This is a genomic window from Sphingobium sp. C100 (genome assembly GCF_000508185.1).
GTDB lineage: Bacteria > Pseudomonadota > Alphaproteobacteria > Sphingomonadales > Sphingomonadaceae > Sphingobium.
The window spans coordinates 1-48,734 of sequence record NZ_AYOY01000146.1; the positions used below are offsets into that span (position 1 = coordinate 1).

The 48,734-nt window shown below is 65.4% G+C and carries 40 protein-coding genes and 1 tRNA gene; 19 read left to right on the forward strand and 22 right to left on the reverse strand.

Annotated features, from left to right (window positions below; genetic code table 11):
• From C100_RS36480 to C100_RS36500, 5 genes are all read right to left on the reverse strand, one after another.
• Positions 1-1,406, reverse strand: a 1,406-nt coding sequence (locus C100_RS36480; RefSeq protein ID WP_024020015.1) for a cobaltochelatase CobT-related protein, incomplete at its 3' end; no start/stop codon positions are given.
• Positions 1,403-1,825, reverse strand: a complete 423-nt coding sequence (locus C100_RS36485) for an OsmC family protein (RefSeq protein WP_024020016.1) — start codon at positions 1,823-1,825, stop codon at positions 1,403-1,405. The genes C100_RS36485 and C100_RS36480, both read right to left, overlap by 4 nt.
• Positions 1,826-1,859: 34 nt before the next feature.
• Complete coding sequence (gene cobS / locus C100_RS36490; RefSeq protein ID WP_024020017.1) at positions 1,860-2,867, reverse strand: cobaltochelatase subunit CobS; 1,008 nt, start codon at positions 2,865-2,867, stop codon at positions 1,860-1,862.
• Between the two features lie 87 nt (positions 2,868-2,954).
• Positions 2,955-4,247, reverse strand: a complete 1,293-nt coding sequence (locus C100_RS36495; RefSeq protein ID WP_024020018.1) for an Hsp70 family protein — start codon at positions 4,245-4,247, stop codon at positions 2,955-2,957.
• Positions 4,248-4,469: 222 nt separating this feature from the next.
• On the reverse strand, positions 4,470-5,087 hold the full coding sequence (locus C100_RS36500; protein ID WP_024020019.1) for a J domain-containing protein: 618 nt from the start codon (positions 5,085-5,087) through the stop codon (positions 4,470-4,472).
• A 44-nt stretch (positions 5,088-5,131) separates the two neighbouring features.
• On the opposite strand from C100_RS36500, the gene C100_RS36505 reads away from it, so the two are divergent.
• Genes C100_RS36505 through C100_RS36515 form a run of 3 tightly spaced genes read left to right on the forward strand, consistent with a single transcriptional unit; the run spans position 5,132 to position 7,086 of the window.
• Entirely contained in the window at positions 5,132-5,419 is a 288-nt protein-coding gene (locus tag C100_RS36505) for a BolA family protein (RefSeq protein ID WP_024020020.1), read from the forward strand.
• A gap of 57 nt (positions 5,420-5,476) precedes the next feature.
• Entirely contained in the window at positions 5,477-6,184 is a 708-nt protein-coding gene (locus tag C100_RS36510; protein ID WP_024020021.1) for a glutathione S-transferase, read from the forward strand.
• Complete coding sequence (locus C100_RS36515; RefSeq protein ID WP_024020022.1) at positions 6,181-7,086, forward strand: pirin family protein; 906 nt, start codon at positions 6,181-6,183, stop codon at positions 7,084-7,086. Before C100_RS36510 ends, C100_RS36515 begins: the two co-directional genes overlap by 4 nt.
• A 9-nt stretch (positions 7,087-7,095) precedes the next feature.
• Here the strand turns inward: C100_RS36515 and C100_RS36520 are convergent, their stop codons facing one another.
• Positions 7,096-7,914: a zinc-ribbon domain-containing protein gene (locus C100_RS36520; RefSeq protein WP_024020023.1), complete on the reverse strand. Its 819-nt coding sequence runs from the start codon at positions 7,912-7,914 to the stop codon at positions 7,096-7,098.
• Between the two features lie 169 nt (positions 7,915-8,083).
• Between C100_RS36520 and ftsE the strand changes: the two genes are divergently transcribed.
• From ftsE to C100_RS36540, 4 genes are read left to right on the forward strand one after another with little or no spacing between them, the layout of a single operon-like run.
• A complete protein-coding gene (ftsE, locus tag C100_RS36525) occupies positions 8,084-8,794 on the forward strand; it encodes a cell division ATP-binding protein FtsE (RefSeq protein ID WP_024020024.1) in 711 nt (236 codons plus the stop codon).
• The gene (locus tag C100_RS36530) at positions 8,794-9,699 is read left to right on the forward strand and encodes a cell division protein FtsX (protein ID WP_024020025.1); all 906 of its coding nucleotides are present in this window, start codon (positions 8,794-8,796) and stop codon (positions 9,697-9,699) included. The genes ftsE and C100_RS36530 overlap by 1 nt, the downstream gene beginning before the upstream one ends.
• Complete coding sequence (locus C100_RS36535) at positions 9,696-10,226, forward strand: YdcF family protein (protein WP_024020026.1); 531 nt, start codon at positions 9,696-9,698, stop codon at positions 10,224-10,226. The genes C100_RS36530 and C100_RS36535 overlap by 4 nt, the downstream gene beginning before the upstream one ends.
• Before the next feature lie 12 nt (positions 10,227-10,238).
• Complete coding sequence (locus tag C100_RS36540) at positions 10,239-10,946, forward strand: lysophospholipid acyltransferase family protein (protein ID WP_031309495.1); 708 nt, start codon at positions 10,239-10,241, stop codon at positions 10,944-10,946.
• Here C100_RS36540 and C100_RS36545 read toward each other — a convergent pair.
• The 3 genes from C100_RS36545 to C100_RS36555 all read right to left on the reverse strand — a co-directional run bounded on the left by C100_RS36545 (position 10,940) and on the right by C100_RS36555 (position 14,336).
• Positions 10,940-11,845, reverse strand: coding sequence for a prephenate/arogenate dehydrogenase family protein (locus C100_RS36545; protein WP_024020028.1), 906 nt, complete (start codon positions 11,843-11,845; stop codon positions 10,940-10,942). The genes C100_RS36540 and C100_RS36545 overlap by 7 nt on opposite strands.
• Positions 11,846-11,849: 4 nt before the next feature.
• On the reverse strand, positions 11,850-12,959 hold the full coding sequence (gene hisC / locus C100_RS36550; RefSeq protein ID WP_024020029.1) for a histidinol-phosphate transaminase: 1,110 nt from the start codon (positions 12,957-12,959) through the stop codon (positions 11,850-11,852).
• 417 nt (positions 12,960-13,376) lie between these two features.
• Positions 13,377-14,336: a 2-hydroxyacid dehydrogenase gene (locus C100_RS36555; protein ID WP_024020030.1), complete on the reverse strand. Its 960-nt coding sequence runs from the start codon at positions 14,334-14,336 to the stop codon at positions 13,377-13,379.
• Between the two features lie 66 nt (positions 14,337-14,402).
• Between C100_RS36555 and metX the strand changes: the two genes are divergently transcribed.
• Both metX and metW read left to right on the forward strand, forming a co-directional pair.
• Positions 14,403-15,539 carry a homoserine O-acetyltransferase MetX gene (gene metX, locus C100_RS36560; protein ID WP_024020031.1) on the forward strand — a complete coding sequence of 379 codons (1,137 nt, stop codon included), beginning with the start codon at positions 14,403-14,405 and terminating at the stop codon, positions 15,537-15,539.
• Positions 15,536-16,129, forward strand: coding sequence for a methionine biosynthesis protein MetW (gene metW, locus C100_RS36565; protein WP_024020032.1), 594 nt, complete (start codon positions 15,536-15,538; stop codon positions 16,127-16,129). Before metX ends, metW begins: the two co-directional genes overlap by 4 nt.
• A gap of 67 nt (positions 16,130-16,196) precedes the next feature.
• On the opposite strand, the gene C100_RS0124700 is transcribed toward metW, so the two are convergent.
• The gene (locus C100_RS0124700) at positions 16,197-16,709 is read right to left on the reverse strand and encodes an outer membrane protein assembly factor BamE (RefSeq protein WP_031309497.1); all 513 of its coding nucleotides are present in this window, start codon (positions 16,707-16,709) and stop codon (positions 16,197-16,199) included.
• 167 nt (positions 16,710-16,876) lie between these two features.
• Between C100_RS0124700 and C100_RS36570 the strand changes: the two genes are divergently transcribed.
• The 3 genes from C100_RS36570 (at position 16,877) to dinB (ending at position 19,068) form a co-directional block, all read left to right on the forward strand.
• A complete protein-coding gene (locus C100_RS36570; RefSeq protein ID WP_024020034.1) occupies positions 16,877-17,401 on the forward strand; it encodes a ubiquinol-cytochrome C chaperone family protein in 525 nt (174 codons plus the stop codon).
• A complete protein-coding gene (locus C100_RS36575) occupies positions 17,398-17,922 on the forward strand; it encodes a DUF177 domain-containing protein (RefSeq protein WP_024020035.1) in 525 nt (174 codons plus the stop codon). The genes C100_RS36570 and C100_RS36575 overlap by 4 nt, the downstream gene beginning before the upstream one ends.
• Positions 17,923-17,985: 63 nt before the next feature.
• Positions 17,986-19,068, forward strand: a complete 1,083-nt coding sequence (gene dinB / locus C100_RS36580; RefSeq protein ID WP_024020036.1) for a DNA polymerase IV — start codon at positions 17,986-17,988, stop codon at positions 19,066-19,068.
• A 96-nt stretch (positions 19,069-19,164) separates the two neighbouring features.
• Here the strand turns inward: dinB and C100_RS36585 are convergent, their stop codons facing one another.
• Complete coding sequence (locus C100_RS36585) at positions 19,165-19,980, reverse strand: DUF1134 domain-containing protein (RefSeq protein WP_024020037.1); 816 nt, start codon at positions 19,978-19,980, stop codon at positions 19,165-19,167.
• A gap of 227 nt (positions 19,981-20,207) precedes the next feature.
• Here C100_RS36585 and C100_RS36590 point away from each other — a divergent pair.
• Positions 20,208-20,299 (forward strand) — tRNA-Ser (locus C100_RS36590).
• A gap of 362 nt (positions 20,300-20,661) precedes the next feature.
• A complete protein-coding gene (locus C100_RS36595) occupies positions 20,662-21,708 on the forward strand; it encodes a LacI family DNA-binding transcriptional regulator (RefSeq protein WP_031309499.1) in 1,047 nt (348 codons plus the stop codon).
• Here C100_RS36595 and C100_RS36600 read toward each other — a convergent pair.
• The 5 genes from C100_RS36600 to C100_RS36620 all read right to left on the reverse strand — a co-directional run bounded on the left by C100_RS36600 (position 21,669) and on the right by C100_RS36620 (position 30,034).
• Positions 21,669-23,303: a glycoside hydrolase family 43 protein gene (locus C100_RS36600; protein WP_024020040.1), complete on the reverse strand. Its 1,635-nt coding sequence runs from the start codon at positions 23,301-23,303 to the stop codon at positions 21,669-21,671. The genes C100_RS36595 and C100_RS36600 overlap by 40 nt on opposite strands.
• Positions 23,300-24,547 (reverse strand): MFS transporter, encoded by a 1,248-nt coding sequence (locus C100_RS36605; protein ID WP_024020041.1) that lies wholly within the window; start codon positions 24,545-24,547, stop codon positions 23,300-23,302. Before C100_RS36605 ends, C100_RS36600 begins: the two co-directional genes overlap by 4 nt.
• 568 nt (positions 24,548-25,115) lie before the next feature.
• Positions 25,116-26,072, reverse strand: coding sequence for an alpha/beta hydrolase (locus C100_RS36610; protein WP_024020042.1), 957 nt, complete (start codon positions 26,070-26,072; stop codon positions 25,116-25,118).
• Positions 26,073-26,149: 77 nt separating this feature from the next.
• Positions 26,150-28,786 carry a glycoside hydrolase family 3 C-terminal domain-containing protein gene (locus C100_RS36615; RefSeq protein WP_031309500.1) on the reverse strand — a complete coding sequence of 879 codons (2,637 nt, stop codon included), beginning with the start codon at positions 28,784-28,786 and terminating at the stop codon, positions 26,150-26,152.
• Between the two features lie 108 nt (positions 28,787-28,894).
• Positions 28,895-30,034 (reverse strand): glycoside hydrolase family 43 protein, encoded by a 1,140-nt coding sequence (locus C100_RS36620; RefSeq protein WP_031309501.1) that lies wholly within the window; start codon positions 30,032-30,034, stop codon positions 28,895-28,897.
• A 160-nt stretch (positions 30,035-30,194) separates the two neighbouring features.
• Here C100_RS36620 and C100_RS36625 point away from each other — a divergent pair, with 160 nt between their 5' ends.
• Complete coding sequence (locus tag C100_RS36625; RefSeq protein ID WP_024020045.1) at positions 30,195-32,711, forward strand: glycoside hydrolase family 9 protein; 2,517 nt, start codon at positions 30,195-30,197, stop codon at positions 32,709-32,711.
• A gap of 24 nt (positions 32,712-32,735) precedes the next feature.
• Here the strand turns inward: C100_RS36625 and C100_RS36630 are convergent, their stop codons facing one another.
• The gene (locus C100_RS36630; protein ID WP_024020046.1) at positions 32,736-34,280 is read right to left on the reverse strand and encodes a tryptophan halogenase family protein; all 1,545 of its coding nucleotides are present in this window, start codon (positions 34,278-34,280) and stop codon (positions 32,736-32,738) included.
• 63 nt (positions 34,281-34,343) lie between these two features.
• A complete protein-coding gene (locus C100_RS36635; protein WP_024020047.1) occupies positions 34,344-37,211 on the reverse strand; it encodes a TonB-dependent receptor in 2,868 nt (955 codons plus the stop codon).
• Between the two features lie 283 nt (positions 37,212-37,494).
• Between C100_RS36635 and C100_RS36640 the strand changes: the two genes are divergently transcribed.
• The 4 genes from C100_RS36640 (at position 37,495) to C100_RS36655 (ending at position 42,355) form a co-directional block, all read left to right on the forward strand.
• Positions 37,495-38,178, forward strand: coding sequence for a SapC family protein (locus C100_RS36640; protein WP_024020048.1), 684 nt, complete (start codon positions 37,495-37,497; stop codon positions 38,176-38,178).
• A 3-nt stretch (positions 38,179-38,181) separates the two neighbouring features.
• A complete protein-coding gene (locus C100_RS36645) occupies positions 38,182-39,201 on the forward strand; it encodes a cupin-like domain-containing protein (protein ID WP_024020049.1) in 1,020 nt (339 codons plus the stop codon).
• A gap of 30 nt (positions 39,202-39,231) precedes the next feature.
• Positions 39,232-40,302 carry an alpha/beta hydrolase gene (locus C100_RS36650; RefSeq protein WP_024020050.1) on the forward strand — a complete coding sequence of 357 codons (1,071 nt, stop codon included), beginning with the start codon at positions 39,232-39,234 and terminating at the stop codon, positions 40,300-40,302.
• A gap of 97 nt (positions 40,303-40,399) precedes the next feature.
• Positions 40,400-42,355 (forward strand): sialate O-acetylesterase, encoded by a 1,956-nt coding sequence (locus C100_RS36655; RefSeq protein ID WP_200866567.1) that lies wholly within the window; start codon positions 40,400-40,402, stop codon positions 42,353-42,355.
• A gap of 59 nt (positions 42,356-42,414) precedes the next feature.
• Here C100_RS36655 and C100_RS36660 read toward each other — a convergent pair whose 3' ends face one another.
• From C100_RS36660 to C100_RS36675, 4 genes are all read right to left on the reverse strand, one after another.
• Complete coding sequence (locus C100_RS36660) at positions 42,415-44,349, reverse strand: NPCBM/NEW2 domain-containing protein (RefSeq protein ID WP_024020052.1); 1,935 nt, start codon at positions 44,347-44,349, stop codon at positions 42,415-42,417.
• 17 nt (positions 44,350-44,366) lie between these two features.
• Entirely contained in the window at positions 44,367-45,944 is a 1,578-nt protein-coding gene (locus tag C100_RS36665) for a glycoside hydrolase family 43 protein (RefSeq protein WP_024020053.1), read from the reverse strand.
• 13 nt (positions 45,945-45,957) lie between these two features.
• Complete coding sequence (locus C100_RS36670) at positions 45,958-47,616, reverse strand: glycoside hydrolase family 43 protein (protein WP_024020054.1); 1,659 nt, start codon at positions 47,614-47,616, stop codon at positions 45,958-45,960.
• Positions 47,617-47,752: 136 nt separating this feature from the next.
• On the reverse strand, positions 47,753-48,734 hold a 982-nt coding region (locus C100_RS36675; RefSeq protein ID WP_024020055.1), incomplete at its 5' end, for an SMP-30/gluconolactonase/LRE family protein.

Genomic DNA, 48,734 nt, shown 5'->3' on the forward strand with positions numbered 1-48,734 from the left:
CGCCCCGGCACCGGCGGCCGGCCGGCGGCCAGCCATTCCTCGCGCGCCTGTCCGCCTTTCCACGCCCGTGTCGTAAAGCCCAATATCTCGGTCTTGACCCCGCACCGCTCCAGCGTGCGCGCCATGATGTCGGCGCTGATCGCCGCGATGCTGATCGGCCGCCCGCGCATCGACCCCGAATTGTCGATCAGCAAGGTCACGACGGTATCGCGAAACTCGGTGTCGCGCTCGATCTTGTAGGACAGCGATCGCGTGGGATCGATCACGATCCGCGCCAGCCGCGCCGCGTCCAGCAGCCCTTCCTCCTGGTCGAAGTCCCAGCTGCGCGACTGCTGCGCCATCAGCCGGCGTTGCAATCGATTGGCGAGCTTGGTGACCGCGCCCTGCAAGCTGACGAGCTGCTGGTCCAGGAAGCCGCGCAGCCGCACCAGCTCATCCTCGTCGCACAATTCATCCGGCGCGACGATCTCGTCATATTTGGTCGTATAGGCCTTATAGTCGAAACCGGGCGGCAGGTCGGACATCGGCCGGTTGGGGCGGACCGGCATCATGCCTTCCTCGCCCATATCCTCCGCGCCCGCGTCGCTGTCGGCGTCGAACTCGTCGCTATAGTCGGTTTCACCTTCTTCGGTGTCGCCGCCCTGGTCCTCGGCGCGGGCCTCGGCGTTCATGTCGCTGTCGCCGGCCTCGTCCTGCCCGCTTTCGCCCTCTTCCTGCTGTTCTTCCTGATCTTCGCCTTCGTCCTGCGATTCCGGCTCGTCGGTATCGGGCGGCACGTCGGCGTCGATCAGCTGGAGATGCTCCAGCATGGCGGTGGTCAGCTTCTGGAAGGCGCGCTGGTCGTCGATCGCCAGGCTGAGCGTGTCGAGATCGCCGCCGGCCTTGTCCTCGATCCACTGGTCGACCATGGCGACGCCGGGCGCGGCGTCCTTCGGGATCGCCTGTCCGGTCAGCCGTTCGCGCACCTTGAGCGCCAGCGCGGTCGACAGCGGCACTTCGTCGGCGGATCGCGCCCGGCGGATCGCGTCGGATTTCAGCCGCAGGTCGAGCGCATGGTTGAGGTTGGCGCGCACGCCCTCCATCGCCCGCGATCCGATCGCTTCGACCCGCGCCTGCTCGACCGCGTCGAACACCGCCCGCGCCACCGCTTCCCCCGGCGCAAAGGACGCATGGACCTTGGCATCATGATGGCGCAGCTTCAGGGCCGACGCATCGGCAAAGCCGCGGGCCAGCGCCACCTGGTCGGCGGGCAGGGCGCGGCCGGGGGTCGGCACCTTGATCGCCTTGCCCGCGGCATGGGGCGTATCGGCGGTGAAGCCGACCTCCACTTCCGCGTCGCGAGTGATCGCGCGGGCGGTGCCGGACAATACATCCTTGAAGGCATCAATGGGCGAGCGTTCGGTCACCGGGCCTCCGGGTCGCCGACCCGCGGCACCGCGATCGTCTCGATCTGCGTCTCCACCTCCGCCATCAGCTTGTGGACGGGGCATTTGGCGGCGACGGCGATCAGCTTGTCATGCTGTTCGTCGGTCATCGGCCCGGTCACGGCGATGCGCGTGGTAAGGCGATAGACCCCCTTGCGTTCATCGCTGGCGTCTCGGACCACGCCGACATGGATGTCCTCCACCGGAATGGCGTTGCGCTGCGCATACCAGAGCATGGTGATCGCCTTGCACGCGCCCAGCGCCGCGTCATACAGGTCATGCGGGTCCGGCCCTGCGTCATGGCCATCGGGCGCGGACATGTCCGCGATGATTTCATGGCCCCGGATGCTGATCCGGTGCTCCGTGCCGCCCGTTGGGTCGATCCGTTCGACGACAATCATGTTCGCCTCCTTGGCCAGGACGGCCGCGCGATGCTTAGTTCGCCCGGCTCGCCACGCTCTCCGGCAGATCCTTGCCGAACACGCGCTGATAATATTCGGCGACCAGCGCCCGTTCCGCCTCATCGCATTTGTTGAGGAAGCTCAGGCGGAAGGCGAAGCCGACATTCTTGAAGATCAGCGCATTCTGCGCCCAGCTGATCACGGTGCGGGGCGACATAACGGTCGAAATGTCGCCGTTGATGAAGCCCTGGCGGGTCAGTTCCGCCACCTTGATCATATTCTCGACTTCCTTGCGGCCGCCCTCATGGTCATATTCGCCCGACTTGGCCAGCACCACCTGCGCCTCGGTCGCGGCGGGCAGGTAATTGAGCGCCACCACCAGGTTCCACCGGTCCATCTGGCCCTGGTTGATCTGCTGCGTGCCATGGTACAGGCCGGTCGTGTCGCCCAGACCCACCGTGTTGGCGGTGGCGAACAGGCGGAACCAGGGGTTCGGCCGGATCACCCGATTCTGGTCGAGCAAGGTCATCTTGCCGTCGGTTTCCAGCACGCGCTGGATCACGAACATCACGTCGGGGCGGCCGGCGTCATATTCGTCGAACACCAGCGCCACCGGCCGCTGCAATGCCCATGGCAACAGCCCCTCGCGAAATTCCGTCACCTGCTGCCCGTCCTTAAGGACAATGGCGTCGCGTCCGACCAGGTCGATCCGGCTGATATGCGCGTCCAGGTTGATGCGGATGCACGGCCATTTCAGCCGCGCGGCGACCTGTTCGATATGGCTCGACTTGCCGGTGCCATGATAGCCCTGCACCATGACGCGGCGATTATAGGCAAAGCCCGCCAGGATCGCGAGCGTGGTGTCGGGATCGAACACATAGGCGGGGTCGAGGTCGGGCACGCGCTCGTCCGCCTCGGAAAAGGCCGGCACCTTCATGTCGACATCGATGCCGAAGACGTCGCGCGCATCCACCTCGCCGTCGGGCGCTTCCAGCAGCGTGTCGGCGCGGGTGTCGGGCTGGACGTTGGAAATATCAGTCATCGGGTCGTCATCTTTCTGCGAGTCCTTCCTGCCCCTAACCGATAGTTTCGGGCCATGTCGATAGAGTGGGGTATCGATCCGCGCCGATCAAGCTGCCCATTCCGCCAAATTGGCTTCCTCGCCGATCAGCGCAAGCCCATGGGCGATGGAGGTCAGCTCGCCGCCGGTCGCCAGCCGGTCCGTGCCGAAACGCCGCCGGAAAATATCGCGAATCGCGGGGATCAGCGATGACCCGCCGGTCAGGAACACCCGGTCGATAGTATCAGGCGCAACCCCCGCCTTGACCAGCGCCTGGTCCACCGTCGCCTCGATCCGGGCGATGTCGGGTGCGATCCAGCCTTCGAAATCGGCGCGCGCGACCGCCTGCTCGATCTCGATCCCGCCGCCCGAAAAGCGGAAAATGGCGCTGTCGGCGTCCGACAAGGCGCGCTTGAGCGCGCCCACCGCGTCATAGAGCGGATAGCCCAGTTCCTTCTCGATCACGGTCATCATCCGACCGATCGCGACAGGATCGGTCGCCGCTTTTTTCAGCCGCGCCAGTTCGTCCATCGTCCGCCGGTTGCGCATCAGCGCCAGGCGCGACCAGTCGGCGAAGTCGGCGAAATAGCTGCGCGGTATCTCCAATGCCTTGCCGAAACTCTGATAGCTGCCGCCCTTGCCCAGCATCGGCAGCACCAGATGGTCGAGGATGCGATAGTCGAACCGGTCGCCGGCGATGCCGATGCCGGTGGAACCCAGCGCGACGCAGCGCCGCGCCGCGCCCGGCGCCTCGACCCGGACCAGTGAAAAATCGCTGGTGCCGCCGCCGAAATCCGCCACCAGGATCGTCGCCGCATGATCCAGCCGGCTGGCATAGCTGAACGCGGCGCCCAGCGGCTCATAGACATAATGGATTTCCGCGCCAAAGCCCTGGAACATCGCGTCATAACGCTGGCGCGCCAGCGCCTCGTCGGGCCGGGCGCCGGCATATTGGACCGGGCGGCCGACGACGATCCGCTCGGGTCGCCGGTCCAGCGATCCACCGGCATGGCTGATCATCTTTCCCAGGAACATCTGCCCCAGTTCCTCGAAGCGATAACGTTTCTCGAACACGCTGGCGCTGTCGAAGACCGGGCTGGCGGCCACGGACTTGAAGGATTGGAGGAAACGGCTGTCCTCGGGAAATTCCAGATATTCGGCGATCGCCCATGGGCCCGCCTCATGCGCCATGCCGCCGCGCGGCGCTTCGTCATGCCAGAAGCACAGGGCGGACCGGAACACCGCGCCGGTCGCCTGCGCGCCGGCAAATTCGACCAGTCGCGATTCGCCGTCATGGGCCAGCGCGGCGACGCTGTTGGTCGTGCCGAAATCAAGGCCCAGCGCGCGTGGCGGCTGCTGCATGACGGGTTCTCCGGGGATCGAAAGGGGCGGGCGCTATGACAGTGCGCCAGGCGCGGTGCAAGGGCGCTCTGTCCTACAGGGCGGACGGCTGCTATCCTGTTGTCGGCGCCTTGGCATCGTTGGCTCGTCCTCGGGAGGGAAGGGGGAAAGTTTCGACATGCCATGCACGATATGCGTGACCTTTGCGAAGTTCCGCCATGAAAACCTAATTAAATCAAAGGTTTATGCAAATGCCTCCGCCTTGCGCAGATGGCCATAGGCCGCGATTACGGCCTGCAACGCCCCCTCATGGCTGCGATCGCCGCCATTATGGTCGGGATGATAGCGCCGCAGCAAAGCGGTATAGCGCGTGCGCAGCGCTTTGCGGTCGGCGTCGATCGGCAAGTCCATGATCGCCATCTGCCGGCGATCCTCGTGGGACAGATATTTGCCGTCCTGTCGCATCTGGTTGTCGGCGCGGGCCTTGGCGACCCGTTCCTTGAACCTGGCGCCGATCGCGTCGAGCGGATCGGCGAAATCGGCCCAGCGTGGCGGCGGGCTGGCGGCGTTGGAGGAAAAGGCGCGCGTCTCCCGTTCCCAGCCGGCATAGGGGCGCTGGGCGTTGGCGATCTCCTCCGCGCTCATGCCGGTGAAGAAATTATAGCCCTGGTTGAACGCCCGCACATGGTCCAGGCACAGCCAGCGCCAGCGCGGTCCTTCCTGGCTGGGCCGGGCGCTTTCCGACGGCGGCGCGCGAAATTCCCCCGGCTCGCCGCAGCCTTCGACGGCGCAGGGGCGGTCGCTTTCCACGCGGCCATGGAAACGGTTGAAACGGCGGGTCGAAAAGGGGTCGCTGCTCAAGATTGTCCTGATGAAATGATGGGCAAAGCGACTATATAGGCGCCATGACCACTGACCTCAAAGGCCCCATCGCCACCGAAATCGAGTCGCGGCTGCGCGCCGCCCTGTCTCCGGCGCACCTCGCCGTCATCGACGACAGTGAAAAGCATCGCGGCCATGCCGGCCATGATGGATCGGGCGAGAGCCATTTCACGGTGGACGTGGTGTCGGACCGCTTCACCGGCGAAAGCCGCGTCGCCCGCCAGCGGCTGGTCAACGCCGCCCTCGCCGACCTGCTGCGCGACAAGGTCCACGCGCTCGCGATCAAGGCCCGGGCGCCGGGCGAGGGGTGAGACTTTAGGCCGCCCCGGCGCGTTGGTCAGGCTTCATCTTGTCATGAGGGAGCGTCCATGGCCTATGAATTCTGGTATTGGCCCACCATCGCGGGACGAGGCGAGTTTGTCCGGCTGACGCTCGAAGCCTGCGGCATTGCCTATCGCGACTGCGCGCGAGAGGATGGGACGAAGGCCCTTATGGCCGACATGGCTCGCCACGATGCCGGCCCTGCCTTTGCGCCGCCCTATCTGTCAGTCGACGGCTCGACCATCGCGCAGACCGGCAATATCCTTCTCTATCTGTCGGAACGGCACGAATGCGGCCCGTCCGGCATGAAGATGCGGTACTGGATGGTGCAGGTCCAGCTGACCATCATGGATCTGGTGGCCGAAGCGCATGACGTCCATCATCCGATCGGCGGCGACCTCTATTATGAGGACCAGCAGGCGGAGGCGTTGCGCCGGGCGGGCAACTTCCGGCAACAGCGCATCCCCAAATATCTCGGCTGGTTCGAACGGGCGGCGGCATCGAAACCGGGCGACTGGCTGGCCGGCTCGCGCTGGAGCTATGCCGACCTGTCGCTGTTCCAGCTGGTGGCTGGGCTGCACTATGCCTTCCCGTTGCGCATGGCGACGCTGGCGGCCGATGCGCCAACGGTCATGGCCCTGCACGACAGGGTTGCGGCCCTGCCCGAATTACGGGATTATCTGTCCAGCAACCGGCGGTTGCCCTTCAGCCAGGAGGGTATTTTTCGCCACTATCCTGAACTGGACGCCCCGTGACCCCCGACGATCTCATACTTCAGACGATCACGCCCAGCACCCATGATCTGGGCGACTTCAAGGTGCATCGCTCGCTCCCGGTGAAGGGGCGCACGATGGTCGGTCCGTTCATCTTCTTCGACCAGGCGGGGCCGGCGCGCATTGCGCCGGGTCAGGGCATCGACGTGCGGCCGCATCCCCACATCAACCTCGCCACCGTCACCTATATGTATGAGGGTGCGTTTCTCCACCGCGATTCGCTCGGCACCGAGCAGCTCATCGAACCGGGGGCGGTCAACCTCATGACGGCGGGCAAGGGCATCGTTCATTCGGAACGCTCGCCGCAGGAGGACCGGGCCAAGGCGTCCAAGCTCTCGGCCATCCAGACCTGGCTGGCGCTGCCCGACGCGCAGGAGGAAATGGACCCGGCCTTCGAACATGTCAGCGAAGGCGGTCTGCCGGTGATCGACGACGGGCTGGTGCGCGCGCGCGTGATCATGGGATCGCTCTGGGGCGAAACCTCGCCGGTCACCACCTACGCCCAAACTATCTATGCCGACATCCAGCTCGCGCCGGGCGGCCGCATCGCCATCGATCCCGCGGCGGAGGAGCGTGCGCTCTACCTGTCCGGGGGCGATGCCGCGCTAGACGGGGTGCTGCTGGCGCCGCAGACGCTCTACGTGTTGCGGCCCGGCACCCGTGCGACATTGATGAGCGTGGATGGCGGGCGCGTCGTGCTCTGCGGTGGCGAAGCCTTCACCTCGCCGCGCCATGTCTGGTGGAACTTCGTATCCTCGACCACCGACCGGCTGATGCAGGCGCGCGAGGATTGGGAAGCGATGCGTTTCCCTCTGATCCCCGGCGACGACCAGGAATTCATCCCGATCCCGCAAGGCCGCCCCAAAACCGTGAGCTACCCCTGACAGGGCGTCTTATTGAACGAAGGTCAGCGACAGATTTTCGGCATTTTTGGGAATGTCGATCCGGCTTTCGTTGATCGACGCTTCCTCGCCCGGCTTCAGTCGCGCCTTGTCGGCCTTGGTGGTCCAACTGAACACCAGTCGGTTCTGCCGATCGCGCAATTGCACCAGCACCGGTGGCACCGGCAGAGCCTGGCTGCCGCTGTTCACGATCCGCGCACCAAAGGCGAAATATTCCTCGCCCGTCGGCAGCTTGCGCCGCTCTGCCGGCTTGGACAGGTAAAAGAGCAGGTCGGGGTCGCCTTCATCGGGAATCATCCCCATGGCGACCATCCAGGACGGCGGCCCGAAATAATAAAGCGCGCCGCCGGCCGCGGCCACCGCCAGGAAGAAGCCGGCGGCGGCATAAGTCCATAGCTTGAGCGGATTGCGGCGCGGTCTGGTGGTCGGGGCTGGAGCAAGCGTGGGCGCATCGACCGCATCGACCGGCGCACCGGCGTAAATGTCATCGAAGCGATGACCGGTCGGCGCGGCCCGCTCCTGCGGCTCGGCGGCAACCGCGTCGGGTGCTACCGCTGCCGGCTGCGCTGTCGTTCCAACCGCCTCGGGTTCGTTCAGCGGTGGCGGCGGCGTGGAAGTGCGTGGTGCCGGTGCCGCGGGTTCCGCCAGAGCTTCTGGGGCTACAGGGGCCATTTCGCGCGTCGGCATCGGCGTGGCGTCCTGAAACCAGCTATGTTTGCACGCGGCGCAGCGGACCTGGCGCCCGTTGGGACCTACGGCGCTGTCGGGCACGACATAACGGGTCGCGCAATTGGGGCACACCAGGATCATTTCGCTTCATAGGCATGGCAGGGACTCGCGCGCAAGCGGCAACAACAGCGACATGATCGACCCTGCGACTCGCGCCGTCGAGCGGGGCGGGCTTTACGACGGCACGCTGGCTGTGCCATGGCTGCGCCTTCGGAAAAGCAGGGAGCGCGACGGCGCCGCAATCTCACCCATGTCGGCTATCGTCCAGTTCGAAAATGTCGGCCTGCGTTATGGTCTGGACAGCGAGACGCTCTCGGACGTCAGCTTTTCGCTCGCGGGCGGCGGTTTCTATTTCCTGACCGGGGCGTCGGGCGCGGGCAAGACGTCGCTGCTCAAGCTCCTCTATCTGGCCCAGCGTCCCAGCCGCGGCGTCATCCGCCTGTTCGGAGAGGATGTGGTTACGCTCCCCCGGAAGAGATTGCCCGGTTTCCGCCGCCGCATCGGCGTCGTATTCCAGGATTTTCGCCTGGTCCCTCATCTTTCGGCTTATGACAATATCGCCCTGCCATTGCGGGTCGCCGGCATGGAGGAAGACGAAGTCGACGCGCCGGTCGCGGAGATGTTGAACTGGGTGGGGTTGGGCGACCGGGGCGATGCGCGGCCGGCGACCTTGTCGGGCGGAGAGCAGCAGCGTGTCGCCATCGCCCGCGCGGTGATCGGCCGTCCCGAAATATTGGTGGCCGACGAACCCACCGGCAACGTCGATATCGACATGGCTCGGCGCCTGATGACGTTGTTCGAGGCGCTCAACCGGTTGGGAACCACCATTGTCGTCGCCACCCACGACCTGCCGCTGATGGCGCAGGTGTCGGGCGCGCAGATGATGAAGCTCGACAAGGGGCGACTTGCCGATCCGACCGGGGCGCTGCGCTATCCGCCACGCCCGCCGGAACAGAGTTGATGGCCAGCCGCGCCGATCGCAAAGCAGCCGCAGCGGCGCGCCATCGTCTGCTGCCGGGGGGAAGGCTGGCCGGGCCAATGCCGTGGATCATCGCGATCATGATGTTCCTGACGGTCCTGGCCGCAGCCGCAGGTCTGGGTCTTGGCGCGGCGGTCCAGTCGATGAGCGCCGACCTGGCCGGTCGCGCCAGCGTGCAGGTGGTGGAGGCCGATGCGCGGGTGCGCGAACAATTGGCCGGGCGCGCGCTCCAGGCGCTCCGCACCGCGCCGGGGGTGCGCGCTGCTGACCCGGTCGATCCGGCCATTCTCGCCGAACAGCTCCGCCCGTGGCTGGGCGAGGAGGCGATGAGTGGCGATCTGCCGGTGCCTGCGCTCATCGACGTCATGCTGACGCCCGGCGACGCCGCGGCCAAGGTTGAAAATCTGCGCCGCCTGCTTGCCGGCCTGTCGTCCAAATTACGGATCGAACCCCATGCGGCTTTTCTGATGCCGCTGGCCGGGCTGCTCTCGGCGCTCGGCTGGTTGGCGGCGGGCGCGGTGCTGTTGATGACGCTGGCGACGGCGGCGGTGGTGGTGCTCGCGGCCCGCGGCGCCCATGACAGTCATCGTGGCACGATCGAGGTGCTGCACCTGATGGGATCGACCGATGTGCAGATCGCCCGGCTCTTCCAGCGACGTATCGGCCTTGACGTTCTGCTGGGCGGCGCGCTGGGCTTTGCTTTCGCGATTTTCGTGATCCTGTTGATCGGCGTCCGGCTGAGCGCCACGGGATCGGAGTTGCTGGCGGCGATCAGCTTGCCCTGGGTGGACTGGTTGATCCTGGCGGCGTTGCCGATCACGGGTGTGCTGCTGGCCACGGTGACCGCGCGCTGGACAGTGCTGCGCGCGCTGGGGCGATCGCTGTGATCGTCCGTCTCTTTGCGCTTGGCTTGCTGGCCTGGATGCTGGGTTTCGTCTGGTTTGCCATATTCCTGCCCGAACCGCTCGATGCCCGGCCGACCGACGCGATCGTCGTCCTGACCGGCGGGCCGGGGCGGATCGACCGGGGCATCGCGCTGTTGCAGGATGGCGCGGCGAAAAGGATGTTGATCTCGGGCGTCGACCGCGCCGTTCGTCCGGTGGAGCTGGCGGCGCAATATAAGACGCCGGAGGAATTGTTCACCTGCTGCATCACCCTGGGACGGGAGGCGATTGACACGCGGTCGAATGCGATCGAGACGGCGCGCTGGCTGGAGCGCCGGGATTATCAGACGGTCCGTTTGATCACCACGGACTGGCATATGCGCCGCTCCGCGCTGGAGTTGCGGCAGGCGCTGCCAGCGCGGATTAAGCTGGTTTATGACGCTGTGCCTAGCCACCCCAGCCTGACCGTATTGATGCGCGAATATAATAAATATCTGCTGCGGCGCCTTGCGGCGTTGATCGGCATCTGATCGATGGCGACGATGATCACCGCATTGCGTTCTCTCGCCTTCCTGCTCATTTTTTACGGGTTCAGCCCGTTATTCGTTCTCGCGGCCATATTGGTCGGCAGCGTTGCACCCGGTGCCGTGCAGCGCATCGCCACGGCGTGGAGCCGGTTCCACCGCGCCTGCGCACGCTGGCTGCTGGGGCAGAGGGTGGTGGTGGAGGGCGAACTGCCCCATGGCCCCTATCTCTACATCGTGAAGCACGAATCCATGTTCGAGACGATCGACATGCTCTGCCTGTTCGACCGGCCCGCCATCGGGGCGAAGCGCGAATTGCTCGATATTCCGCTATGGGGCTTTATCGCCAAGCGATACGGCCTGATCCCCATCGAGCGTAGCGCGGGGGCGAGCGCCATGCGGGTGCTGCGCGCCGCGGCGAGGGCCGCGACGGCTGAAGGGCGGGCCGTCTGCCTGTTCCCCGAGGGGACGCGCGTGCCCCATGGCGAAGCGCCGCCGCTCCGGGCCGGCTTTGCCGGGCTGTACAGCCTGCTTGGCCTGCCGGTCGTGCCGATCGCGGTGGACAGTGGCCGGGTTTCGCCGCGTGGCAAGTTCATGAAGCGGGCCGGCGTCATCACCTACAAGGTCGGGGACATCGTACCGCCGGGGCTGGACCGCAGGGAGGCGGAGGTGATCGTCCATGCCGCCATCAACAGGCTGAACGGACCGGTCGCGCCCCTTCAGTGAGAGCGACCGAAGTCCGGTTTCGCGTCGTCCTGCCCCTGTTCGATGATCGACCGGCGGATCGCACGGGTGCGGGTGAACAGGTTGAACAGCGCGTCGCCGTCATTCCAGCGGATCGCCCGCTGCAATGCCGACAGATCCTCTGAGAATCGTTGCAGCATTTCCAGCACCCCGTCCTTGTTCGCCAGGAACACGTCGCGCCACATGGTCGGGTCCGACGCGGCGATGCGGGTGAAATCGCGAAAGCCGCCCGCCGAATATTTGATGACTTCGGACTGGGTGACATTTTCCAGATCGCTCGCCGTGCCGACGATCGTGTAGGCGATGAGGTGCGGTAAATGGCTCGTCACCGCCAGCACCAGGTCATGATGCGCCGGGTCCATCGTCTCAACCTCGGCGCCCACCCGCCGCCACAGTTCGGCGACCCGCTCGACCGCGGCGGGATCGGCGTCGGCCGGCGGCGTGACGATCGACCAGCGGCCCTTGAACAGGGTGGCGAAGCCGGCTTCCGGCCCGCTATTTTCGGTGCCCGCGACCGGATGGGCGGGGATGACCATCCGCCCCGGCAGCGCGGCGTTGAGCTGCGCCAGCACGTCCGCCTTGCAGGAACCGACGTCGCTGATGATCGCGTCGGCCGGCAGGTCGTCGGCGATCTCGGCCGCCGCAGCGCCCATCGCCCGGACAGGGACGCACAGAATCACCAGATCGGCGTCGGTCACCGACGCGCCTGCCGTGTCGGTGACATCGTCGGCCAGGTCGATGCGCCGGGCAATGTCGCGCACCGCCGGATCGGCGTCATAGCCCGTAACCCGCACGGTCGGCATTTCCGCGCGGATCGCGCGGGCCAGCGAGGAGCCGATCAGCCCCAGGCCGATGATGGTGACGCGGGCGAAGGGCAGCATCGCGTCAGGCCGCTTCCGCCAAGGCGCGCAGCCAGGCCGCCACGGCACGGGTCTGCTCCTGCGTGCCGATGGTGATGCGCAGGCCGTTGGGCAGCCCCTGGCCCGGCAGCCAGCGGGTGGCATAGCCTGCGTCCCATAGCCCCTTCATCGCTGCTTCGGCGGTCAGCTTGCCTTCGAAAATGATCAAAAGGAAGTTGGTCTTGCTCGGCACTGCGCGCAGTCCATGGTTGGACAGGGCGGCAACCTCGCCCGCCAGCCATTCGCGCCACTGATTATTGTGCGCGCGGCTGCGCGCGACCCAAGCATCGTCGCTGATCGCCGCAACCGCCGCCGCCTGACCAGCGGTGGTCACGTTGAAGGGCGCGCGGATGCGATGGAGGATGTCGATCACTTCGGCGCTGGCATAGCCCCAGCCGATGCGTTCGGCCGCAAGGCCATAGATTTTCGAGAAAGTGCGGGTGACGAGGATGTTGGTCGCGCCCTTCGCCAGGTCGAGGCCACCATCATCCTCGTCCGCTTCCAGATATTCGGCATAGGCCTGGTCAAGGACGAACAGGATGTCGGGGCGCAGCCCGGCGTGCAGGCGGGCGATCTCGTCCCGGCTGGTCAGGGTGCCGGTCGGGTTGTTGGGATTGGCGAGGAAAACGACCTTCGTCCGTTCCGTCACGGCGGCCAACAAGGCATCGACATCCGTCGCATAGTCCTTGTCCGGCGCGATCACCGGGGTCGCGCCGACGCGGCGAGCGGCGATGTCGTAGACGGCAAAGCCATAGCGGACATAGAGAATCTCGTCGCCCGGCCCGGCATAGGCGCTGGCGGCGAGGTGCAGCAGTTCGTCCGACCCCGTGCCATAGATGATCCGCGCAGGATCAAGGCCATGATGCGCGCCGATCGCTTCGCGCAGCGCCGTGGCCGAAGGATCGGGATAGGTCGCCATGTCGGCCGTGGCCGCCAGAAAAGCGTCGCGCGCGGCCTGTCCGGTGCCCAGCGGGTTTTCGTTGGCGGACAGTTTGACGAGGGGGCGGCCGTCGTCGGCCGCCGACTTGCCCGGCACATAGGCGGAAATGCCCAGGATCCAGTCCTTGGGCGCAGGTTTTGCAGCAATATCGTTCATGGAGCGCGGCTTTAGCCGCTTCCGCGCCAAAGGCAAAGCGCCTGACCGGGCGGCCGCATACGCGCCACCCCCGAAGTATACAGTGTCGTGGGGTGTTTTTGGCCGGATTGGCTCCAATAGTGCCCGCGAAGCCACGCCGGCGCGCCGGTGACGCGCCACCAAGGTCACACTGACGCGCCGGTCACGCGCCACCGACGCCGCAGGGACGCGCCGGTGACGCGCCACGGCTGGATCGGCGAAGGGGGTGGAAGCAAGCGGTGCCATCAGCGAGGATAGACCAGAGGAAATCCTACATTGGAAGGCCATTGTCCGTCGCGTCAGGCGCTCGTGAGGGTCGGACGATCGGTTATGCGCCGGGTGGAGGGGATGTGCGGACGGGATTGCGGTGGGCAGTGCCGCCCCTGTCGCCGCGCTGCCCTACACGACCGGCGTCACCAGCGGATCGCCGGCGAAATGGGCGTCGAGATTGGCCAGCACGAGGTCCGCCATCGCCTTGCGGGTATGGCGGGTCGCGCTGCCCTGATGCGGTTGCAGCACGACATGGTCCATCGTCAGCAAGGCGGACGGCACATCGGGTTCGTTCGCGAAGACGTCCAGCCCGGCGCCGGCGATGCGCCGGTCGGCCAGCGCGGCGACCAGCGCATCCTCGTCGATCACGCTGCCGCGGCTGATGTTGACGATCGCCCCGTCCTGTCCCAGCGCATCGAGCATCGCCGCATCGACAAGCTTCGCCGCTTCCGGTCCGCCCGACGTGGCCACCATGATGACGTCGCTCTGCCGCGCGAAGTCGATCGGGTCGGCGACATAGCGGTAAGGCGCATCGGCCGCTTCCCGACGGTTGTGATACAGGATTTCGCCCGCTTGCCACTCCAGCCGTTTGGCGATGGCCCGGCCGATGCGGCCAAGGCCCAATATGCCGATCCGCGATCCGGTCACCCGGCCGGACAAGGCCGGCCTTTCGCCCCGCGCCCAGGCGCCCGACCGCACCAACCGGTCATTGGCGGCGATGTTGCGCACCGTGGCGTAGAGCAGGCCGACGGCGAGGTCGGCGACATCGTCGGTCAGCACGTCGGGCGTATTGGTCACGCGGATGCCGTTGGTGCGGGCGTGATCGACATCGACCTTGTCATAGCCGACCGAGAACAGCCCGATAATCTCCAGTTGCGGCAAGGCGTCCATGATGCCGGCGGACGCGCCGACCGACCCGAAGCTGACCAGCGCGCGCGCCTGCCGTACATCGAATGGCAGGGCGGACAAATCGGCGTCGGCGGCCACCGCATGAACGGTGAAACGGCGCTCCAGTTCTTCGATCAGATAGGGATAGAGCGGGCCATATGCGACGACGGGCGGGCGGTTCTGCTGGGTCATACCCTTCATCTAGGGCTTTGGCGGCCGCCATGCCAGATTGACAGGCATCGGCGCCGGTCCTAGCGCGGCTCGACCATGGCCAGCGTCCCGATATCCGAAGACAGCCGTTTTGGCCTGCGCCGGCAAGTGCGACTTGCCGGCCCGCTGCATTTGTCCAGCGGCGCGCGGCTGGGGCCGATCGACATCGCCTATGAAACCTATGGCGCGATGAATGCGGACAAATCCAACGTCATCCTGATCTGCCATGCACTGACCGGCGACCAATATGTCGCGTCCGATCATCCAGTCACCGGCAAGCCGGGCTGGTGGTGGCGGATGGTGGGGCCGGGCAAGCCGGTCGATGCGGCGCGCCATTTCATCATCTGTTCCAATGTGATCGGCAGCTGCATGGGGTCTTCCGGGCCGGCGAGCGTCGATCCCGGCACAGGCGAGCCCTATGCGATGCGCTTTCCGGTGCTGACCATCGCCGACATGGTGCGGGCGCAGGCGGCATTGCTCGATCATCTGGGCGTCGATCGGCTGACCGCCGTCATCGGCGGGTCGATGGGGGGGATGCAGGCGCTCACCTGGCCCACGCTCTTTCCCGACCGGGTCGAAAGCTGCGTCGTCATCGCCTCCACCGCGCGGCACAGCGCCCAGAATATCGCCTTTCACGAAGTCGGGCGGCAGGCGATCATGGCCGATCCCCATTGGCGCGGCGGGGACTATTATGCCGATGGGCAGATCCCCAGCGCCGGGCTGGCGGTCGCGCGCATGGCGGCGCACATCACTTATCTGTCCGAAGCCGGGCTGACCGAGAAATTCGGGCGCCGATTGCAGGGGCGGGACGCCAAGACCTTTGGCTTCGACGCCGATTTCCAGGTCGAATCCTATCTGCGCCATCAGGGGTTGAGCTTCGTCGATCGGTTCGACGCCAATTCCTATCTCTACATCACCCGCGCCATGGATTATTACGACATCGCCGAAGATCATGGCGGCAGCCTGGCCCGCGCCTTCGCGGCGACCGGCGCGCGCTTCTGCCTGGTCAGTTTCGACACCGACTGGCTTTATCCCACCGCCGAATCGCGCGTGATCGTCCATGCCCTCAATGCCGGGGGCGCGCAGGCGAGCTTCGTCGAATTGTCGAGCCCGTTCGGTCATGACGCTTTCCTGCTCGAATGTCCCGAACTCAACCGGGTGGTGGACGGCTTCCTGCGCGGCGGCCGGGCATGAGCGCAGCGTTGCGGCCCGACCTGGCCCTGATCGCACGCACGGTGCGGCAGAGCGCGCGCGTACTCGACGTGGGGTGCGGCGACGGAGCGCTGATGGCGGCGCTGCGCGACAATGCGGGAGCCGATGCGCGCGGGCTGGAGCTGGACGGTTCCAATGTCGCCGCCGCCGTGGGGCGCGGCCTGTCGGTGGTGCAGGGCGACGCGGACACCGACCTGCGCTATTATCCCGACGCCAGTTTCGATTATGCCATCCTGAGCCAGACGTTGCAGACCACGCGGCGGCCGGACCTGGTGGTGGAGGAATTGCTGCGCATCGCCGCCCAGGCGTTTGTGTCCTTCCCCAATTTCGCCCATTGGCGCGGGCGCATCTCGCTATTGTGGGGCGGGCGGATGCCGGTGACGCGGCTGTTGCCCGACACCTGGTACGATACGCTCAACATCCATCATGTGACGGTCGATGATTTCCGCGCGCTGGTGAAGGAACGCGGCTGGCATATTGACGGTCAATGGTTCCTGAAGGGCGACAAGGAAACCACGCACGCGAACGCCAACCTGTTCGCCGAACATGCGGTGTTCCTGCTGCGCAAATAGCGGCGGCAAGCCTCTTTTCTTGAAGGACGTGGCCCGGCCGCCGCTGCGGACCGGGCGCGGGCCGGCTTTAGCTGCCGTTCGGGCCGCCGCCGGGGCCGCTGCCACCACCGCCGCCCATGCCGCCGGCGCCGACCGCGCCGATATTGCCGAAAATCTCGTCAAACAGGCTGCGATGGCGGCCCAGCGTCGGCGTCTTGTCGCCCATGGGCGAAATGCTTGCCACCTGGTCCAGCCCGGTGCGATCGACGGCCACGACATTGCCCGCCGCGTCGAAGCGCACGCGCAGCACGGTCTGGTCCACCGGCTTGGGGCTGGAAAAGGCCAGCGCGCGCATGTCGCGCGACACATAATACCAGTCCTGCTGACCAAATTGCGAGACGAAGCTGGGACGACCCAGCGTACCTTCCACCGAGGCGCGATTGTCGATGCCGGGCTGAACCGAGTCCACCAGCAGCTTGTCGACCTGATAGCCCTGATGGGTGCGAATGCGGGTGCAGGCCGATGTGCCAAGCAGCAGCGCGCTGAGGCCGATGGCGATCACCACGCGCCCACGGCGGTTATGGCGGCTGAACTGAGGCATGAACGTCTCCTGCGGGGGCGTGTCCCGCGAACCCAATAAACCTGATGCCGCCATTGCATTGGGCGACGCAGCGATCAATATGGAAATGCGCGAGCCCCGGCAAGGGGCGAAGGCGCACCGGTCGGCGCGTGTCACCGGTCTGTCCGTCATGAAAAGCCGCATCGACCATGTCCAGCATCCCATCTTTCCTCCAGCGCCTGCTCGGCCGCTCCGATCCCAGAGAGGGGTTGCGGCCGCTCTATCACGCCGTGGTGGGCGAAGGGCGACAGCCGCATTGGTATCTGGACGGGGCCGTGCCCGATTCGCTGGACGGGCGGTTCGACATGATCGTGGCGATTCTGGCGCAGGTGCTGATCCGGCTGGAACAGCAGGGCGCGACGCAGGAAAGCGCGTGGCTGACCGAATTGTTCGTCGATGATATGGACGGGCAGTTGCGGCAGGAAGGCATTGGCGACGTGGTGGTGGGCAAACATATCGGCAAGATGGTGAGCGCGCTGGGCGGGCGGATCAGCGCCTATCGCGATGCGTTGACGGGTGGCGCGAAACTGGACGCGGTGCTGCGTCGCAATCTTTATCGCGGCGCGGCGGTGACGGACGCGGCGGTGGCCCATGTCGAGGGCGCGCTGCGCCAGCGCTGGGTGCGGCTGAGCTGCATCACGCGCGATGCGCTGCTGGCGGGAGACCTTGGATGACGACGAATCCCGAATTTTCGCGCCCGGTGCGCGCCGAGCAGATCAAGCGGCTGGGCGAGACGACGCAGATCGTCGCCGACGAGGCCGAGCGCATCGCGCTGGCGCGGCGTTTCCGGCTGGCAGGGCTGGAGCGGCTGGAGGCGGACTATGGCCTGACGCAGGAGGGCGAGACGATCTTGGCGCGCGGCCGGGTGCGCGCGACGCTGGCCCAGCCCTGCGTCGCGACCGGCGTGCCGGTGCCAGAGACGATCGATACCGACTTCGCGCTGCGCTTCGTGGTGGAGAGCGAGGATATGCCGGAAGGCGAGGAGCTGGAGCTGGACGCGGAGGATGTCGATACGATCGGCTATGACGGGCAGGTGATCGACATGGGCGAGGCGGTGGCCGAGACCATGGCGCTGGCGATGACGCCCTATCCCCGCTCGCCCGAGGCCGACGCGATATTGAAGGAGGCCGGCGTGGTGAGCGAGGAGCAGGCCGGCCCCTTTGCCGCGCTGCTGGGGCTCAAGGATCGCAAATAGCGAGCCTGCCCATGCTGCGCTGACGTTTCCCTTTCGTTCCTGGCTATGGCATAGCGATGGGCCATGGACTCGCCCGCGCGCAAGATCATCCATATCGACATGGACGCCTTTTATGCGTCGGTCGAGCAGCGCGACGACCCGGCGCTGCGCGGCCTGCCCATTGCGGTGGGCGGCGGCGGGCCGCGCGGCGTGGTGGCGACCTGTTCCTACGAAGCGCGCAAATTCGGCGTGCGATCCGCCATGCCGGGCGCGCGGGCGCGGCGGCTGTGCCCGGACCTGGTGTTTGTCAAGCCCCGGTTCGAGGTGTATCGGGCCGTGTCGCAGCATGTGCGCGAGATTTTCAGCCGCTTTACCGACATCATCCAGCCGTTGTCGCTCGACGAAGCCTATCTGGATGTGACGATCAACAAAGCCGGCATCGCATCGGCAACACAGGTGGCGCAGGAGATCAGGCGGATGATCCGGGAAGAGACCGGCCTTACCGCGTCGGCGGGTGTGTCCTACAACAAGCTGATCGCCAAGCTGGCGTCGGACCAGAACAAGCCCGATGGCGTCTGCGTGGTGCGGCCGGGCGAGGGCGCGGCCTTCATCGCGGCGATGCCGGTAAGGCGCATCCATGGCGTGGGACCGGTGACGGCGCAGCGGATGCAGGCGCTGGGGATCGAGACTGGGGCGGATCTGCGCGCGCACGATCTGCGGTTTCTCCAGTCGCATTTCGGCAGCGCGGCGGACTATTATTATCGCGCGGCGCGGGGCGAGGATGACCGCCCGGTGCGGGAGCGGGAGGGGCGCAAGTCGGTCAGCGTCGAGGACACGTTTTTCGACGATCTGGTCGAGCGGGACGCGCTGGTCGTGGAGTTGGATCGGATCGCGGCCAATTTGTGGACCCGGATCGAAAAGGCGCAGGCGTGGGGGCGCACCGTGGTGCTGAAGGTCAAGTTCGCCGATTTCCGCATCATCACCCGGTCGCGCAGCTTTTCAGCGCCGGTGCGATCGCCCGAATTGCTGGCGCAGGCGGGGCGCGAATTGCTGCTGGCGCAATTGCCGCTGCGCATGGGCGCGCGTTTGCTGGGGCTGGGGGTGCATAATCTGGAGGGAGAGGAGGAGGGCGGCGAACCGGGCGCGCAACTGGCATTGGAACTTTAGCGGCGTGCATCACACCGCATGACCTGCTGCGACTAAATGCGTCGTCGGCTTATTAAGTCTCGCGGCCCCTCCCGCGAGCGTTAGGGGCGCATTGCGTTAGAAGGGCAGCCAGTTCCGCTTTTCGCTGAATTTCATATAGCCGGCATTGACGCCCAGCCGATAGCCGACGCCCAGCCGGATCGGGATGAGGACGACATTGCCCCAGCGCAGATAGGAGGCGGTGAAGCCGCCGACCAGATAGGCGGTGCCTTCCGCCGCCGGGAAGCGGTGATAAAGATCCTGCGTGTCGTAGAGATTATAGACGAGGACGAAGGTGTTGGCCGCATTGCCGCCGACATCGAAGCCGATCGACGGGCCGGTCCAATAGACTTCGCGCTTGCCCTCGATCTTGTGATTGAGCGTGCCCGATCCATAGCGCAGGCCGACGACGAAGGCACCCGAAGCTTCGCGCCCGGCGATATAGGCGTTGGGACGCCCCTGATCCTTGAGCACCTTTTCGATGATGCCGGCCAGCCCCTCAGCGCCCTTGCCGAACACGCCTTCGGCCGCGCCGATCAGATCGTCTTCCTGATAGGAATCGCCGGGTGCCATGGCGGCCGGCGGCGATGCCTGGGTGACAGGAGCGCCGGTCGCCGTCGTGCTGTCCACGCCCGGAGTCGGAGCCGGATAGGCGGGCGGCGCGCCATAGGTGGTGCCGCTGCCCTGATCGAGGCTGGGATCGACCCCCGGATCGGTCGGCGCGTTGGTGGCGGGCGGCGGCGGAGCGAGGTCCGCGTCGATCGCCGTGTTGGGATCGATCGTGCGGACCTGAGCCGAGGCGGCGAGCGGGGTCAGCGCCATCCCCGCCAGCGCGGCAGTCAGCGCCGCCGCGCGCGCGATGCGGGCGCTTATGCGCCCCTTGATGCCGATCATGCCTGAAACTCCCCGGAAAACCGCTCTTGAACCATAGGGTAGATTATCAGGAGCCAAGCTGAAACGGCAATGAACGAACGGTGATGCGAGTCGATTGTGCGCCGGACCGAATCCGCCGCGATTGCGGCTGCGAAAAATCGGCACATAGACCCGTTGCCATGCAACAAACTGCTCGCTATAGCCCCAGCCCTAGCCACTGCCCGCCACTCCGGTGGGCAAATTCATGCGGAGACGTGGGTGAGTGGCTGAAACCAGCGGTTTGCTAAACCGTCGTAGCCTGAATGGGCTACCGAGGGTTCGAATCCCTCCGTCTCCGCCAATTTTTCATTTGAATATGTAGTCGGTGCGGTTTTCGCAGCTGACAGTTTTCTTTCCCATCGATCTATACGCTGAAGATTTCGCTGCCCTCGTCGTCCCCCGAAGGTCGGCACGCGGGGATGGGGGCGAGGCGTAATATTCGCAGAACGGGGTTGGCGCTGATATTTGCCACGGTATGTGCAGTTCCAGTGCCGCTCAATGCAGCGAATCCGTTTTCGACTGAGTCTCCGACCGGTAGCGGATGATCGTGTCGAGCGACATGGAGGCCGATGACGGTCAAAAATCGACGGTGCCAGCATTGGTGCTTTGCCCCGTCCGGCCCATCGACTAGGACCGATTGCCTGATTTGAGGCCGGGGTTTGGATGGCAAGAGCGGATCGACCGGGACGGGGAGCGACCATAGTCGATGTGGCGGCGCGCGCAGGCGTCTCGTCGATGACGGTATCGCGTGTCATCAATGGCCGCACGGGGGTCAATGCGCAAACCCGCCTGACCGTGGAAGAGGCCATCAAGGCACTGGCCTATACGCCCAATGTTGCGGCCCGCAATTTGGTGACGTCGAGCGAATTGCGCATCGGTGTCATCTATTCCAAGCCCAGTGCCGCCTTCATGAGCGATTTTCTGACCGGCGTATTCGAGGAAGCATCGGCACGCGGCGCGCGTCTTGTGCTGTTGAAAGGCGAAGATGGCAAAGGGCCGACCATCTCTGCGGTGCAGGATATGGTTGCGTCGGGCATTAGCGGCGTCTTGCTGGCGCCACCCCTGGGGGAAGCGCCCGATGTGCTGCGGGTGCTGGAGGAAAGCGCATGTATCACCGCGGCGGTAGGCGCTTATCAGTCGCGGGACACGATCTGCGTCCGCATCGACGATCGGGCCGCATCCTATCAGATGACCCGGCTCATCCTGGATCTTGGCCACCGTCGACTGGGCTTCATCCTGGGCAATCCCGACCAGGCGGCCAGCGCTGAACGCATGGCGGGTTTCTACGCCGCTGTCCGGGAAACCGGCGGAGTGGATGTGCAGGTCGTGCAGGGCGACTTCACCTACATGTCGGGCCTTCATGCCGCCGAGCAGCTTTTAGGCTCAACCAGCCCGCCCACCGCGATATTCGCAAGCAACGACGACATGGCGGCGGCCGTTGTATCGGTTGCCCATCGCCGCCATCTGGATGTGCCGTCCGAATTGACCGTTGCCGGTTTTGACGACACGACCGCCGCCGTCACCCTATGGCCGCCGCTGACGACGGTAAGGCAGCCGGTGCGCGCGCTCGCCGCAGAGGCACTCAGCCTGCTTATCGCCGAGATCGGCCAGAAAGGCCGCAAGTCGCGTGCTCCGCAGGAACGCATTCTGGAGCATGAAATAGTGGAGCGTCAGTCGACCTGCGCACCAAGATCACCGCCTTCTTCATAGACAAAGGCGGAAAAATCAGCGGGCGTCCCCGCGCCTGACAAATCCTGGCAACTCATGCCGACAAAGGCGCCGGTGAAATTCGGCAAGCCTGGGCAGGTGACTTCATCGGACATTATGCTGGCATCAAGTTGACCAGGCAAGAACGCCCATTGCGCCGCACCCTGGAGTCGCCATGCAAAGGTCAGCCTGTCGCCCTCCACCTGCATCCCCAATTCGACCGTGCCAGGCGGGAGCGGCTGGATGATTTCGAGACTCATCCCCTCCTCGCATTCTGGAGAGGCGCACATCAGCTGAAGCTGGCGGATGCCGGACTCCGCACTGATATGGAGATAATAGAATTTCGTGCCATTATAATAATGAATGAGGCCGGCGGCTTGCTGAAAGCTCTTGGGTTCGAAACTCAGGCAGGTCGTGACTGTGAAATGAAAATCCGTCTGCCGCCGCGCCACCAGCGCCTGTTCGAACAGGCTGCCCACCGTTTCCCGTCCGTAGAGGCGAAGAAACCCAGGGCGGGCGGAGAGGCTGAACAGTCGATCGGCCCTAGGGGTGCGGAGCCACTGAAATTCTTCGGGCAGTTGCGAGCAATCAAATGTCCCGTTCCATTGTTCACCGGTCCATGGTGCGGGCGGCAGGGGCGGCGTTGGCGGAGATGCGTCGGGGCGGGCGTCGCCTGACACGGTGCGCAGCCATCCGTCATTGTCCCATCGCATCGGCTGGATGGCGGTTTCGCGGCCCATGACGCACCGTTCCCGACCGGGAAGGGGGCGGCCGCACAGATAGGCGAGCCAGGGCGTGCCATCCGCCAGTTCGACCAGGTCGCCATGCCCGGCGCGCGTCAGTGCTCCGCCCTTGCAGCCCGCTCCGGTGAGCACGACGCCGTCCGGGTGCAAGTCATAAGGGCCGGAAATGTGGCGCGACCGGGCCATCACTACGGCATGATCCCAGCCCGTGCCACCTTCGGCGACGAGCAGATGATACCAGCCGTCGCGTTTGTAGAGATGCGGTCCTTCGGTGAAGCCGCGTTCCGTGCCCGTGAAGATCAGCATCGGCTCGCCGACGAGTTTCAGCGTCTGGCGGTCGAGTTCCTGCATCTGTATGCCGGCAAAGCGGCCTTGCCCCGGACGATGATCCCACAACATGTTGAGCATCCAGCTGCGCCCGTCATCATCATGAAAAAGCGCCGGATCGAAGCCGCTGCTGTTCAGATGGACGGGGTCGGACCAATCGCCGTCGACATGATCGCAGGTGACGAGATAATTGGGGAAGTCCCGCAGCGATACCCCTTTCGCGCCGTTGATCGTCGTCGCGCCATACCGTTTGACGTCGGTGAAGACCAACCAGAATCGACCGGCTGCATAGCTGATGTCGGGCGCCCAGACGCCGCAGGAATCGGGATTGCCCCGCATATCGAGTTGAGTAGCGCGCGCGAGGGGGCGCGCGGCGAGGCGCCAGTTGACGAGGTCCCGGCTGTGATGAATCTGAACGCCGGGAAACCATTCGAATGTGGAGGTCGCGATGAAAAAATCGTCGCCCACCTTCACTATCGAGGGATCCGGATTGAACCCCCGAAGAACAGGGTTGGAGATCGCGTTCATGTCGGCTTGCGCACCAATGTCCAGATAAGAACGGCGCCGACGAGATCGAGAACGCCAAGGAGAATGAAGAAAGGGCCGTAGCCAACCTGGTCGACCATCTGTCCCAGCAACAAGGTGAAGAGAAGAACGCCCAGATTGCCCGCCAGGCCGGCCAGGCCCGCCGCGGTCGCAACCGCGTTTCGGGGAAACAGGTCGGATGCCATCGTGATGACGGTTACCGACAGCGTCTGATGCGCAAAACCCCCCAGGCAGAGTAGTGCAATGGCCGCATAGGGGTTTGTCGCCATGCCGACAAAAGCCATGCCGGTCATCATGACCGCGCCCAGCGTGAAGGCCCAGCGGCGCGCATCGATCAGGTCGATCTGTCTTCGCTGGAGGAAGGTCACGACGGCCGGGCCGAACAGGCATCCCATATCGGCGGCCAGAAACGGCAGCCATGCGAACAGGGCGATCTGAGTCAGGTCGAAGCCGCGAACGCGCGCCAGATAGAGCGGCATCCAGAAAGAAAGCATCCCCCAGACCGGGTCTGCGAGCATTCGGGGCAGGGCAATGCCCCACATTTCGCGCTGGCGCAGCAGGGACAACATGGAGGGGCGTTGCGCCCGCGCGGCAAGCCGGGCTTCCTGGCCGTGGAGAATATAGTCGCGCTCGGCCGGACGCAGCCGTCGGTGGCGCGCCGGCGTGTCGTAGAAGAAATACCACAGCAGCGCCCAGACAAGGCCAATGGCCCCAGCCATCACGAACGCCAATCGCCAGCTGTGCATCATGACGGCCCATGCGACGAGCGGCGGTGCGAAGACCGCGCCGAACGAGGCGCCAATATTATAGACGCCCCCCGCCAGTCCGCGTTCCCTGGACGGGAACCATTCCGCCACCAGCTTTTGCCCAGCGGGCTGAGCCGATCCTTCCGCCAGGCCCAGAAGGCCCCGCAGGGCAGCGAAACCGAACCACCCGTTGACGAAGGCGTGGGCCAGGGTGACGAGCGACCATGCCGCCACGCAGAGCGTGAAGCCGAGCCGAAGGCCGACGCTGTCGAGGAAATAACCGGCGGCAGGTTGCAGCATCACGCCAAGCTGAAATGCACTCGTGATCCATCCATATTCGACGTTGCTGATTGCCTGTTCCGTCAGAATGATCGGCGCGGCAACGCCCAGCACGGAACGGGCGAGATAATTGATCACCATCGCCCCCACGAAAAGAACGATGATGGTCCAGCGGAGTTTTCCGACCTTCGTGCGTGTCACGTCTCCGGACCGGTAACGTTAACAGTTTCGGTGACGAGGGTGGCTGCGCCGCTACCCTGTGTCGCAGCAAGGCGGTGCCTGGTTTTGCGAATGATGTTTGTCAACGGCGCGTCCCTCTCCAAACTCCCTGCTGCCGACTATCGACAACAATAAACAAGAGATCAACAGCGATTGTTATCGATAACAATCTTCCTCTGAGGCTTTGTTGGGGCTGGCCCAAACCGTTACGGTGGGGGTCCGGCCGCGATGCATAAGAGCAAATTTGGAGGAGGCTGGTATGTCAGATTCCAATATTGGATCGGCTTAGCGCGTGTTCGTAGCGCGATGGCGCAGGAACGTGCGGCGTAAGATCAACAGGTCATCGCGAACGTGCCGATCGCGAGATCGTCGGGCAAATCCCTGGCAGCCGGGCGTTCAAGGCCGCAAAGCGCGTCAATCCCTTTGCGCTTGGCGATCCCGGCGAGCCAGGCCCAAAGAGGGACATGCGCCCAAAGCGTGGGGCCGTTCTTTGGGGAGGCGAGCGGTCGGAGTGATATTCCGGTTCAACGGAAATCACTCCACTCCGTAGTCAATCGCGCGGCTTGAGCCAGCCGTGCATGTCCATCCAGCGGGCGAAGGCGTCGAACCAGCCGGTGCTGGTCGTCGCCTTCTGATACATGCCAAAGCCGTGGCCGCCCTGTTCATAAAGGTGAAATTCGACCGGCTTGCGGGCTTTTTTCCAGCTTTCGATCAGGCCGAAGCCGCCATTGGCGAAGAAGGGGTCGTCAGCGGCGAGGGCGATGAACAGCGGCGGCGCATCGGCGGGGACAGTGACGGGCGAAAGCGGGCCGTAAATGTCGCCGATGAAGGCGGGTTTGGCATCCTGTCCCTTGAGCGCGGTCGCGAGCGTAAGCATCGCGCCAGCCGAGAAGCCGACCATGCCGATCCGGTCGGGATCGACATGCCATTCCCCGGCGCGCTTGCGGATGAGCGTGAAGGCGGCGCGGGCATCGGCGATCTGGGGCGCGATGTCGGCCATCGCCTGTTCGGGGTCCATGCGCGGCGCACGGGCGACGCCCGAGAACATTTCGGTCATCGAGCGTTCGAAGCCCGGCATGTCGGCCGGCGTTTGCTTGAGCCGATATTTGAGGACGAAGGCGGCGACGCCCTTCGCAGCGAGCGCGCGAGCGACGTCCCACCCTTCATTTTCCATCGACAAGGTGCGGAAGCCGCCGCCCGGCGTCACGACGACGGCGGTGCCGTTTGCCTTTGCCGGATCGGGCAGGAAAGGGGTGAGCGTCGCGACCGTGACGTTGCGGGCGAAGACGCTGCCATATTGGCTATGCCAGCTTTCGGTCGCGGTTGCGCCGGGCAGCGCGCCGGTGTCGAGGGTGATGGCGTCGGGCTGGGCTGGGATCGCGATCGGCGTCATCTTGTCATTCTGGGCCAGCGCGACGGTCGGCGCGAGCAGGCCGAGCGCGAGCGCGGGCATTACGGCGCGGCGCAGCGCGCGGCAGGATTTGGGCAGCAGGGCAGTGGACCTCATGACAAACTCTCCCTTTCATTCTTGCCGGTTCAAAGGCGAGCCGGTGACGTGGATCGTTGGATGCAGTGCGGACAGCCCTATTTCGGCAGCGGCACCGCCTTTGACAGAGTGTAGGTCGCGCTTTGGGACGGGGCATCGGTGCCGGGCTGGCCGCTGCCGACGCTGAGTTGGTAGGCGCCGGGGATCAGCCCGCGCGCGCCCGCCATGGTGACGAAGCTGAGGTCGCGGGGCGACAGGGTGAAGGCGATCTCCCGCGTCTCGCCGGGCTTGAGCGAGACGCGCTGAAAGCCGCGCAGCGCGGTGCGCGGGGCGCCGCCGAAGCGGGGCGGGGTGATGTAGAGCTGGGCCACATCATCGCCTGTGCGCACGCCGCTATTGGTGATGCTGGTGCGCACCCGCAGGCCGTTTTCCGTCGCGCCGTCGATCGCTTCGATGGTCAAAGGGGCGTAGCGGAAGCGGGTGTAGCTGAGGCCATGGCCGAAGGGATAGACCGGCGTGCCCTTGAAATAACGATAGGTGCGACCGTCCATGCCATAGTCGGTGAAGGGCGGCAGGTCATCGACACTGCTGTAGAAGGTGAGCGGCAGGCGGCCGCCCGGATCGGCCTTCCCCGACAGGACGTTGCCGACGGCAAGGCCGCCCGACTGGCCGGGATACCATGCCTCTACTATGGCGGCGGCATTGTCCTTGGCCCAGCCGAGGTTGATCGCGCTGCCGTTCATCGCGATGACCACCAGCGGCTTGCCTAGCGCCTTTGCCTGTTCCAGCAGGGCGCGCTGGTCGGCGGGCAAGGCAAGGCTGGTCCGGTCGCCGCCCGAAAAGCCGTCGACCTTGACCGGCATTTCCTCACCCTCCAAGTCGGAGGTGAGGCCGACCACGGCGACGATGAGGTCCGCATCCTTCGCGCCGCTGGCAAGGTCGCCGGCCGGATTGTCGGAAATGCGCTTCCAGAAGATCGCCGGGCTGGCCGAAACGCCGCTTTCGCCCTGGAGGCGGATGGCGTAGCGCTGCCCTTTGGCGAGGCGCACGTCGGTCAGTTTGAGCGGTTCGGCCCAGGCGGAATATTCGGCGGCGCTGACGATCGGCTTGCCGCCGTCAGCAATGTCGCCTTTCACGCCAGTCAGCGCGAGCCGGTAGAGGCCGGTTTCGGGCGCGATGAGATCGCCGGTCCAGACGATCTTATGTTTGTCCGCAACCTGCTTAAACTCAGAGGCGCGCGAAACCAGGCTGTCCTCCACCCGCGTGAGGATGGGGGTGGCGGCATAGTCGCCGGCCGTGGTGGCGTTATAATATTGGGCGCGCAGGCCGGGTTTTCCGTCGGGCGTGCGCAGCGCCGTGCCGGGGACGAGATCGCCATCGGTGATCGACGCGCCGAAGGGGATGAGGGTGACGGCGGCGCCGGGCATCGCCTGCCTGAGGCCGTCCGCCACGGACACGGGCGGCGCGCTCTTGGCCGAGGAATAATTGCCGCGCAGGACGCGGGTGGCGTCGGCCAGCGGGCCGATGAGCGCGATCCGCGCGCCGGGCTTGAGCGGCAGGACGCCGTCATTTTTGAGCAGCACGAGGGACTTTTCAGCGGCGGTGAGGGCCAGCGCCCGGTGGTCCGGCGTGTCGATGGCCGTGACGGGTGTGGCGTTGGGCCGGCGCGCGGCGAGGCCGGGCAGGTCGCCATTGCGCAGCCGCGCGGAAAAGAGTCGGACAAGCGCGGTATCGATGTCGGCCATGCTGATATGCCCGCGCACCAGCGACTCCTTGTAGCGGTCGCCAAGACCCGTCTTGCCGCCAAGCGTGGCGTTATTACATTCGCTGTCCACGCCGCGACGCAGCGCCACGGCCACGCCGGTGGCGGCATCGGGCGCATATTTATGATGATCGTAAATATCGACCACGGCGTCGCAGTCGGACACGACATAGCCGCGGAAGCCCCAGGCCTCGCGCAGATAGTCGCGCAGCAACAGGGTGCTGCCGCAGGCCGGTTCGCCATCGACCCGGTTATAGGCGCACATGATCGATCCGGCCTTCCCTTCCACGATGGCGGCGCGGAAGGCGGGGAGGTAGCTGTCCTCCAGATCGCGCGGGGTGGCGAAGATATTGTCGGTATGGCGGCTCGGCTCCGGGCCGCTATGCACCGCGAAATGCTTGGGCGTGGCGACCACGTCGGGCAGGTCGGGATTGTCGCCCTGCATTCCCTGAATGAAGGCGACGCCGATGCGCGCGGTCAGGAAAGGGTCTTCGCCATAGGTTTCCTGCCCCCGGCCCCAGCGCGGATCGCGGAAGATGTTGATGTTAGGCGACCACGTGTCGAGGCCCGTGCCGATCTTGCCCAGATGCCCGGTCTGCCGCCCCAGTGTGTGCAGCGCCTGCACTTCGGTGCTGATGGCGGACGCGACGGCCTTGATAAGCGGCGCGTCGAAGGTGGCGGCAAGGCCGATGGGTTCGGGGAAATTGGTCGTAGGCACCGCGCCGATCGCGCCGTGCAGCGACTCCGTCCACCAATTATAGGCCGGAATGCCAAGGCGCGGGATGGCAGGGGCGACGTTGAGCAACTGGGCGACTTTTTCGTCCGGCGTCAGTTTGTCGACGATGGCGCGGGCCTGGTCGTCGGCTTGAGCCCACGGATCAGGCGTGGCGGCATGGGCTGTGCCTGGCTGGGCCGTGGCGACCTGGGCCGTGGCCGGCACATGGAGCAGCGCAATGGCGGCGGCGGTGCTCATGGCGGACATTCGCGTCATCGTCCTGCTCTCCCCGGCTGCGCCCTTCGGGCATCATGGTCTGATTGAAGCGGGCCGGGGGAGGGCACATCCCCCGGCCCGCGCGCGCGCTCAATGCTGCGCGCTACCCCCGCTCGCCTTCGTCAGGAAGGGGTTGATGGTCTGGATCGTGCCGTCGGGATTATAGTGAAGTTCCGTCACCTTCACGTTGCGCAGGCGCGTCTGCCCCGACAACTGGGTGTCGGCGTAGAACAGCCACCATTTGCCGTTCCATTCGACGATAGAATGATGGGTGGTCCACCCTTCCACCGGCTCCAGAATGCGACCCTTGTAAGTGAAGGGGCCGTAGGGCGAATCGCCGATCCCGTAAGCGAGATAATGGGTGTCGCCGGTCGAATAGCTGAAATAATATTTGCCTTCATATTTGTGCATCCACGATGCTTCGAAGAACCGGCGGTCATGGTCGCCGCCGAGCAACGGCTTGCCCTGTTCGTCGAGGATCTGGACCGGCTTGGGCGTTTCGGCAAATTCCAGCATGTCGCCGGTCATCTTCGCGACGCGCGGCAGCAGCGCGGGCTTGTCGTCCTGCTCCAGGTCGGTCTTGGACCCGTTGGGATCATAGGTGCCGGTCACATTGCGCTGAAGCTGACCGCCCCAGATGCCGCCGAAATACATATAGCTTTGCCCGTCATCGTCGGTGAAGACGGCCGGGTCGATCGAATAGCTGCCCTTGATCGGATTGGGCTGGGCCTTGAACGGACCCATCGGATCCTTCGACGTGGCGACGCCGATGCGGAAGGCGCCTTCCTTGTCCTTGGCCGGGAAATAGAGATAATAGGTGCCGTCCTTGCGCGCGGCGTCGGGCGCCCACATCTGTTTTTCGGCCCACGGCACATCCTTGACGTCGAGCGCGACCGGGCCGAGCGTAACCGGGCCGCCGATCTTGTCCAGGCGCAGCACGCGATAGTCGCGCATTTCGAAATGCGCGCCCAGATCATCTTCGGGCGTGGGGCCGTCAATGTCATGGCTGGGATAGACGTAGATCTTGCCATCCCAGACGTGGGCGGACGGATCGGCGGTGTAGATGTCCTTGACCAGCGGTTGCGACAGATAGTCCGATGCGGCGCGTTTGGCGTCACCGGCGGGCTGAGCCTCGTTCGCTGCCGGTTGCTGTTGCTGGCAACCAGCCGTCAGGGCGGCGAGCGCCAGCGGCAGGGTTCCCCAAATCATCGGTCGCTTGCCCACGATCATCCTCTCCTTTGTTGTGTCATTATGGATAGCGCTATCATCATTCCAGCGCAACAGCCCCGATTCATATTGTGCCATGCGCAAATCGCTGCAATAGATTTGGCTGAAAAGCGCCGGCTGCCAACCTGGTAGCGCAAACATGAGTGCGACACAGGAGAGAGACATGCCCCGGACCCTGACTTCCCTTGCCACCATCGCCTTCCTGCTGGGGAGCGCGAGCGCGACGGCGCAGACCGGGGCGGATGAGAGTCTGCGGCTGAACGACAAAGGCTATTTCCAAGGGCCGGCGGTCAATGTGCTCGCCTTTTCCAACTGGTATGACGGGCTGTTCGCCGATTCCAAGATCAGCGGGATCGAGATCATCCAGCAGGGGCTGCGCAATGCGACCAATGGCGACGTGCGCCTGTCTGCGACGCCGGGCCAGTGGGACGCGATCGGCGCGCTGGTCGACCGGAAGGTCGATGCGCAGGCGGGGGTGATCGAAACTACGCTGCGCTATGCCGAGCATGATTTCCGATATGTGATCCGCGCCGAGCGCAAGGGCGATGCGGTGGTGGTGCGCGTCCTGCTGGACAAGCCGGTGCCGCAGGCGCTGGCGGGGAAGGCGGGGTTTAACCTGGAATTCCTGCCCTCAGCCTATTTCCACCATGGCTATATGGCCGACGGGGCCAGCGGCATTTTTCCGCTCTATCCCAATAGCGCGATGGAGCGCATCGAGACGCGCAATGCGGCGAGCGGGCGCAGCGAGGGGCCGGGGGCCGAGCCGCTGCCGATGGCGCGCGGTCTCCGCTTCGTGCTGGCGCCCGAAGACAAGGCGCGGCGAATCAGCATCGATAGCGACCAGCCGGTCGCGCTATACGACGGGCGCAACCAGGCGCAAAATGGCTGGTTCGTGCTGCGGTCAGTGCTGCCCGCCGGCAAGACCGGCGCGGTGCTGCAATGGACGATCGCGCCGCAGGCCGACGCGGCATGGCTGCGCGCGCCGGTGATCGCCCATTCGCAGTTGGGCTATGCGCCCGACGCGCCAAAGGTGGCGACGGTGGAACTGGACCGCAAGGACATGCGCCGCCCGCCCTTGCGGCTGTTGCGCGTGGGCGCCGACGGGACGACGAACCCGGTGGACACCGGCGGCGCGCGTGAATGGGGCGATTATCTGCGCTATCATTATCTCCAGCTCGATTTCAGCGCGGTGCGTGAGCCGGGCCTGTATGTGCTGGATTATGGCGACGTGCGCACCGCGCCGTTCCGCATCGCGGCCGACGTCTATGCCGATGCCTGGCACCCGACCAACGACGTCTATGTCCCCGTGGCGATGGACCATATGTCGGTGAACGAAGCCTATCGCGTCTGGCACGGCGATTCCCATCGCGACGACGCGCGGCAGGCGCCGGTGGATCATGAACATATCGACCTTTACCGGCAGGGGCCGACCACCGACACGCGCTTCAAGCCGGGCGAGCATATTCCGGGGCTGAACGTCGGCGGCTGGTATGATGCAGGCGATTTCGACATTCGCACCCAGTCGCAATATCAGGTGATCCGGTCGCTGGCCGATGCGGCCGAACGCTACGGCCTGGACCGCGACACGGTGAGCATCGACTGGACGCGGCGGCATGTCGAGATGCATGTGCCCGACGGCAAGCCCGACATGGCGCAGCAGGTGGCGCACGGGACATTGCAGCTGCTGGCGCAATTCGACGCGGTGGGTCACGCCATCCACGGCATCGTCGAGCCGGATGTGGCGCAATATACGCATCTGGGCGACGCGGTGAACAAGACCGACGGACTGCCCTATGATGCGGCGCTGGGCGTCGGCGCGGTCAAGGACGGGTGGAGCGGGACGCCGGACGACCGCTGGGCCTTCACCAGCAAGGCGTCGGCGCTCAACTATGGCTCGATCGCGGGGCTGGCGGCGGCGGTGCGGGTGCTGAAAAGGCAGGACGATGCGCTGGCGGGCCGGGCGCTGGAGACGGCGGAGCGGGTATGGGCGCAGGAGCAGGGGCAGGCGCCAGACATGTTCCGTCACGGCAACACGACGGGCGGTCCGCTGGACGCCGAGATGTTCGGCGCGGCGGTGGAATTGCTGCGCACGACGCGCAAGCCCGTCTACGCCAAGGCAGTGATGGCGCTATGGCCGAAGATCGAGCCGGCCTTCGCCTTCAACGCGCAGACGGCGGTGGCGGCGATTCCGTTCATGCCGGCGGCCTATCGCAAGGCGATGATCCCGGCGGTGCGCAAGTGGCAGGCGGAGAGCGAGGCGCTGGCCAAGGCCAATCCGTTCGGCGTACCGATCACCACCGGAGGCTGGGCGGGATCGGGCACCGTGTTGAATCATGCGTTGAGCGCCGAGGCGCTGCACCGGGCCTTCCCCGATATCGTCGGGCGTGACGCGATGTTCCGGGGGGTGGCGTTCCTGACCGGGCATCATCCTGCGTCCGACATCTCGTTCGTGTCGGGGGTGGGGACGGTGTCCAAGGAAGTCGCCTATGGCAATAACCGCGCCGATTTCTCCTTCATCGCGGGCGGGGTGGTGCCCGGTGTGCTGGTCATCAAGCCGGATTATCCCGAAAATCATGAGGACTGGCCCTATTTCTGGGGCGAGAATGAATATGTCGTGCCCGAAGGCGCGGCATGGATCGAGCTGGCCAATGCGGCCAACAGGGCCAGCGGCGGGCAGTGACGAAGGGGGCGGGGTTGCAGCCGGTCAGACCGGCTGCAACCCATGCGCCACGATGCGGTCGATCAACTCGCGGTGGCGCGGCAAGCCGGCGCACAGCTTCGCCGTGGCTGCCGCATTTTCCCGCCGCGCGCGATCGGCCAGATGGGCGTCGCGCGCCAGAGCGGGCGGATCGACCTCCGTTCGGAAGCCCATGCCGTAGAGCACATATTGATAGCTGGCGGCGGGGAAGACTTCTTCGGCGCGGTCGAATTCGTCATGGAACCAGGGCGACTGATAGCGCCATAGCAGCAGCAGTTCCTGCAGCCGGTCCGGGATGCTTTCGATACGGACATTGTCGCGCCAGAAGTCGCTGTCGGTCCGCTTCGTCAGCACATAATGGAGCTTGAGGAAGTCGATAATCCGGCCCCAGCGATAATGGGCGGTCGCGTTGAAGCGCGCCGCGACGATGTCCATCACCTCCCGGCAGGCGGGCATTTGTTCGGCGATGATCTTGGCCGATAGCTCGATCAGGACGATGGCGGAGGCTTCGAGCGGTTCGAGGAAACCGGCGGAGAGGCCGACGGCGACGCAATTGCCCTTCCAGAATGTTTCGCGATGGCCCGAGCGGATCTTGATGCGGCGGGCGTTGAGGCCGTCGGCGGCCGGGCCGATATAGGCGCGCAGTTCGCGTTCGGCATGGTCGTCGGAAATATGGCTGCTGGAAAAAACATGGCCCACGCCGCGCCGCGCCTGGGTGCCGATGTCCCAGATCCAGCCCGCACTCTGGGCGGTGGAGATGGTGTGCGAGGCAATCGGGCAATCGGGCGCGGCATAGGGCACCTGCATCGCCAGCGCGGTGTCGCAGAAGAGAATGTCGTTGCAGTCGCGAAAGGGGACGCCCATCGCGCCTTCGATCAGCAGCGCCTTGAAACCGGTGCAGTCGACGAACAGATCGCCCTCCACCTCGCCCGCCTGGGTGGTGCGGACGGCGCGGATGTCGCCATTGTCATGCATCAACACCTGTTCGACATCGGCGAGGATGTGCCGCACGCCCAGCTTTTCGCAGCAATGGCGCTGAAGGAACGGCGCGAATTTGCCGGCGTCGAGATGATAGGCGTAATTGGCGAGCGCATCATATTCGGCGGTCGCCATCGTCTTGGGCGCGAGGCCGTCGTCGCAGATGCGGCCCTGCGCGCAGACGGCGTCGCAGAAACTGTCCGGGTCATCCTGCGCCAGCCAGTGGGGGGCAAGGTTCACCTGTCCGAAATTCTGGGGCAGCATGAGCGGGTGATAATAGCCGTCATCGGCCGCGCCGCTGGTCCAGCGGGCGAAGCGGGCGCCCTGTTTGAAGGCGGCGTCACATTCGCGGAAGAAGTCGGTTTCGGAGACGCCCATGCGCGACAAGGTGGTGCGCAGGGTCGGCCAGGTGCCTTCGCCCACGCCGATGATCGGGGTGTTGGGCGATTCGATCAGGGTGACGGTGAAGCCGCTGCCGATGCGGCTGCGATGGCGGGCGGCGATGATGCCGGCGGTGAGCCATCCGGCGGTGCCTCCGCCGACGATGACGATGTTGCGGACAGGCTGAACCATCGGGAAAAAGGACCATTAAAAGGGAGGGGATGTCAACCGACATCCCCTCCAGGGCGAGAACCGTCAGAAGCGGTAGCGCACGCCGGCGGTGAAGCGCCGGCCATAGCCATAGACATCCAGCAGCTGGTTCGAATAGCGGCCGTGGGTGCTGTAGGTTTCGTTGGTGATGTTGAGCGCTTCGCCGAAGATGCTGAACTGATCGTTGATCCGCACGCTGCCGCTCAGGTCGATCTGGAAGCTGGAATTGACGAAGGTCGGTTCCGCGCCGAAGGCCGAGTTGTTCTGGGCCTGACCGAACTGGAGCAGATATTCGTCGCGCCAGTTGACCGCAGTGCGGAATTCGATGCCGTTTTTGTCATAGAAGGCGACGAGATTGGCCGAATTGGCCAGCCCGGTCACGGCAAAACCGCTCTGCGACAGGTCGGTGTCATCATAAGGCTTGTTGGTTTCGACGAAGGTGGCGTTGGCGTTGAAGCCAAAGCCGCTGTCGCCGAAGACATGCTGCCATGCCAGTTCGATGCCCTTGACCGTCGCCTCCGGCCCGTTGATCCGCTGAGACACGGTGAAAACCGCGGCTTGGCCGGTGCTGGGGTCGATCACATCATTGATCGTCTGGCGCTGCGTGCCGGCGACGATGAAGTTCGATACATCCTTGAGGAACACGTTCACCGAGGCATAGGAATTGGGCTGATAATACCATTCCAGCGCCAGGTCGAAATTGTCCGCCAGATAGGGCTTGAGGAACGGGTTGTTGCCCGTCGCCGTCAGCGCGCCGACACGCTGGCCCGCACCCACGTTCAACACGGGGCCAAGATAATCCAGCCTTGGTCGCGTCATCGTCCGCGACGCGTCGAACCGCAGATGGAGCCTATCAGTCAATTCCAGCTTCATGTCCAACGCGGGCAGGAAGTAGGAATAGTCGTTACGGGCGGTGACCGGTTGCGTGTCAGAGAAGTTGACGGTCAGAAGCGTCGGGTCGGCCGAACTGGGCGTGATGGATGTCGGCACGCGACCAATGCCGCGCGAGATGACCTTCACGATTTCCTCACGCGCGCCGGCGTTGAAATGGAACGGCATACCGGCGATTTCGGTGTTGAAGTTGACGCTGATATAGGCGGACCAGTTCTTTTCCGTGATGTCCTGGACGCTGCCGGGATCAAGCGCGAGATCGAACGTGCCGTTGAAGCCGGTGCAGCAGCCGTCATTATAGCCGGGCGTTGCGCCCGCGCCCTGCCACAGGCTTTCCAGATAGCGCTGATAGGCGCGGGCATCATATTTGAGCAGCACCGGCGGCAGATTGCCGGAGAAGCCGGGCAGCCAGTTCTTGGTGCTGATCGTGCCGTCGATCAGGCTTGCCGGGATCGGTACGCCGGTGGTGCGGCCCGAGGGCGCACCATAACCGGCATAGGCCTGCCAATAATTATTGGCGAAGGTGTTGCGGTTTTCGAGATGGAATTTGTCTTCCATATACCGGCCACCAAGCTTGATGGTCAGGTCATCCTGCTTCCAGGTCGCGCCGAGACGGAATTGCTTGATTTCGTCGCTGTTGATCTGCTGCTGACGCACGGTAACGTGCGAGCCGATCACCGACTGATCGATATAGGCGGACTGGTCGCCGGCCGGGCCGTAGGTGGTGAGTTCGGGGAAGGTCTTGCTGCTGTCACCAGTCACCTTGACGCCCAGCGTCGTGCCGATCAGCCCGCCATAGCCGATGTCGCCATTTTCGCTGCTGATCTGGCCTCCGGGATTGAGCCGGCTCTTGGAATAGCTGGCATCGGCGTCGATCTGAAGATTTTCGGTCGCGTCCCACTTCATGTTGAGGCCGACCTGGTTGGTTTCGAGCACCGAGGTATCGGTGCCGGCGGTGAAGTCAGTCGGCGATCCGGCCTGGAGGAAATTGACCGTCGTGCCGTTTTCGTCCAGCTCGACATTGCGCAGGTCGCCCTGGTTGAACCAGATGCCGAAGCCCGAAATGTCGGTAACGACCTTTTGCCGCGAATAATTGTCGTCGAGGGTCAGCACGACTTCGTCGGACGGCTGCCACTGGAAGGCGATGCGGCCGTCGATACGCTCATCCTTGGTATAGCGCTGATCGGCGCCATATTGTTGCGGATACCAGCCGACAATATCACCCGGCAGTTTTAGTTGCTCGTCGGTGCATACGGGAGTCAGCTGGCATTCCCGATATAGCCCGCCCTGCCAGCCCGAAACATAGACGCGATTGGTCTGTGTATCGCGGCGCGTGTAGATGGCATCGACCAGAAAGCCCATCGTGTCGTCGGCGAAGGTGGTGCTGAACAGTCCGCCGACGGTTGGAACGACCTTGCCCGCTTCGTCCTGCACCGATCCCGATGCGCTGAAGGCCACACGGGTGCCAGGCTTGTCGAAAGGCTTGGGATAGCTGATGTTGAGCGTGGCGCCGATCGAGCTGCTGGACAGCGAGACTTCGGGCGTCTTGTAGACGGCGAGCTGGCCGACGAAATCGGCGCCGACGGTGGTGAAGTCGACCGAACGGCCACCCGAAGCGGTCGAGAGGCGACGGCCGTCGATCAGCGTTTCGTTGAAGTCGCCGCCGAAGCCGCGCACCGTGATGCCCTGCGGCTCGCCGCGCGCGCCGCTGCGCTGGATCGACACGCCGGGCAGGCGCTGAAGCGAGGCGGCGACGTTGGAATCAGGGAATTTGCCGATATCCTCCGCCGAGATAACGTCAACGACGCCCGAGGAGGCCCGTTTGATGTCGAGGTTGCGTTGGAGGGAGCCGCGGATGCCGGTAACGATAATATCCGCTTCACTCGCGGTGCCGGCGATGCCGGTCTGATCCGCCTGCTGTGCGGCGGCCGGAATGGCGATAGCAATGGCCAGGCAACTGGCGGTGATCGCCAGGCCGCTACGATTGCGCAACGAATAGGCGCTTTGATTATTTGACTTCATGATCCTCCCCTAAGTCCGAACAATATCTCGCCCGAACGCCGCAACACTATTGTCGCGACGACCATGTTTTTTTGATCTGGGGTGATTCTTATTCTGCCGTTCCAGCAGATTTCACCCTCACCCAGGTCTTCTTTTTTATTGATGGAAATGTTAGCGCTATCTAAATGGGTGATCAAGCGAAATTCTCAGCGTAAAGATCATCAGCTAACAAGGTGCCGCAAAATGCGGAAAAATGGCGGGTTGCGCCGGGCGCAGGGCCGCGCAACCGCAAAGGGAGAGGAAAATGGCGTCGCTGGAACTGCTCAATAGTGACACGCATGCAACAGTGCGGATGAAGCCGGCAGGTCAGGGAGGTGGCCCGCTGGTGCGCGTCGTCGCCAGCGAAATAGCCGCGGCGGCGGCGGCATGTCCGCTGCTTTTGTCCAAATATGCGGAGACGGGCGCCTTCTATATCGGGGCGCTGACCGGTTTCAAACCGGGCGAACAGTTGATCGATTCGCCTGATGGTCGATCTGCCTTTCGCCCGCTGGAGGCGGATCGGGAGGGGTTTTTCGCGTCGGGCGAGAGCATCGCGCTGGACCGGAGCCATGCGCGCTTCGGTCCCGGCGCGAGCGAGTCGCTGTTCGATGTCGACGGAACGCCGACCCCCGCGCTGCGGGCAGTTCAAGGCGCGTTGGGGCGACTTGTGGCGGGCGCGGAGCGGACGGACGCCTTCATCGCCGCGCTGTTGCAGCACAGACTGGTCGAGCCGATCGACATCAGCATGACGTTTGACGACGGTGAAAAGCTGCGGTTGGACGGGCTTTATACGGTGAGCCTCGATGCGCTCGAGGAATTGGGGGATGAGGCGGTGCTAGGCCTGTTCCGGGCCGGGCATATGCAACTGGCCTATGCCGTGGCGGGATCGTTGCAGCATATCGCGCTGATGGCGCGGCGGCGCAACGAGCGGCTGGCGCAGTTCGCCTGAGCCATGGCGCAGGTGGATGGTCCGATCGACGAACGCGATGCGCAGGAGGTCGATAGCGCCGAGGCGTTGGGGCGATTGGCGCAGGCTTGCCGGCCAATAGTCGTCCGTGGCCTTTGCGGGCAGTGGCCAGCGGTTGGAGCAGGGACAGGCGGTGCGGCGGCGGCGCTGGCTTATGTAAGCCGGTTCGACGGGGGGCTGAGCGCGGAATATTTTGTCGGCGACGCCGATCTATGTGGACGCTACCATTATGGCGAAGGGCCGGGTGGATTTAATTTCGCGCGGCAGAACGGCCCCACCAGCGTGGCGTTGGCGCGAATTGGCGCCAATGCGGAGGGTGCGGGCGAAACCTGCTATCTCGGATCATTGCCGGCGGACGTCTATTTCCCCGGTTTTGCGCAGGAGAATGACTGTGCGCTGATGGCGCCGCATGTCCGGCCGCGGCTGTGGCTGGGCAATGCGTCGACCGTCGCCTGCCACTATGACACCTATGATAATCTGGCCTGCGTGGTGGCGGGGCGGCGGCGTTTCACCCTCTATCCGCCCGACGCCATCGGCGACCTGTATGTCGGGCCGATCGACCATACATTGTCGGGCCAGCCGATTTCGCTGGCGGCAGGCGCGGCGGAGGGGGATGCCCGCTTTCCCCGATTTGCAGCGGCGCGGGCGCGTGCGTTGCACGTCGAACTTACGCCCGGCGATGCGCTCTACCTGCCCAAGCTATGGTGGCATCAGGTCGAGGCGATCGATCCGGTCAACATATTGGTCAATTATTGGTGGGACGGGTTCGCCGCCGGGCCGGATGCGCCACATAGCGCGATGCTGCTGGCGATGATCGCCATCGCCGAACGCCCCGCAGCCGAGCGCGCGGCGTGGCGGGCGTGGTTCGACCATTATGTGTTTCGACCCGACGGCCATCCGCTGGCCCATATGCCCGAAGAGCGCCATGGCGTGCTGGGGCCGCTTGGCAAGGGCAATTATGGCCGCATCCGCGCACTGGTGATGCGGATGCTGCGGGGTGGGTGAGGATAGACCGGAAGAGGAGGAGGCGTGGATATGATCGGCAAGGCTTTGGGTATCGGGGTGGCGGTCGCGCTGGCGATGGGGGCGGCACCGGTGTGCGCGCAGGTGCAGACCGGAGGGCCGCCCGCCGTCGCAGGGGCGAAAGCCGTGCGGATCGAGCGGATAAAGGTCCATGCTCCGAGCATTGTCGGCAATCTGGAAGGAGAGGCCGCGGATCGCGACGTGCTGGTGGTGCTGCCGCCCAGCTATGGCAGCGCGCCCGCGCGACGCTATCCCGTCGTTTATGCGCTGCACGGCTATTCCATCGGGGCGGAACAATGGACGGGGGAGATCCATGTGCCGCGGACGGTGGAGAACGCCTTCGCCACAGGCGCGCGCGAGATGATCCTGGTGCTGCCCGACAGCAAGACGGTGCATAACGGGTCGATGTATTCCGGTTCGATGACCACCGGCGATTTCGAAACGTTCATCGCGCGCGATCTGGTCGCCTATATCGACGGCCATTATCGCACCATCGCCCGTCGCGAGAGCCGGGGGCTGGCGGGCCATTCGATGGGCGGTTACGGCACCAGCCGCATCGGCATGAAACATGCCGACATGTTCGGCGCGCTGTACATGATGAGCCCCTGCTGCCTGTCGCCGCGCGATCCGGCGCAGGTCGATCCGGCCGCGCTCAAGGGGCTGGAAGCGGTGAAGAAGCCCGCCGATTCGGCCGGGCTGCCCTTCCTGCTGCGGGCGCAACTGGCGAGCGCTGCGGCCTGGTCGCCCAACCCGAAGAAGCCGCCGCTTTACCTGGACCTGCCAGTCAAGGACGGTGTGGTGCAGCCGGACGTGCTCGCCAAATGGGCGGCCAATGCGCCGCTGGCTTTTGTCGATCAATATGTCGGCAATCTGCGCCGCTATCGGGCCATCGCGATCGACGTGGGGGACAAGGACGGGTTGAAGGGTGATGCGCAGGCGCTGCATGACGTGCTGGACCGCTATGGTATCGCCAACAGTTTCGACATTTATGAGGGTGATCATACCAGTCGGGTGGCCTGGCGGTTCCAGGATCAGCTGATCCCCTTCTTCAGCGACCATCTGGACTTTGCGACAGCGAAATAGACAGCCGCAGCGCGTCGCGCTGACGGGACAGTGATGATGATCGAGGGCCGCAATAGCGGCGTGACCGGCAGAGACGGTCGAACGGAGGAGAGCGTGAATGACGCGATATAGCAAGATGGTTCTGAGCCTTGGCGTCGCGATGCCGCTGTTGGCGGCGATTCAGGCGGAGGCGGCGCCGCGGCTGGACCCGATGTTCGGCGATCATGCGGTGATCCAGCGCGGGCGCCCGTTCACGGTGACAGGCGTAACCGCTCCCGAAGAAATGGTAACGGTAACAGTAGATGATGCCTCCCGTCAGGTGAAGGCCGATAGGCAAGGACGTTTCGCGGCGCCGTTCGCCCAATTAACCGCAGCCGTCCCAGTAGAGGTGACAGCGCAGGACAGAAGCGGGCAAGTTGTGGCGCATGATGTCGTTGCGGGGGATGTGTTCCTGTGTTCGGGCCAGTCGAACATGGAATTGGAGGTGCGCAGCGCGCAGGATGCCGGGGGGCAGATCCGGGGATCGGCCGATGACGGGTTGCGGCTGATGACGGTGCCGCGCAACGTCGCCGACCAGCCGCAGCGCGATTTCGCACAGACGCCGTTATGGAAGCCGGCCGGTCCCGACAGCGTGCCCGACTTTTCCGCCGCCTGCTATTATATGGCGCGCGCATTGCGCAAGACGGCGGGTGTGCCGATAGGCGCGATTTCAAGCAGTTGGGGCGGGTCGCAGATCAGCCCGTGGATGGGGGAGCAGGCGCAGCTTGCGGTCGGACATGGCGACCGGGTGGCGCTCCTGAAGCGTTACGCCAAAGACCCGATCGATGGCGAGCGGGCGGCGAGCGCGCAGTGGGAACGCTGGTGGCGCACGGAGACGGGCGACCGCGCGGGTGCGGAGCCGTGGCAGCCGGGCAGCGCACTACGTTGGACCGATGCGCCCAAGCTGGGGCCGTGGGAAGATTGGGGCGTGTCCGCGCTGGCGGATTATAACGGCATGGTCTGGTTCCGGCGCGAGATCGTGCTGACGGCGGCGCAGGCCAGGGCGGCGGCCACGCTGTCGCTCGGCACGATGGACGATGTCGGGCGGGTGTGGATCAACGGCCAGCCGGTCGGTATGGGCGCGAAGGCGTGGCAGCCCACGACATTGGCGGTCCCGCCCGGCGTGCTGAAGGCCGGACGCAACCTGATGATCGTCAATGTGGTCGACAATTATGCCAATGGCGGACTGCTGGGACCGGCGGCGGATATGGCCCTGCGGTTTGGCGCGGGCGATGCGGTGCCGCTGGGCGATGGCTGGCGTTACGCGATCGCGCGCAAGTCCCCGCCCGGCGCGCCGCGCGTTCCGTGGAGCGACGTCACCGGGACGAGCACGCTCTATAACGGCATGATCGCGCCGTTGGGCGGCATCGCGCTGAAAGGCGTCGCCTGGTATCAAGGGGAATCGGATACCGATTTGCCGGGCTATGCCGACCGGATGGCGGCGATGATGGCGGAATGGCGCGCGCAGTTCGGCGTACCTGACCTTGCCTTTGCGATGGTGCAGTTGGCCGGTTACGGCAAGCCAGCAACGCAGCCGGGCGAGAGCAGCTGGGCGGCATTGCGCGAGGCGCAGCGGCAGGCGGCGGCGGCAGACCCCCATGCGGGCATGGCGACCGCGATTGACCTCGGCGATCCGTTCGACATTCACCCCGGCGAGAAGCAGGAACTGGGCCGCCGTCTGGCGCGGGTGATGCGCGTGCTGGCCTATGGCGAGGCAGGCGCGTCGTCCGGGCCGCAACGGGCAAACGCGACCGCCACGGCCGATGGTGGGGCGGCGGTGACCTTTGCCGGGGTGCAAGGCGCGTTGCAAACACGCAGCGGAGCGCAGGCGCTGGGGTTCGAGCTGTGCGGCGCGGCGGCCGACAGTTGCCGCTATGCCGCAGCGCAGGTCGAGGGCGGCCAGGTGGTCCTGACAGGCGACGGCAAGCCGGCGAGCCGGGTGCGCTATGCCTGGGCGGATTATCCCGTCGTCAACCTGTATGACGAGACGCCGTTGCCGATCGGGCCATTCGAGATGCCGATTGCGCGACGCTGACCGGCACCGCGCCGGGGGCGATGCTTCGCTGCGCTCGCGATGAAGGGGGCGGACCGGGATTAGTGACGGAGCGCCGCGTCGCCCCAACTGATCGGCAGCATTTCGCCGGCGACGCCATCCGCCTGCGCCACCAGTTCGAGGATCGCGACGCCACGCACGTCGAGCGCGATGGGGCGGGCGGCTTCCCCCCGGCGCAGCGCCGGGATCGTCGCCAGCGGCCTGCCGTCGCCATAGACGATGAAGCGCGCGGCATGATCGCCGTCGCGGGCGCTGTCATCGACGCCGACATCGGCGGTGAAGCGGGTGAAGCCGTGGTTGCGCACCTCCAGCCGCGAATTGGCGAGCGCGCCGATGCCCGACGCATAGGCGTGGCCGGCGATGGCGAGCGGCTGGTTATACGGGGTGGCGTCGGCCATGGCGCCGCCCCAGCCGGCATAAAGCGGCCGTTCCCCGATGCCGCGCGAGCCGCGCCAGGCGGGAATGGCGCGGTAGATGGTGGGATCGGCTTCGGGATGGGTGACGCCGTCGACCGCCGGATTGACGCTGCCGGGCTGTTCCGAGAGATAGAGGCCGTCGGCCAGCAGCCGATCGCCCCTCGCACGGAACACTAGAGTCTGGCGCGGGGCGATGGTGAAGGGCTGTTCCTTGGTGAAGCGGCTTTGTGCGCCGGTCCACAGGTCGGTAAGGGCAATGGCGCGGTCGTCGCGCATTTTGAGATGGGCGGCGGTCAGCACCGCATCGACCGGCGCGACGCCGCGATTGAACAGGGCGACGGCCTTGTCCCCATTGGCGAGCGTCTTGACCAGGATATGCAGCGTGTCGCTGTCGAAGGCGAGCACCGCCTGATTGCCCGCCGCGTCCTGATTGACGGCGATGAGGCCGGCATTGCCGAAAATGTCGAGCAGCGGCTGGGGCGTCTTGCGCAGGTCGGCGCCGATCAGCAGCGGCGCGTTCAGCATCGCCCACAGCGCGAAATGCGAGCGGGCTTCGGTCAGATGCTGCGCGTCGAAATCGCCTGCGCCCACAAATAGCATGTCGGGGTCGTTCCACGCGCCGGGCTGGGCATAGAGCGGGCGGCGCACGGCGCTGTCATAGTTGGTGAGCATCCGGGACCAGTCGGGCGTGATGTCGTCGCTGGTGCGCGAGATGTTGCCGATATCCTTGCCCCAGGCCCGGACATTGGCGCTGCCCCAGATGCACAGCGAGAGCAGATAGTCGCCGTCGGAATTATGGCGGGAGAGCGACTGGTTGATCTGCGCGAACAATTGTTTGACCGCCGGGACGTCGGAGCGGGTGACCGAGGCCTGGTCGATGAGCGGGGCAAGCGCGCGGTAGCGGCCGCTGGTGACCCGTTCCTCGCCGTCCGCAAAGGCGCGGATGCCGCAGCCGTCGACTTTGATGAAATCAAAGCCCCAGTCGGTGAAGAAGAGGCGGATATCCTGGTCGATATGGCCGTAGAGGCCGACTTCGCGTTCGGCCACCGTGCCTTCGGGCAGTTGTGCGTCGCCGGTGGAATAGGCCTGCGAACAGCTGTTGCGGCCAAGGTCGGAATAAATGCCCGCCTTGAAACCCATGGCGTGCAGCCGGTCGGTGAGCGGGCGGAACGAGGCGTCGCCGGCGCCGGTGCGGGACGAGGGGAATTTTTCGGCGCGCAGGAGCAGGCGGTTGTCGCTGGTCCGGCGCTTGAGCCACCAGCCATCGTCGATGTTGATGTAGCGATAGCCCTTTTGCGCGAGGCCGGTGTCGATGATCCGCTGCGCCGAGCCGAGCAGCTTTTCCTCGTCAAGCTCGGTGAAAAAGGCGTTCCAGCTGCTCCAGCCCATCGGCGGCAGATCGGCATGGCCGCCCTGATAGGCGCTCCAGCGGCCGGTGGGCGCGAGCGGGTCGGGCTCGGTCTGGGCATGGAGGTTCGGGGCATGGAGGGTCTGGGCATGGAGGCCGGTGGTGGCGCACAGCGCGGCGAGCGCGAGGAGCAGGCGGGACGGACGGGGCATGGGTGGTTTCCTGACGCTCAGGGGCGGGCGGGGTCGGGGAGCGGGGCGAGGGTGACGCTGTCAATGTCGAGATAGCCGCCCACAGGCGCGGGATTATAGCAGGAGAGCGCGATCTGCTGCCCCTGGAAGGTGCCGGTGCGCCAGTCGAAGGCGAGCGGGAAGGCGCCACCGATCGCCGTCCAGCGCCGGTTGTCGAGGCTGTAGGCGAGTTGGCCCTGCTTCGTGTCGAAATCCATGTCGGTGCGCAGCCAGAGGGTGCGGCCAGCGATCGGCCGGGCGGGCGCGCGCAGTTGCGTGACGGGGCCGTCGAGGGTCGGTTCGGTCAGTTGCATCCGCAGCGCCCTGTTGCCTTTCGCGCCGCCGACGACGGCAAGCTGCGCGCTATATTTGCCGAAGCTGCCGAAGCCGCAGACGTCGCCGGGGCGGATGCCGCGCGTGTCGAGCTTTGCGACGGCGCGCATCCGTGGACCCTGCGCCTTTTGCGTCAGCGTGTTGCGTGCGGTCCAGATTCCGTCGGCCTGAGTCGCGTGCAGGCGCAGGAAGCCCGGCCGCTGCGTCAGCGACCAGCGATCGTCGTCGGGGTTGTGATTCCATTGCCATTGCTGGCCGAGCGTTCTGGTGGAAAAATCGTCCGACGCGGACGGCTCGACAAAGGGGTGGCCCTGGATCGGCTTGGTCGCGCGGTCGGGCACATGATCGGGGTTGGCGGGCGTGCCCCAGATCGGCCAGTCGTTCTGCCAGTAGATCGGGCTGATATTGGTCATGCGCCCGATCGCGCCGGCATCGACCATGACGAAGCCATACCAGCTGCCGTCGGGCAGATCGACGATCGCACCCTGATGGCCGCCGGTTGTGTCGTCGATCGAGGGGCGGGTTTCCCACGGTCCCCACAGGCTGCGCGCGCGCGATACGGTCAGCGCCAGCTTGCCGGGAATGGCGTTGAACAGATAATAATAAGCACCGCGACGGATGATCTTCGACCCTTCCGCGCCCTTGTTATAATAGGCCTGCCGCGCGGCCGTGACGGCGGTGAGATCGGCATTGAGCGTCAGCAGGGTCAAGGCGCCGTCGGTGCCGATCGAGGTGCCGAGATAGGCGGCGCCGTCATCGTCGAAGAACAGGGCGGGGTCGAAGGCTTCGCGGTCGAGCTGCGCATAGGTCCATGGCCCCTCGATACGCGGCGCGCGATAGATGCGGGTCTTGTGCCCCACCGGCGTGACCGCGACGTAGAACAGGCCGCCATGATGGCGCAGGCTGGCGGCGTAGAAACCCTTGCGATAGGCGTCGCCGCCGGTGAGGTCATAGCGCGGATCGCCGTCCAGCCGGTCGATCACATGGGTGGCGATGCGCCAGTTCACCAGATCCTTCGAATGGAGGATGGTGACGCCGGGCGCGTTGGCGAAGGTCGTGGTGACGAAGTAGAAATCGTCGCCGACGCGGATGATGTCGGGATCGGGATAATCGGCGAACAACACCGGGTTGCGATAGGTGCCATCGCCCTGGTCGGACCGCCACACCTGCGCCGGCAGGGCGGTGGCAAGGACGAGACCGGCGGCGAGCGCCAGCGCGGGGCGGAAGCTGAAGCGGGGGGTCATCCTGCTGTCCCGCTCAGGGGGCTGGGGTGTAATGATAGGGGCCGACCACCGTGCCGACGAAGCCGCCCGCTTTCTGCGTGCTGAGCAAGGTGGCGTCCACGCCCTGCTTCAACGTCCGGGTCTTGCCGCCGAGGGCATAGTCGAACGCCATGGCGCCGCCATCGGCGCGGATGGTGAGCGTCACCGGGCCGGTCGCGGCGAGCGGGGCCGAGGCGACCAGCGTGTCTGTGTCGGCATTGTCGCGGGTGTAGAGGGCGACCACGCGCTCGCCCGCGATCTGCGTCAAGCCGAAGAAGAGGTTGCTGCGGTCGCTTTGCACGGCGGCGAGGCCGGCGCGGTCGCCATCCATTTGCGGCGTGTAGCGCAGGGTGGTGGCGATGGTGGCGATGGCATGTTGCTGGCGTCGGCCGACGAAGGCGGGGACGCCGTCGAGATCGCCCAGTGGTGCGCCGTTGCCGAGTTCCAGCGCGCCGCCGGTCACTTTGTAGAAGGGCTGGCGGGGCGTGCGGATGCCGATCCATTGCATCGAGAGGGCGTCGCCGTCGAAACCGTCGACATAGGCGAAATCGCCACTGGTCGGCAGGTCGGGGGCGGGCTGGGCGGGGAGGTCGGGCGCTTTGGCGACATGCGGAATCGGCCGGCCATGGGGCAGGATCGTCGGCCATCCGTCGGTCCATGTCACCGGCAGCAGAAAGGTTTCGCGGCCGATATTGTAGAAATCGTCCTTATAAGGGCGCACCGCGAGGAAGGTCGCCCACCAGTCGCCCTTTTGCGTCTGCACCAGTGTCGCATGACCGGCCGACCCGATCGGGTTCGGGCGGGCGGGGTCGAGGTCGCGCTGGGTGAGGATGGGGTTGCCCGCGAAGGGGACATAGGGGCCGTGCAGTTTTTTGGATCGCAGGACGACCTGCGAATGGTTGACACTGGTGCCGCCTTCGGCCGCGGTCAGATAATAATAGCCGTCCTTGCGGAAGATATGCGGCCCTTCGATCCACACCGGCTTCTTGCTGAGATCGACGCCGCCGTTGATGAGCTGCGTGCTGTCGCCCACCATCGTGCCCGCGCGCCAGTCAAATTCCTGAATCCAGATGGCGCGGTGGCCATCATAGCGCGGCGGTTCGTCGGGCATTCGGTTGTTGACAATATAGGCCCTGTCGCCCTCCCAGTAGATGGAGGGGTCGATCCCTTCGAACGGCAGCCAGATAGGGTTGGACCAGGGGCCGGCCGGATCTTTGGCGGTGATGACGAAATTGCCGCCACATTCGACGCAGGTGTTGACGATGTAGAAGATACCGTCGTGAAAGCTGATGTCGGGGGCGAACACTGCCTGCGACGTGCGGCGGCCGGTGAAGTCGAGCTGTTCCGGGCGGTCGATGGCGTTGCCGATCTGGGTCCAGTGGACCAGATCCTTCGAGGTGAAGATGGGCAGGCCGGGGAAATGGGCGAAGGAGGAGTTGACGAGATAATAGTCGTCGCCCACCCGCGTCACCGACGGGTCGGGATAATAGCCCGACAGGATGGGATTGCGATAGTCGCCGGGTTGCGGCGGCACCTGTTCGATGGCGCGGCCGGTATAGCGGAAATCGTCGAAGCGGGCGGGGGCGGCGTTGGCGGCGGACGACGCAGCGCTGAGCAGCGCCAATGCCAGGACATGAAATCGCGCGAACCGCATAAAGCCTCTCCCCAGAAATGCGTGCATGGTGTGCGGGCTTGTGCCCGGCATTGATTAGTTGGAGTTTTGATAGCGCTATCAAATGCATCTGTCGAGCGTTTGCAGCACCTGTATTGCGCCGGGCGCGCCGCGCCGCCTATGCCAGCGGGACGGCGGCGAGCATGTCCGACGAGGTCAGAAACAGGGTGCGGCCGCCTTCACCGATGCAGCAATTGGCGATCGCCTTGCCGGTGCGGATGATGCCGAGCAGCGAGCCGGTGGGCGTGCAGACATGGACGCCGCCCGGCCCTGTGGCGAAGATGGTGCCGTCGGCCCGGACCTTGACGCCGTCGGGCAGGCCGGGATCGCCCGCGGCATGGCCCTTGTGCATGTCGAGGAACAGGCGCTGGGCGGTCGGCATCCCATCGGCGTCGAGCGTATAGGCCAGCAATTCGGGCCGGTTTTCGTCCGATAAAGCGAGATAGAGGGTGCGGCCGTCGGGCGAGACGGCAAGGCCGTTGGGGCGGCGATGGCTGCGGTCGAGCAATGTCACTGTGCCATCGGGCGTCAGGCGATAGAGGCCGCAAAAATCCAGTTCGCGCAGCGGCGAGGCGTCGGCATCCGCCAGACCATAGGGCGGGTCGCTGAAATAGATGGCGCCCGAGGGCGCGATGCACAGGTCATTGGGGCTGTTGAAACGCTTGCCCTGATAGCGGTCGGCCAGGATGGCCCGCGCGCGCGTGCGCAGATCGACGCGCACGATCGCGCGCGTGCCGCTGTCGGCGCCGACCAACATCCCGTCGCGGTCAATGGCGATGCCGTTGAGACCAGGCTCGCGGATGCCGGGGGGCACCGGCGTTTGCAGGCCGGAGGGCGAGAGGAAGGGCGTGACGCCATCCTGCCGCGTCCAGCGATAGACGATGTTCGAGGGCGGGTCGCCGAACAGCAGATAATCGCCCTGCGGCACCCAGGTCGGCCCCTCGGCCCAGCGATAGCCCTTCGCCAATATCTCGACCTGCGCGTCGAGGGCGACGATGCGGTCGAAGGCGGGGGCGAGCCGGTCGATCCGGGCGGCGGGCAGCGCGGGTGTGGCGGCGCGTGCGGCCGCGCGCGCCAGCGGCAGCGTCGCCAGCCCGGCG

Bases quoted from the DNA above. Each gene is read 5' to 3' on its own strand.
- C100_RS36635 (WP_024020047.1), bottom strand. From the start codon at position 37,211: ATGAAGTCAAATAATCAAAGCGCCTATTCGTTGCGCAATCGTAGCGGC.
- C100_RS36595 (WP_031309499.1), top strand. From the start codon at position 20,662: ATGGCAAGAGCGGATCGACCGGGACGGGGAGCGACCATAGTCGATGTG.
- cobS (WP_024020017.1), bottom strand. From the start codon at position 2,867: ATGACTGATATTTCCAACGTCCAGCCCGACACCCGCGCCGACACGCTG.
- C100_RS36670 (WP_024020054.1), bottom strand. From the start codon at position 47,616: ATGCGGTTCGCGCGATTTCATGTCCTGGCATTGGCGCTGCTCAGCGCT.
- C100_RS36665 (WP_024020053.1), bottom strand. From the start codon at position 45,944: ATGACCCCCCGCTTCAGCTTCCGCCCCGCGCTGGCGCTCGCCGCCGGT.
- ftsE (WP_024020024.1), top strand. From the start codon at position 8,084: ATGTCGGCTATCGTCCAGTTCGAAAATGTCGGCCTGCGTTATGGTCTG.
- C100_RS36505 (WP_024020020.1), top strand. From the start codon at position 5,132: ATGACCACTGACCTCAAAGGCCCCATCGCCACCGAAATCGAGTCGCGG.
- C100_RS36555 (WP_024020030.1), bottom strand. From the start codon at position 14,336: ATGAAGGGTATGACCCAGCAGAACCGCCCGCCCGTCGTCGCATATGGC.
- C100_RS36485 (WP_024020016.1), bottom strand. From the start codon at position 1,825: ATGATTGTCGTCGAACGGATCGACCCAACGGGCGGCACGGAGCACCGG.
- C100_RS36650 (WP_024020050.1), top strand. From the start codon at position 39,232: ATGATCGGCAAGGCTTTGGGTATCGGGGTGGCGGTCGCGCTGGCGATG.
- C100_RS36655 (WP_200866567.1), top strand. From the start codon at position 40,400: ATGACGCGATATAGCAAGATGGTTCTGAGCCTTGGCGTCGCGATGCCG.
- metW (WP_024020032.1), top strand. From the start codon at position 15,536: ATGAGCGCAGCGTTGCGGCCCGACCTGGCCCTGATCGCACGCACGGTG.
- C100_RS36610 (WP_024020042.1), bottom strand. From the start codon at position 26,072: ATGAGGTCCACTGCCCTGCTGCCCAAATCCTGCCGCGCGCTGCGCCGC.
- C100_RS36620 (WP_031309501.1), bottom strand. From the start codon at position 30,034: ATGATCGTGGGCAAGCGACCGATGATTTGGGGAACCCTGCCGCTGGCG.
- C100_RS36660 (WP_024020052.1), bottom strand. From the start codon at position 44,349: ATGCCCCGTCCGTCCCGCCTGCTCCTCGCGCTCGCCGCGCTGTGCGCC.
- C100_RS36540 (WP_031309495.1), top strand. From the start codon at position 10,239: ATGATCACCGCATTGCGTTCTCTCGCCTTCCTGCTCATTTTTTACGGG.
- metX (WP_024020031.1), top strand. From the start codon at position 14,403: ATGGCCAGCGTCCCGATATCCGAAGACAGCCGTTTTGGCCTGCGCCGG.
- C100_RS36645 (WP_024020049.1), top strand. From the start codon at position 38,182: ATGGCGCAGGTGGATGGTCCGATCGACGAACGCGATGCGCAGGAGGTC.
- C100_RS36575 (WP_024020035.1), top strand. From the start codon at position 17,398: ATGACGACGAATCCCGAATTTTCGCGCCCGGTGCGCGCCGAGCAGATC.
- C100_RS36510 (WP_024020021.1), top strand. From the start codon at position 5,477: ATGGCCTATGAATTCTGGTATTGGCCCACCATCGCGGGACGAGGCGAG.
- C100_RS36630 (WP_024020046.1), bottom strand. From the start codon at position 34,280: ATGGTTCAGCCTGTCCGCAACATCGTCATCGTCGGCGGAGGCACCGCC.
- dinB (WP_024020036.1), top strand. From the start codon at position 17,986: ATGGACTCGCCCGCGCGCAAGATCATCCATATCGACATGGACGCCTTT.
- C100_RS36600 (WP_024020040.1), bottom strand. From the start codon at position 23,303: ATGAACGCGATCTCCAACCCTGTTCTTCGGGGGTTCAATCCGGATCCC.
- C100_RS36495 (WP_024020018.1), bottom strand. From the start codon at position 4,247: ATGCAGCAGCCGCCACGCGCGCTGGGCCTTGATTTCGGCACGACCAAC.
- C100_RS36585 (WP_024020037.1), bottom strand. From the start codon at position 19,980: ATGATCGGCATCAAGGGGCGCATAAGCGCCCGCATCGCGCGCGCGGCG.
- C100_RS36570 (WP_024020034.1), top strand. From the start codon at position 16,877: ATGTCCAGCATCCCATCTTTCCTCCAGCGCCTGCTCGGCCGCTCCGAT.
- C100_RS36530 (WP_024020025.1), top strand. From the start codon at position 8,794: ATGGCCAGCCGCGCCGATCGCAAAGCAGCCGCAGCGGCGCGCCATCGT.
- C100_RS36520 (WP_024020023.1), bottom strand. From the start codon at position 7,914: ATGATCCTGGTGTGCCCCAATTGCGCGACCCGTTATGTCGTGCCCGAC.
- C100_RS36625 (WP_024020045.1), top strand. From the start codon at position 30,195: ATGCCCCGGACCCTGACTTCCCTTGCCACCATCGCCTTCCTGCTGGGG.
- hisC (WP_024020029.1), bottom strand. From the start codon at position 12,959: ATGAACGATATTGCTGCAAAACCTGCGCCCAAGGACTGGATCCTGGGC.
- C100_RS36615 (WP_031309500.1), bottom strand. From the start codon at position 28,786: ATGAGCACCGCCGCCGCCATTGCGCTGCTCCATGTGCCGGCCACGGCC.
- C100_RS36545 (WP_024020028.1), bottom strand. From the start codon at position 11,845: ATGCTGCCCTTCGCCCGCGTCACCATCATCGGCCTGGGGCTGATCGGC.
- C100_RS36640 (WP_024020048.1), top strand. From the start codon at position 37,495: ATGGCGTCGCTGGAACTGCTCAATAGTGACACGCATGCAACAGTGCGG.
- C100_RS0124700 (WP_031309497.1), bottom strand. From the start codon at position 16,709: ATGCCTCAGTTCAGCCGCCATAACCGCCGTGGGCGCGTGGTGATCGCC.